The organism is Streptomyces sp. NBC_01635, from assembly GCF_045209715.1.
GTDB classification, from domain to species: domain Bacteria; phylum Actinomycetota; class Actinomycetes; order Streptomycetales; family Streptomycetaceae; genus Streptomyces; species Streptomyces hirsutus.
Genome location: NZ_CP109277.1, coordinates 3131582 through 3189252 on the forward strand (window position 1 = coordinate 3131582; position 57671 = coordinate 3189252).

A 57671-nucleotide genomic window follows, 5' to 3' on the forward strand; every position below is an offset into this window, starting at 1 on the left:
GTGGGGGGTTGTGTCTCTTGCCCTCTCGGTACGGGGCACATCTCAAGAAATTCACCGGTCCGGGACCCGCGCGGCCCCGGACCAGAACCTGTAGAGGCTCATTCGTGGCGAACATCAAGTCCCAGATCAAGCGGAACAAGACCAACGAGAAGGCCCGGCTGCGCAACAAGGCCGTCAAGTCCTCTCTGAAGACCGCGATCCGCAAGGCTCGTGAGGCCGCTGCCGCGGGCGACACCGAGAAGGCCACCGAGTACCAGCGCGCTGCCGCGCGTCAGCTCGACAAGGCCGTCTCCAAGGGTGTCATCCACAAGAACCAGGCCGCCAACAAGAAGTCGGCGCTGGCTCGCAAGGTCGTGGCCTCCAAGGGCTGAACCGCTCGCTGAGCTGATCTGACCGGATTCGATCCGACCGCCGGCAGGACCCTGGGCGGGCCCTCTCTCTCCGCCCCCGACCGGCACCCCGAGCCTGTACGCGGCCTGCGTTCGCCACGCGGGTACGGGCTCCGAGCTTTCACCGAGGACCCCGCTCCGCCCGCCCTTCCCCGGGCGGTGGAGCGGGGTCCTCGGCTTTGCCACGGGGCAGTGGCACGGGGCGAGCACTGGCACGGAGCAGTCGGCACGGGCCGGGACGCCCTACGCCCGGCCCTTCGACCTGGCCGCGCGTGCGATGGTGACGACCGCCTTCTCCAGGGCGTACCCCGGGTCCTCCCCGCCGCCCTTGACGCCGGCGTCCGCCTCGGCCACCGCCCGCAGGGCGACGGACACGCCGTCGGGGGTCCAGCCCCGCATCTGCTGCCGGACCCGGTCGATCTTCCACGGCGGCATGCCGAGTTCCCGCGCCAGATCGGCCGGTCTGCCCCCGCGCGCCGACAGCAGTTTCCCGATCCCCCGTACGCCCTGGGCCAGCGCGCTGGTGATCAGCACCGGAGCCACCCCCGTCGCCAGCGACCAGCGCAACGCCTCCAGCGCCTCCGCCGCCCGGCCCTCGACCGCGCGGTCGGCGACCGTGAAGCTCGACGCCTCGGCGCGCCCGGTGTAGTACCGGCCGACGACCGCCTCGTCGATCGTGCCCTCGATGTCCGCCGCCAGCTGAGACACCGCCGCCGCCAGCTCCCGCAGATCGCTGCCGAGGGAGTCGACCAGCGCCTGGCACGCCTCCGGTGTGGCCGACCTTCCGGTGGCCCGGAACTCGCCCCGGACGAAGGCCAGCCGGTCCGCCGGCTTCGTCATCTTCGGGCAGGCCACCTCCCGCGCCCCCGCCTTGCGCGCCGCGTCCAGCAGGCCTTTGCCCTTGGCGCCGCCCGCGTGCAGCAGGACGAGCGTGATCTCCTCGGCGGGCGCCCCGAGGTACGCCTTCACGTCCTTGACCGTGTCGGCCGACAGGTCCTGCGCATTGCGCACGGCCACGACCTTGCGCTCGGCGAAAAGCGAGGGGCTGGTCAGCTCGGCGAGGGTGCCGGGCTGGAGCTGGTCCGGGGTGAGGTCGCGTACGTCCGTGTCGGCGTCGGCGGCCTTCGCCGCCGCCACCACCTCCTGCACCGCACGGTCGAGCAGGAGGTCCTCCTGGCCCACGGCGAGCGTCACGGGGGCGAGAGGGTCGTCTTGAGCTGTCTTCCTGGCCATCGCGCCAAGCATCGCACGCACCACTGACGGCGATGGTTCCCGACGTCACGGCACCGGGTCAGGGCTCCTCGCGCCAGCCGTCCCACTCCGCCGCGAACTCGTCCAGCGCGCCGGGGTCCAGCCGTTCCCTCTCGTCGCGCAGGACGACGAGCCACTGGGCGTCCTCGGCGTCGTCCTCGCCGGCCAGGGCGTCCCGGACGAGCTGCGGCTCCTCGTCGACGCCGAAGCGCTCGCCCAGTTCCTCCGCCACCGCTTCCGCGGCATCCCGGTCGGGCAGCACCAGCACATGTCTCACATCGCTCACGGCAGCCATTGTGTCGGGCAGCCGGCGGACGGCGAAGACCAGGTCGGCCGGTCGCCGGCCGGTCGCCGGCCGGTGCTGCCGACGGGTCAGCCCTTGGGCACGACCTGCACGTCGAGGTCGATCCGGATGCTGGGGCCGACCACGACGATGCCCCGGGCCAGCAGCGTCTGCCAGCTGATCGTGAAATCGTCGCGGTGCAGTTCGGTGGTGGCCCGGCAGGCCGCCCGGGCCTCGCCCTGCAGCCCGTTGCCGAGCCCGAGGTACTCCGTGTCCAGCGTGACCGTCCGCGTCACCCCGTGCAGCGACAGGGCGCCGACGACGGCCCACCGGTTGCCGCCCTGGTGCAGGAACCGGTCGCCGTAGAACTCGATGGTCGGGAACCGCGCCACGTCCAGGAAGTCCGCCGACCGCAGATGGTCGTCGCGCATCCTCACGTTGGTGTCGATGGTCCCCGCGTCGATCACCACGTGCATCGCCGACTGCGTCATGTCGTCGGCCACCCGTACCACCCCCGCGAAGGAGTTGAACCGGCCGTGCACCCGGGCCAGTCCGATGTGCCGCGCGGTGAAGGCGATCGAGGAGTGGGCCGGGTCGATCTCCCAGTCGCCCGGCGCGGGCAACGCCGGCGGCTGCGCCACCTGCAGGGTCACATCACCGAGCGAGGCGAGCGAGTCCTCGCCGACCGTGACCGTCACCTGGTACGGCACATACCCCTCGGCGGACACCAGGAGCCGGTACTCACCCGCCGGCACCGTGGCCACGAACGATCCGAAGGGGTCCGTTCCCCCGCCGACCAGGGTGCGTCCCATGGTGTCGTCGACCGTGAACTCCGCGTGCGGCAGCGCCTGGCCGGCCGGGTCGAGCACCCGGCAGCTCAGCACCCCGGCGCTCGGTGGAGTCCGCACCACTGCCAGAGGGCCCGCCCGCTGCTCCCGCTTCGTACGGTTTTCGAGCCAGCGGCCGATCATGTGCAACACCCTCTGCGTGACGTCGAGAACTCCGGCTTGCCGGACATCCGTCCCGATGCCCGCCCAGCCCCATCCGGACGTTCATTCGATCACCTTTGAGACATTAGCTGCAACATCCCGCCGGATTGCCGTAAACCTGCACTTGCGCTGGGAGAACGTCCGAGAAACCCCGGTGGTCCCGATCAGCTGACCTGGTGGGGATTTCTCACAGTCGGCACCTGGGCGAGCCGGATTCCGAACCGGTCCCGGTAGTACGCGAGCACCTCCTCGTCCGTCCCCAACTCCCGTTCCTCCCGCGTACCGTCCGCCGCCGTCGCGGTGACCCGGCGGCCGCTGAGCGTGATCCTCCCTCCGTCCTCGGTGAGCCGGGAGCAGACGAGTGACCTGGTGAAATGCGACTGCGGCGAGGTGCGGTGCCACCACGCCCCGGCCACGAAGTCGCCGAGCACCCTCGGGCGCCGTTCCAGCCGGTACACCCGCTTCCCGTCCCGCAGCACGTCCAGGTCCGCGACCGGGGCGACGTCCTGACCGCCGCGCACCCCGGCCGCGTCCGGCGCCGCCCCGGTGATCCGGAACGTGCCCCCGGGGTCCTCCTGGTCCCCCCGTTCTCCGAACGCCAGCGGCAGCAGGCAGTGCGCCCCGAACCCGACATCGGCCAGCAGGTCGTCCCCGTCCGAGGTCCGTACCCGCAGGGCGAGGTGGTCGTACGGGATGCCGAGCCGTCCTCCCTCGCCGTACACCCGCGCGGCGAGCAAGGTGACCTCGTACCCGAGAGCGGTGAGCAAGGTGCCGAACGCTCCGTTGAGTTCGTAGCAGAAGCCGCCCCGCCGGCCGCTCACCACCTTGTCCATCAGCCGTTTCCCGTCGAGCACGATCTCCTCACCGAGGTGGACCGAGAGGTTCTCGAAGGGCACGGTCCGCAGATGGCGCAGGTGCAGCTCGCGCAGCGCGTCGGCGGCGGGCCGGACCGGCCGCCCGACGCCCAGCCGCCGCAGATAGGCGGCGACCGCCGTCGCGTCCGGCCCGGCGTCGGCGCCCGTTCGCGTGCCCACTTCCGGGGTCGGGCTCGGGCTCGGGCCCGCTCCCCCGGTCGTGTCCACATTCATGTCCACGTGCGTGTCCTCGTGCGCGGCTTCCCTCATGCCCTCAGTGTCGCGCCACCCGCAGCCCACCGCCCCCGTCCTCACCACCGAGCACCGCGATCGCCCCGCCCCGGTCCGTCCGCAGCACCGCGGCTCCGGCGTCCCGCAGCGCGGCGACCGTGCTCGGGGCGGGATGCCCGTAGGAGTTGTCCCGCCCCGCGGAGATCAGCGCCAGCCGGGGCGCCAACCGGCTTACGAGGCCGGGATCCTGATACGCCGAACCGTGATGGGCGACCTTGAGGACGTCGACGTCCGCCAGCCGCGTCGCCGCGGGCGACCTCGCCAGAGCCCGCTGGGCCGGTGGTTCCATGTCCCCGAGCAGCAGCAGGCGCAGCCCCGCCGTCCGGACGAGCATGGCCACACTGGCGTCGTTCGGCCCTTCCGCTTCCGGGACCGGCCGGGCACCGACAGCCTGCCCGGTGGCCGGCGGTGGCCACACCACCTCCCAGGACAGGTCTCCCGTACGCCGCCGCTCCCCCGCGACGGCACGCGTCACGGGCAGGTGGCTGTCGGCCGCGAGCCTCCGTACGAACCGGGCCTGGTCGGCGGGTTCCTCCAGTCCCGTCGTCGCGATGCCGCCCACCGAACGTCCGCGCAGGACTCCGGGCAGGCCCCCCACGTGGTCGGCGTGGAAGTGGGTCAGTACGACCAGCGGGATGCGGGTGACGCCGAGGGAGCGCAGGCAGCGGTCCACCGGGGCCGGTTCCGGACCGGCGTCCACGACCACACCGGTGCCCTCGCCCGCCGCCAGCACCATCGCGTCGCCCTGCCCCACGTCGCACATCACCATGCGCCAGCCCGGTGGCGGCCAGCCCGTGATCGCGCGGGTCAGTGGTGGCGGCTGCACCACCAGCAGCACCAGGAGCAGGGCGCAGGCCCCGCACCACCAGGGGTGCCGCAGCAGTCTCCGGCCGATCGGCAGGGCGACCGGGGTGAGCGCCCCGAGCAGGGCCGCCCCGGCCCAGCCGCCCGGCCAGTCGATCCCGGCACCGGGCAGCGCCGCCCCGGTCCGGGCGATCCGCGCGATCCACTCCGCGGGCCAACTCGCGCACCAGGCGAGCACCTTGGCCACCGGCAGCGCCGGCAGGGCGGTGGCCAGAGCCAGGAAGCCCAGCACGGTGGCCGGGGCGAGCGCGAACTCGGCGAGGAGGTTGCACGGCACCGCCACCAGACTCACCCGCTCCGACAGCACCACGACCACCGGCGCGCACACCGCCTGCGCGGCGCCCGCCGCGGCCAGCGCCTCCGCGAGCCGTGGCGGCACCCCACGCCGTCGCAGCCCGGCGCTCCAGCGCGGCGCGAGCGTGAGCAGGGCGCCGGTGGCCAGCACGGAGAGCAGGAAGCCGAAACTGCGGGCCAGCCACGGGTCGTGGAGCACCAGCAGCAGGACGGCCGTCGCCAGCGCCGGGATCAGGGACCGGCGGCGGCCGGTGGCGAGTGCGAGCAGCGCGACGGATCCACAGGCGGCGGCCCGCAGCACGCTCGGGTCCGGCCGGCACACGACGACGAAGGCGAGCGAGAGCGCCCCGCCGAGCAGCGCGGTCGTACGCAGCGAGAGGCCGAGGCGGGACGCGAGTCCGCGGCGCTCGGCATACTGCGCCAGCCCCGGCGGGCCGAGGAGCAGGGCGAGGAGGATCGTGAAGTTCGCTCCGGAAACAGCCAGGGTGTGCGTGAGGTCGGTCTCCCTGAACGCCTCCTCCAACTCCGGGGTGACACGTGAGGTGTCGCCCACGACCAGCCCCGGCAGCAGGGCGCGCGCGTCCGCCGACAGCCCGTCGGTCGCCGCCCGCAGTCCGGCGCGCAACCGCCCGGCCAGCCGCTGCGGCGCCGACGGCTCGCCCACCGTCTCCGGCCCGTCCGCGCCCCTGACGCGCAGCACGGCCGCGAACCGGTCGCCGCCCTCACTCGCGGGTACGAGCCGGGCCTCGACCCGCAGCCGGGTGGACGGCAGCAGCCCGAGCCATGACGGCTTCCCCTCCGGACCCCGCGCCCGCTCCTGCCCGTCGTCCCGCGTGACGGGACGGGCCGAACGCGCATCGACGATCATCAGCACCGGCGCCCGGGTCGCCACCTCCGCTCCGTCCCTCGCCGTCTCCACCCGCCGCACGTCGGCCTCGATGAGCACGGCCGTCGGGACCACATGGCTGCCGCCGGCCCGCGGCCGGCTGAGCCGGGGGTCGGCGGTGAGTTCGACCTCGGCGGTGACCGAGGCGTACTCCCGCGCCAGCTCCGGCACCGGCCCCCGCCGCAGATCGGCACCGTGCAGAGCCGCCGATCCGGCGGCAGCGGCGACGCACAGCAGCACCGCGGCTCCGGAGACCCGCGACAGGGCCCGTGCATGTCCCGGCCCCGCAGGCTCCGGCCCCGCATGTCCTGGCCCCGCAGGTTCCGGCCCCGCAGGTCGCGGCCCCGCGGGCCCCGGCCCCGCCCGGCGGTTTCGCGGCGTGAGGAGGAATCCGGCCAGGAGCAGGGTGGTGATCACCGTGCCCGCCACCAGGCCGGGAGGGGCGTGCAGCATCACCGCCGCCGTGGCCCAGGCCGCCAGCGCGGGTGGTACGAGCCGCAGGTCGGTCGGTCCCTCCTGCCGGGGATGGGAAGCCCCGAGCCGTTTCCCGGAGGCGGCGTGCACGGCCGGCCGGGCGGGGGCAGCGGAGTCCGCGGGGGCGGGGTTCCCCGTATGCGTCCGCCCGGAGTCCGCCGAGTCCGTCGGGCTCCTCATGGCCGTACGAGATTCCGCAGGTCCGCGAAGCGACGGTCGCCGATGCCGTTCACTTCCCGCAGTTCGTCCACCGAGCGGAAACCGCCGTTGCGGGTGCGGTAGTCGAGGATGTGCTGGGCCAGCACGGGGCCGACCCCCGGGAGGCCGTCCAGCTGGTCCAGCGTCGCGGTGTTGAGGGACACCGGTGTCGCGGGCCCGGCTCCGGGCGCCGTTCCGGCCGGACCGCCCGCCGCCGGTGCCGGACCGACCCCCGGAGCCGGTGCCGGGCCGCCGACGATCAGCTGCTCCCCGTCCACGAGGAAGCGGGCCCGGTTGAGCCCGTCGGTGCTGGTTCCGGGCCGTACTCCGCCCGCCGCCCGCAGCGCGTCCGCGACCCGTGAGCCGGCCGGGAGACGGTGGACCCCCGGGTCGCGCACCTTGCCGCCGACGTCGACCACGATCTCGGGCAGCGCCGTACCCGCGCCCGCCACGCCCGTGCCCGTACTCGTGCCGCCGGCCTCGTCAGCGGCTCCCGCCGAGGCCGGCGGCGGGCTCTCCGCTCCGCTCCCGCGGTGGGGCACGGCCGCCCCGACCACCTCCGGTGCCCGCACGGGCTGCGTCCGCCCGGTCCAGAAGTGCTGCACGGCGAACCCCACCGCCATCACCAGCACCACCGACAGCGCGACCACGCTCCGCCGTTCCAGCCCGCACCGCGTCCGCACCCACAACGGCAGCCGTTCCCTCAACGCGAGCCCCAACCGGCCGGTCGGCCGACGCTCCCCCGCCGGCACCGGGTCCGAGGCGACCGGCCCGGGAACCTCCTCCCACGTCCGCCCGCCCCCGACCTCCCCGTCCCCCTCGGTCGCGACCGCGCCGGCCGCGACCGCGCCCCTCCGGGATCGCGCCACCGGCTCGTCCACGTCGCCCACGGCCCAGCTCGGCACACCCCGGGCGCGCCCACCACCTCCGGCACCTCGGCCACCGCGTCCGCCCGGTCCCCCGAACAGCGCCTCCGTCCGGCGCCGGACCTCCTCCGCCGAGGCGTCACGGTCCCGTCCGCCCCGGAGTCGAGACCCGCGCCGGTCCCGCCCACCGGGCCTCGGCCCGGCCCCCAGGGCGATCCCGGCACCGGTTCCGGTTCCGGTCCCGGCAGGGGTCGGTCGGCGGTGTCGGGCGCGACCGTCGGAGGCGGGTGCGCGCCCCGGGCCACTGGTCGCCGTCGCCGAACGTGAAAGGGAACGCGAACGCGCATGTGATCGAAGTGCCATGCCAGGAGGATCGGGCACCCCACCGCATTCGCGATGATCTTGACTGATTCCGGTGGATCACTGCCCGGTTGTGGACAACTCCATCACCCGCACGGGCCCTCCCAGGCCCTCCCGGGCCCGCCCCGGTCTCACCGGGCCGAGACCACGACCCCCAGCAGACCGGGCCCCGTGTGCGCCCCGATCACCGCGCCGACCTCACTGACGTGCAGCTCGGTCAGTCCGGTCACCCGCGCCTTCAGCCGGTCCGCGAGGGCCGAAGCACGCTCCGGGGCGGCGAGATGATGAACGGCGATGTCGACCTCGGCGGCGCCTGCCCGCTCGGCCGCGATCTCCTCCAGACGGGCGATGGCCTTCGACGCCGTGCGCACCTTCTCCAGGTGTTCGATACGGCCGTCGGTCAACTGGAGCAGCGGCTTCACGGCGAGCGCCGACCCCAGCAGGGCCTGCGCGGCCCCGATACGGCCGCCCCGGCGCAGATAGTCCAGGGTGTCGACGTAGAAGTAGGCGGCGGTGCCCGCCGCCCGTTTCTCCGCGGCCGTGACGGCCTCGTCCACGCTGCCCCCCGCCTCCGCGGCCTCCGCGGCCGCGAGCGCGCAGAATCCGAGCGCCATGGCGATCATGCCGGTGTCCACCACCCGCACCGGCACCGGCGCCTCGCGGGCCGCGACGACCGCCGCGTCGTAGGTGCCGGAGAGTTCCGCGGAAAGGTGGAGGGAGACGATCCCCGTGGCACCGGCCTCGGCGGTCCTGCGATAGGTCTCGGCGAAGACCTCGGGACCGGGCCGGGACGTCGTCACCGGCCGCCGCTTCTGGAGCGCCTGGGCGAGGGAGCGAGTGGAGATCTCGGTGCCCTCCTCGAACGCGCGGTCGCCGAGGACCACGGTCAGAGGGACCGCCGTGATGCCGTGCCGCTCCATCGTCCGGGCCGGAAGGTAGGCCGTTGAATCGGTGACGATAGCGACATGGCGGGACATGAGCTGGAGGTTACCTGGCGTACCGCTCCCTGGGCAGCCCGGCCCGGCGGGCCGGGCGGCGCCGTGTCCGGATCAGTGCGCCCGGATCAAGTGGTGCTCTCCGGGCGGGGCTTCCTCTGCCACGGGTGGACGGGACGCGGTGCGGCCGGTGTGATCGCGGGCCGCACGGGCTCGGCCGCGGGTTCCCGCGCGGCGTCGGACCGCGCGGTGTCCGGCCGGGTCCGGCCGGACACCGGGCCGTCCGGAACGTGCGCTTCGGACCGGCGCGGGGGCGAGGACGCCGACGGGGCCGCGGACCCGGGCGCGGGCTGCTGGTCGGTGGTCGTCCAGTGCCGCAGGGCACCGGTCTCGAGGTCGATCTGGGTGCTGAGCGAGTCGAGGTCGTCGGCCGCGAAGTGGCGGGCGCGGTCGCGGGCCGCCCAGCGCAGGGAGTCCGCCGACCGCGCGATGCGGTGGGTGCGCTCACGCAGCTCGGGCAGCCGCTTGCCGAGGGTGCCCCGGTCCGGTTCGGACTCCAGACGCCTCAGTTCGGCGTCCAGTTCGCGCCCGTGCGCGCTGAGCCGCTCGAAAAGGCCGAGGGACTCCTTGAGGGACTGGTCCTCCGCGGCTCCGGCCTCCAGCGCGTCCTGGGTGGCGCGCATGGACGTCCGCAGGGTGAGCCTGAGTTGGGCGATCTCGCCGGCCGGGCCGGACTGGGCGAAGGACTTGACCTTCAGGGTGTGGTCCTCGACCGTGCGGCGGGCCTGGGTGAGGTGACGGTCCGCACTGCGCTTGGCGGCGCCGACGACCTTCACGGTGGCGTACACGCCCAGCGCGACGAAGAGCACGAAGAGCAGGGCCAGCACTGCGATCACTTCTGCCACGAGACTCCTCCTCCTGGCCCTGAGGCCGCCCTCCACACGCACCGCGCCGTTCTTCAAAGGTAAACGCAACGGGCAGGCCCGGAGTTCCGGAAGAACCCCGAACCTGCCCGTAGGGGATCACCCCGAACCGGCGGCCCGCAGACTGCGGCCGGCCGGCCCCGCGGTCCTACGCCGTCACGCCGGGACGATGTTCACCAGCTTGGGCACCCGCACGATCACCTTGCGGATCCCGGCCCCGTCCAGCGCGGCGACGACCTTCTCGTCGGCCAGCGCGACCTTCTCCAGCTCCTCCTCGGAGATGGACGGCGGGACCTCCAGGCGGGCCTTCACCTTGCCCTTGATCTGCACCACGCAGGTGACGGTCTCGTCGACGACGTACGCCGGGTCGGCGACCGGGAAGTCCTGGTGGACGACCGAGTCGGTGCGGCCCAGCGCGCGCCACAGCTCCTCGGCGATGTGCGGGGCCAACGGCGCCACCAACAGCACCAGGGCCTCGGCGACCGGGCGCGGTACCGGGCCTTCCTGCTTGGTCAGGTGGTTGTTCAGCTCGGTGACCTTGGCGATGGCGGTGTTGAAGCGCATCCCCTCCAGGTCCTGGCGGACCCCGTCGATCGCCTTGTGCAGGGCGCGCAGCGTGTCCTCACCGGGCTCGGTGTCGACGACGGTCACCTCGCCGGTGTTCTCGTCGACGATGTTGCGCCACAGCCGCTGCAGCAGCCGGAACTGGCCGACCACCGCGCGGGTGTCCCACGGCCGCGACACGTCCAGCGGGCCCATCGCCATCTCGTACAGGCGCAGGGTGTCGGCCCCGTACTCGGCGCAGATCTCGTCCGGTGTGACCGCGTTCTTCAGGGACTTGCCCATCTTGCCCAGCAGCCGGGAGACCTTCTCGCCCTGGTAGTGGTAGGCGCCCTCGCGCTCCTCCACCTCGGCGGCCGGCACCGCGATGCCGCGGCTGTCACGGTAGACGTAGGCCTGGATCATGCCCTGGTTGAACAGCTTGTGGAACGGCTCCGCCGACGACACGTGCCCCAGGTCGTACAGCACCTTGGACCAGAAGCGCGCGTACAGCAGGTGCAGGACCGCGTGCTCGGCGCCGCCGACGTACAGGTCGACGCCGCCGTGCGGCATGCCCTCGCGCGGGCCCATCCAGTACTGCTCGATCTCCGGGTCGACCAGCTTCTCGCTGTTGTGCGGGTCCAGGTAGCGCAGCTCGTACCAGCAGGAGCCGGCCCAGTTGGGCATGGTGTTGGTCTCGCGGCGGTATGCGCGCGGGCCGCGGCCGTCGCCCAGGTCCAGGGTGACGTTGACCCAGTCCTCGTTGCGCGACAGGGGCGTCTCGGGCCGGGTGTCGGCGTCGTCCGGGTCGAAGGTGCGCGGGGAGTAGTCGTCGACCTCGGGCAGTTCCAGCGGCAGCATCGACTCGGGCAGGGCGTGGGCGGTGCCGTCCTCGTCGTAGACGATGGGAAAGGGCTCGCCCCAGTAGCGCTGCCGGCTGAACAGCCAGTCGCGCAGCCGGAAGTTGACGGTGCCCTCGCCGATGCCCCGGCGCTCCAGCCACTCGGTGATGCGCGCCTTGGCCTCGGCGACGCCCAGGCCGTCCAGGTTCACCTCGTCGTTGGACGAGTTGATGATCTTCGCCTCGTAGGAGGAGAAGGCGTCCTCCCAGGTGGAGGTGTCGGTGCCGCGGCCGTCGGTCGGCTCGACGATGCAGTGGATCGGCAGTTCGAAGGCGCGCGCGAACTCGAAGTCGCGCTGGTCGCCCGCGGGCACGGCCATGATCGCGCCGGTGCCGTAGCCCATCAGGACGTAGTCGGCGATGAAGACGGGCACCTGCTCGCCGTTGACCGGGTTGGTCGCGTAGGAGCCGATGAAGACGCCGGTCTTGTCCTTGGCCTCGGCCTGGCGCTCCACGTCGGACTTGGACACGGCCTGCGCGCGGTAGGCGGCGACGGCCTCGGCCGGGGTGGCGTGGCCTCCGGTCCAGACGTCGTGGGTGCCCTCGGGCCAGGCGGCCGGGGTGAACTTCTCGACCAGCGGGTGCTCGGGCGCCAGCACCATGTAGGTCGCGCCGAACAGGGTGTCGGGGCGGGTGGTGAAGACGGTGATGTTCTCGCCGTCGATCGGGAAGTCGACGCGGGCGCCCTCGGAGCGGCCGATCCAGTTGCGCTGCTGCAGCTTGATGGCCTCGGGCCAGTCCAAGGCGTCCAGGTCCGACAGCAGCCGGTCGGCGTAGGCGGTGATGCGCATGTTCCACTGGCGCAGCTTCGCCTTGAAGACGGGGAAGTTGCCGCGCTCGGAGCGGCCGTCGGCGGTGACCTCCTCGTTGGCCAGTACGGTGCCCAGTCCGGGGCACCAGTTGACCGGTGCTTCGGAGGCGTAGGCCAGCCGGAAGCCGCCCAGGACGTCGGCGCGCTCGGCCTCGCTCAGCTCGCTCCAGGCGCGCGCGTGGCCCGGTACGGGGCGCTCACCGGACTCGAAGCGGGCGATCAGCTCGGTGATGGGGCGGGCCCGGCCGGCCTCGTCGTCGTACCAGGAGTTGAAGATCTGCAGGAAGATCCACTGGGTCCACTTGTAGTAGTCCGGGTCGATCGTGGCGAACGACCGACGCCGGTCGTGGCCCAGGCCCAGCCGGCGCAGCTGGGCCTTCATGTTCTCGATGTTGGCCTCGGTCGACACGCGTGGGTGCGTGCCGGTCTGTACCGCGTACTGCTCGGCGGGCAGGCCGAAGGCGTCGAAGCCCAGGGTGTGCAGGACGTTGTGGCCGGTCATGCGCTGGAACCGGGCGGAGACGTCGGTCGCGATGTATCCCAGGGGGTGGCCGACGTGCAGCCCCGCACCCGAGGGGTAGGGGAACATGTCCATGATGAACTTCTTGGGCCGGGCCACCGTCTCCGGGTCGCCCGCCAGGTCGCCGCTCGGGTTGGGCGCGTCGTACGTGCCCTCGGCGTCCCAGAAGTCCTGCCAGCGTGCCTCGATCTCGGCCGCGAGGGCGGCCGTGTAGCGGTGCGGCGCGGCCACTTCGGGGGTGGCCGCGGGGTTCGTCTCGCTCATGATCCTCAAAGCTCCATCGATCGTCTGCGCCCACGGCTGCTGCGACATTCGGAAATGAAAAATCCCCTCGCACAGGAGGGGACGCCGCGCCGATTCCGACCGACTGGTTCGACCATGGCCGGGACTGATCAGCGCGGCTCGCTAAGCAGAAGGCGTACGGCACGCATGGCGTCAGGGTACCGCAGGCCCGGAGCGCGCCGCGACGCACTTCGCCACCCGCGGAAAGCACTCCCGCCCGACCACCTCCCTGAACATCGGTCAAAACTTACTCCGCGTAACAACCTCTATGGGGCATCACAACGGCCAGATCGTCTTTTGATAACAGTGCAACAACTCAAACGTCGTACTCCCCGGTACAACGAGGTTTAGAGTGCGGCCCGGGACCGCTTCTCCCGAACGTTCGGAGTTCCCCCATGAACCCTCGTCCAGACAGCAGCCCGCCGCCCGCTCAGGGCCGGCCGGCTGCCGGTCGGTCGTACCCGCATGCCGTCGTTCTTTCCGTCGTGACGTGGGGAGGTAGGGCGTGAGGCCGGACGACAGCACGGCGGACGACTGGTTCGCCGAGTTCCTCAACTTCGGCGTGGGCGTTCTGTCGCTCGTCTGCCTGAGCTGCTCGGTGATCTGGGGACTGGTCGCCCAGGACCGGGTCCTGCTCGGTCCGCGCCAGCGCATCCTGGCGCAGGCGGTGCACCGGACGACCGCGGTCGCCTCGATCGCCTTCCTGCTGGTGCACATCGGCATCAAGCTGGCGCTGGAGCACACGACGTGGATCGCCGCGGTGATCCCCTTCGGACTGGCCCTCACCGACGACGAGGCGGTGGCCGGCAGGTCCTTCCTCATCGGCCTGGGAACCCTGGCCGGAATGCTGATGATCTTCGTCGGCATCACCGGCGTCCTGCGCAACCGCTTCGCCTCGCCGGCCCCCGTCGCGGCCCGCTGGCGCGCCATGCACATGCTGGCCTACCCGGCCTGGTGTGCCGCGCTGGTCCACGGGCTCTACGCGGGTCGATCGGCAAAGCCGATCTTCCTGATCCTGTACGGCCTGTCCCTGCTCGGCGTCATGGCGGCCCTCTTCCTGCGCGCCTCCCCGGCGCGGGTCAAGCGCAAGGTCGCCGACCGGGTCACCAGCCTGCTCGGCCTCGCCGAGCAGCAGGGCCGTGACAGGCTCGACGAGAGCCGGACCCGCGCCGCCGAGGCGTCGCCCCCCAGGTACGAGAGCGGCGGCAGACGGGACTCCCGGCCCCGTTCCGGGCCTCCTGAACGCCCCGAGCCGGCCGCCCGGCCGCGGTACGAGACCGCCGAACGTCTCGCGCCGCCGGCCCCGGACCCCGCGAACGGCTTCGCGGCGGCCTACCGCGCGGTCTCCCCCCCGTCCCAGCCGCAGCAGCCCCTCTACGCGGACCAGACCGCCCGCATGGAACTGCCTCTGGACATGCAGCCCACGCAGGCCGTCCCCACCATGGACGGCCAGACGATGGGCGGGCAGGCCATGGAGGCGCCGCGCGTGGACGGCCCCTCCAGCACCTCGGGCAGCTGGCCCGTCCCGTCCCCGCCGCCGGTCGGCGAGGCCCCGCCGTCGGCCTACGACCCGCTCCAGGACACCGGATACAACATCCCCACCTACGACAATTCGGCCGCCCCCGGCTACGGCTCGAGTGATGTGCGCGACACCGGTGAGTCGAACGGCTTCTACAACGCGTACAACCCGAGTGACACGTACAACAGCGGTCCCGCCACTGATCCATCTCCCGGTGCGTCGTACGACTTCGGCGCACCGGGATCGGGCGAACCTTGGAACACGCCTTCCGGAGGCTTCAAGTGAACGAGGCTCTGCCCGACGTACCCGAAGTCCGCGTCGTCGGACTTCCCCAGCTCACGTCGGGCTTCGACCTTGTCGACCGGCTCGATCTCCCCATGCACCTCAAGGTGCACGGGCCGCTCGAGCCCATGGGCGGCGAACAGCTCGCCCAGCTCTCTGAACGCATCAACCTCAGGGGACGCGGCGGTGCCGGCTTCCCCTTCCACAAGAAGCTGCGTTCGGTCGCCGAGACGGCGATCAAACGCGGCGTCCGGCCGGTCGTGGTCGTCAACGGCAGCGAGGACGAACCGGCCTGCCGCAAGGACACGGTGATGATCAACCGTGCTCCGCACCTCATCCTGGACGGCGCGCTGCTGTGCGCCGAGGCCATGGGGGCCCGCACGCTCGTGGTGGGGGTCACCCGGGAGTCCACCAAGCGCTCCATGGAGGCCGCGCTCGCCGAACGGGGCCTCAACAACGGGCGCCGGTCCGCGCTGCGCGCCCGTGTGCAGCTCAACCCGGTGCGCATGGTCACGGGCGCCGCGGCCTCGCTGATCCGCTCCATCGACGGGGGCCCGGCGGTCCCGCCGGGCCGCAAGGTCAGCGCCTCGAAGAACGGTGTGGGCGGCGCGCCCACCCTGCTCTCCAACGCCGAGACCTTCGCGCAGCTCGCCATCGCCGCCCGCATCGGCCCGGAGCGCTACTGCAACACCGGCCTGTACGACGAGCCGGGCACCGTCATGCTCACGGTCTCCGGGGCGGTCGCCCGCCCCATGGTGATCGAGGTCCCGACGGGCGTACCGCTGCGTTACGTCCTCCAGCTCGCCGGTGCGCCGCCGATGCCCCAGGGCGTGCTCACCGGTGGCTACCACGGCAAGTGGATCGACGCGGCGACCGTCAACGAGGCGATCGTCTCCCGCAACTCCCTGGACGCGGTGGGCGGTGCGCTCGGCGCGGGCGCGATCCTGCCGATCAGTCAGGACACCTGTCCGCTGGGCGAGTCCCTGATGGTGGCGAAATGGCTGGCCGAGGAGAGCGCCGGCCAGTGCGGCCCCTGCTACCTGGGTCTGCCGGCCGCCGCGCGCGGTCTGGAGGACATCCTCAACGGCGGCGGCCCCGCCGCCCTGGAGGCGGTCAAGCAGGTCGCCAAGAACGTGAAGCGGCGCGGCGCGTGTTCGCATCCGGACGGCTCCGCGATGTTCCTGGAGTCGACCGTCAAGGCGTTCAGCGACGACATCGCCGCCCACGCCCTGGGCAACGGCTGCGGACGCCCCGTGGAGGGCGTGCTGCCGCTCTTCGAGGGGGGCAGGGCCCCTACGGGCATCCCGGGCGGGGGCGGGGAGGAGAACGGCCCCAGCCGCCAGAAGATCTTCGTCGACTGGACGCTGTGCCGGGGCCACGGTCTGTGCGCGGACATCCTCCCGGAGGTCTTCCAGCTCGGCGCGGACGGCTTCCCGACCGTCGCCCAGGCCCAGGTGCCGCGCCACGCGGAGGCCAAGGCGATCCGCGCGGTGCGCCGTTGTCCGGCGCTGGCCCTGCGCGTCGAGGAGGGGACGCAGTCCAAGGCGCCCTCCCGCAATCTGCCGGTGCTCTCCCAGGGCCGCGGCCGGCGCGCGCTGGGCCGCTGACACGGGCCCGTGCGGGCCGCCCTCCGGGGCGGCCCGCACGGCCGGCCGCACGTCCGACAACGCGTAGAGGGCGGATCATCCGATCGGATGATCCGCCCTCTACTGCTGTGGAGCTAAGGAGAATTGAACTCCTGACCTCCTGCATGCCATGCAGGCGCTCTACCAACTGAGCTATAGCCCCAGGTCACATCCCGCCCGGTTGCCCCGGCGGCGAAGCCAACTTTACACGGTCACCGGGGCTCAACACCAAATCGATTCCGTTGCGCCCGGTTCTGTCCGTATTGCCACCCGAACCGCGGCGCGCGGTCACGCGGTCACGCGGTCACGAACGAATAGAAGCGCTTGAGCGTGCAGTGCTCATCGAGGAGCCGGCCGTAGATCGGTTCGCCTTCGAGCTCGCGGTACGTCTCGATCGGGTCGCCTTTTATGATCAGCGCCCGCGCGCACTCCTCGCACCAGTACTGGTAGTCGGAATTGACCGGTTCCATGTCCCGGACGATCGGCGTCCCTCTGCCGCACCAGTCACACCTTCGCCTGTGTGCACCCATCGCTCAGCTCCAGCTGTGGCCGCAGGCCGTACACGCGCAGGGGGCACCGCCGTTGCCACCGAGGACTCGGGCGAGGTGCGCGGAACCGCGGGAAGGGCGGCGGAGTCGGGTCGAGGTCCGTCGTGTCAACACCCCGCCGAAGAGGTGGTCGACCTCCCCGTGGATGCTCGCAGACATCAACAACTCCCTCCCGTAGGGCCGCGCCCCCTTCCGGTCGTTTGATTCTGCCACGGCCGGACCAATACGGTCAGCGACGTCGGGGTACCGGTCGGGACACGGCTGGGCGCCTCACAGAGGTATACGCCCGTCGGCGTCTTCCCGCTCAACCAGCGACAACGAAAAAACCCGCCCTCGCACCGAGGACGGGATCTTCGTCATGTGATCTGTGGAGCTAAGGAGAATTGAACTCCTGACCTCCTGCATGCCATGCAGGCGCTCTACCAACTGAGCTATAGCCCCGAGTGTTCTTCCCGCTCGGCGGGCGAACAAGAAGAACTTTAGCCTGCGACCTGCCGGAAAGTGAAATCCGGCCCCCGGGCCGCACCCGGAGGTCCAGGGCAGGCCCTAGTCGTCGTCGCCGAGCACCGGTTCCGGCAGGGTGCCGGCGTTGTGCTCGAGCAGCCGCCAGCCGAGGGCGCCCTCGCCGAGGACGGACCAGCAGCAGTTGGTGAGCCCGCCCAGGCTCTCCCAGCTGCGCGGGTCGAGGCCGATCAGCCGGCCGATGGTGGTGCGGATCGTGCCGCCGTGGCTGACCACCACGAGCGTGCCGTCGTCCGGGAGCTTGTCCGCGTGCCGGAGCACCACCGGGGCGGCGCGGTCGGCGACCTCGGTCTCCAGTTCACCGCCGCCCCTGCGCACCGGCTCGCCGCGCTTCCAGGCGGTGTACTCGTCGCCGTACCTGGCGATGATCTCGTCGTGCGTCAGGCCCTGCCAGACGCCCGCGTAGGTCTCCCGCAGGGCCTCGTCGTGGACCGGCTGCAGGCCGGTGAGGGCGGCGAGTTCCGCGGCGGTGTCGGCGGCCCGCTTCAGGTCGGAGGCGATGATCGCGTCGGGCTTGAGGCCGGCGAGGAGGCGGGCGGCCCGGCGCGCCTGGGCGACGCCGGTCCCGGTCAGCTCCACGTCCGTACTGCCCTGGAAGCGGCGCTCCACGTTCCAGGAGGTCTGTCCGTGCCGCCACAGGATGACGCGGCGGCCCCGGCTTCCGCCGGAACCGGACGTCTCACCGGCAGGGCTCAACGCCACCCACCACCCGGCTCCGCGATCTCCGCGGCCTCCTCGGCCTCCTTCTGACGGGCGTGCGCAGCGGCCTTGCCGCGGGTGGCCACGGCGTCCTCGGGCAGCTCCAGCTCGGGGCAGTCCTTCCACAGCCGCTCCAGGGCGTAGAAGACGCGCTCCTCGCTGTGCTGGACGTGGACGACGATGTCGACGTAGTCGAGCAGCACCCAGCGAGCCTCGCGGTCGCCCTCGCGGCGGACCGGCTTGGCGTCGAGCTCCTTGCTGAGCCGCTCCTCGATCTCGTCGACGATCGACTTGACCTGACGGTCGTTGGGCGCGGAAGCCAGCAGGAAGGCGTCGGTGATGGACAGCACGTCACTGACGTCGTAGGCGACGATGTCGTGCGCGAGCTTGTCGGCCGCGGCCTGGGCAGCGGTGGAGACGAGCTCGATGGAACGGTCGGTTGCGGTCACTACAAGGCTTTCGCTCGGCGGTCGTTTGCCTTCAAGGGTCTCACGGACCGCCGGGCACGCCCCACGCGTTTCGGGGTGGGCCCGGCCGGCTGCCCCGTAAGGGCGTCCGGCCGGGCGTACCGCGGTCCGGTCAGGTGCCCGGCTCGTAGTCCTGGCCCAGGACCACCGAGACCCTGGCGTTCCCGGAGACCTCGCCCCGGGTGACGGACTCGGTGGGCAGCCCCAGGGTCTTGGCGACCTCGGAGGCGTTCTCCTTGTCGGCGTCGTCCGCGTAGACGACCTCGGAGGCCGCGGCCGCGGTGGCCGTGCCGCCCTCCAGGAAGGTGAAGCCGCCGTTGAGGAGCACGACCCGGGCCTTCTCGGTGTTGTCCGCGACGCCGGTGGCGTTGCGCACGGAGACGCTGACGGCGGCGTCCTTGTCGGGGCTCTTCGCGGTGCCGCCGAGCACCTTCTTGACCACGCTGTCACTCGTCTCCGCGGTGAGCGTGCCGTCCTCCTGGACCGGCAGCAGCGTGGTGCCGTGGTCGCCGCCCTTGGCCAGGTCGGCCAGCCGGGCGAGGAAGGAGCCGAGGTCCTTGTCGGTCAGGGGCGGCTCGATGATCTGCCCCAGGGTCTGGATGGTGGTCGTCGCGGCGCCCGCGTCGGACGTCATCTTCCGCAGCACCCCCTGCATGACCTGCCCGAACCGCTCCAGCTGGGCGTCCTGCGCCTCGCCGGAGGCACGGTGGGTGGCGTAGGCGACGGCCATCTTCCCGGTGAGGGTCTGGCTCTTGCCCTTCTTGACCAGGGGGGTCTCGCCCTTCTTCTTCGCTGCCGGGTCGGGCACGTCGGCATCGGTGTCGATGTCGATGTTGCCGACCAGGTCGACGAGGTTCTGCAGGTAGGGCGTGTCCAGCCGCCAGGTGCCCTCGATGTCGGTGCCGAGGGCCGTGTCGAGGGCGCCCCGGGTACCGCCGGATCCGTCGTCCTCGACCGACTTGGCGAGCGTGGTGGTGGTGCCGTCCTCGGCGGCCAGGGCCAGGGAGTTGGGCAGCAGGACGGTGGTGCCCCGCTTGGTGGTGGTGTTGTCGACGAGCAGCGCGGTGGCGGTGCCGCCCCCCTTGGTGTCGTGCAGGTGGACGACGAGGACGTCCCGCTTCTGGGCGCCCGCGGCCGTCGTGGTGCCCGTACCGGTCTCGGAGCCGGGCAGCTTCCCGGCGTACCAGAGGTAGCCGACGCCGCCGGCCACGACCAGGGCGAAGACCACGACCAGGGCGACGATCCGGCTGCGTGCGCGGCGCTTGGCCTCCTCGCGGCGCTCGGTGCGGTTCTCGGTGAACTGCAGCCAGTCGATGACGTCCTCGGAGTCGCCGTCCGGCTCCTCGACGAAGGCGAACTGCTCGGTGCGGTACTCCCGTTCGGGCGCCTCGGAGTCCGCGGCCGGACGGTCGTCATAGCCGTCATGGCCGTCATGGCCGTCGGGCTCGGTTCCGTCGTCGGCCGGGCCGGGTTGCTGCGGGATGTGCGCGGTCTGCTCGGCGACCCGGGGCTGCTGTCCGGTACCGCCTTGCGCGCTCTGCCCGTAGGCATCGCCGTAGGAGTCGCCGTAGGGGTCGTACGGGGCGGCCGTCGCGCCGCCCTGGGGGGCGCCGTAGCCGCCCTGGGCCCCGTAGGGGTCGTAGGAGGGCGTCTGCGGCTGCTGCCCGGTACCCGTCCCGGTCCCGTAGGGGTCGTAGGGCTGCGGGGGCTGCTGCGCGCCGCCGGTGGCGTACGGGTCGTAGCCGTAGCCGCCGTCGTAGCCCTGCCCGCCCTGCCCGTGCTCCTGCCCGTACGGGTCCTGCTGCCCCTGCTGCCGGTACGGGTCGTACGGCTGCTGCGGGGCCTGCTGGGCCGGTGCCTGGGTGTCGGCCTGGCGGTAGACGGGCCGACCGTACTCGTCGTAGCCCACAAGCCCGTACGGGTCGTCCCCTCCGTCGCCGTATCCCGCGTCGTATCGGTCGTTCACCGGTGCCCCTCTCGGCTCACTCGCCGCGGTACAGCTCACGCTTGGCGATGTAGCGCACGACCCCGTCCGGCACCAGGTACCAGACGGGATCTCCCGTGGCGACTCTCGCACGGCAGTCCGTCGAGGAAATGGCCAGGGCGGGGACCTCGACGAGCGAGACGCCCCCCTCGGGCAGGCCCGCGTCGGTCAGATGATGGCCGGGCCTGGTGACGCCCACGAAGTGCGCGAGGGAGAACAGTTCCTCGCTGTCCCGCCAGGTGAGGATCTGCGCGAGGGCGTCGGCTCCGGTGATGAAGAACAGGTCCGTGTCGGGGTTGAGGGCCCGCAGGTCGCGCAGGGTGTCCACGGTGTAGGTGGGCCCGCCGCGGTCGATGTCGATCCGGCTCACCGAGAACTGCGGGTTCTCGACGGTCGCGATGACCGTCATCAGATAGCGGTCCTCGGCCGCGGAGACCAGCCGGTGGCTCTTCTGCCACGGCTGCCCGGTGGGGACGAAGACCACTTCGTCGAGGTGGAACCGCGCGGCGACCTCGCTGGCCGCCACCAGGTGCCCGTGGTGGATCGGGTCGAAGGTGCCGCCCATGACGCCGAGGCGGCGCTTGCCCGGCTGCGACGGGCCGCTGCCCGGGCCGCCGGCCCGGCGCGGCGCCGGACGGTGCTCGGCGCCGCTCGCCGGCTGCCCGGCCGTGCCCTCGGCCCCCGCCCCGGTCGTGACCACGGGCTCGGTCGGTCCCCCGGCCGTGCCCTCCACCGGACCGGTAGGCATGTCCTGCTCTCCCATGCGTGCAGACCCTACCGGCCCTCTCTGAACGCTCCGGCCGCCAGGTGCGCCCTTTGGCCACGCCCGAACAGGCCCCGGGGGTCCGGGGGGGTCTACCGGTCGCGGTTGAAGCGGGTCGTGATCAGCAGCAGGAGCAGCAGGCCGGCCAGGACGCAGCCACCGACCAGGTAGGGGTTGAGGCTCTGGTGGTTGCCACTGTGCTCTCCGCCCTCGGCGGCGAGGGTGACCAACTGGACAGCGGCGCTGTGGAAGCTCATCTTCGGCAGTACCTATCACGTGTGGGCGGGATAAAGACGTCGGCTCATCGTATGCGGGCGCCTTCTCGCCGATCACTCCGACTCCGCCGTTGCGGGTCCCGGCCACCTCCCCGGTGCCTCCCCGGTGCCTCCCCCCGTGCCTTTCCGACCGTCCTCCCGCCGGTCCTCCCGGGCGGGTGGGTGACGGCGGGGCCACGCAACCATCCCGCGGTCCTGATCGTCCTTCTCGGGGAGCCGGGCTGCTCGGGAACGGTGCTCCACGCGCGTTCCCGGCCGCGTTGCTCTTCCGCTCCACCGGTCTGCCGGTCCGTGCCTTCTCCACCTAGGCTGGGCCTCGGTCCCGGGGCGGCAGGAGGGCCGGACGGGAGACCGCCGAGGGACGGTGCCGGGAACCGCGAAGGTCACAACGGACCGCGAAGGTCACACAGACGCACATGGGGGACACATGTCCGACGGCCATCAGCACAACGGGCACGAGAAGGTGCCGAGCAGGCAGCGCAGGCGTTTCCCCGGAATCTCCTCGCGTGCCTACGAACACCCCGCCGACCGCTCCGCCCTGGTGGCGCTGCGCAAGCTGACCGGTTTCGACACGGTCTTCAAGGCCCTGAGCGGCCTGCTGCCCGAGCGCAGCCTGCGGCTGCTCTTCCTGTCCGACTCGGTGCGCGTCTCGGAACGGCAGTTCGCGCACCTCAACGTCATGCTGCGGGACGCCTGCTACATCCTGGACCTGGACAAGGTCCCGCAGATGTACGTGAAGCAGGACCCGACGCCGAACGCGATGTGCATCGGCCTGGACGAGCCGATCATCGTGGTCACCACGGGACTGGTCGAACTGCTCGACGAGGAGGAGATGCGGGCCGTCGTCGGGCACGAGGTCGGGCACGCGCTGTCCGGGCACTCGGTGTACCGGACCATCCTGCTGTTCCTGACGTCCCTCGCGGTGCGGGTGGCCTGGATTCCGCTGGGCAGCGTCGCGATCATGGCGATCGTGACGGCGCTGCGCGAGTGGTTCCGCAAGTCGGAGCTGTCCGCGGACCGCGCGGGGCTGCTGGTGGGCCAGGATCTGCAGGCCTCGATGCGCGGCCTGATGAAGATCGCCGGTGGCAACCACCTGCACGAGATGAACGTCGACGCGTTTCTGGAGCAGGCCGAGGAGTACGACGCCGGGGGCGACCTGCGCGACTCCGTGCTGAAGATCCTCAACGTGCTGCCCCGCTCCCACCCGTTCACCACCGTCCGGGCCGCCGAGCTGAAGAAGTGGGCGGAGACCCGCGAGTACCAGCGGATCGTGGACGGTCACTACCCGCGGCGCGACGAGGACAAGGACGCCTCGGTACGGGACTCCTGGCGCGACTCGGCGAGCAGTTACGCCGGTGATGTGAAGAACTCCAAGGACCCGCTGATGAAGCTGGTCAACGACATCGCGGGCGGCGCCGGGGACCTGGGCGACCGGGTCCGCCGCGGCTTCGGCGGCTTCACGTCCTCGGGACCGAGGCCCGCGCAGGGACCGGACGGGCCCCAGGAGCCGGGTACGCCCTCGGACCCGGACACCGGGGGCGGCCGGCCGCCGCGCGACGGCACCTGAGGCACGGGCGTCACACCCAGGGCTGCGCCGCCGCCGCCAGCGAGCCGCACAGGGCCGGAGCGCCGTCCGCGGCGTACGGGTCGGTGCCGGCGGGGCCGCCCTTCTTTGCCGTGCCGCCCGCCAGCAGGGGCCGCAGACGGCTCGCGGAATCCTCGGAGCAGGACAGCGGACCGGCCTGGACGGAGGAGACGACGAGCTGCGCCTGGTGCAGGCGCAGGTCCTCGCGGTCGAAGCGGAAGTGCAGCTCGCGCCGGACGGTGAACAGCGACACCCGGGCTCCCGGGCCCGCACCGGCCGGCCGCAGCGCGTACACCGAGGTGTGGTCCGCGGTGACCTCGAGGGTGCCGGCGTCGGCCTCGGAGGCCTGCAGGGTGCCCTGGACGCGGATCCTGCGGTCGGCCAGTTCCGCGCGGGAGGGGTCGAAGCGGACGAGCCATCCGGTGGGCGCGTGCCGCCCGTCCGGGGCCGGCCGGGTGAAGCTCCGGTCGAACTGGTCCTGCTGGTCGACGCCGATCAGGACGCGTACGGAGCGGGTCTGCCCGCCGGTGAGCACCTCGGGGTCGAGGGCGGACCGGACGACGTAGTCCTTCGCGGTGAGCAGCGCCGTCACGACCTGCCCGTCCGAGAAGTGCGCGGTACGGCGGGACGCCGGGAGCGTCACCCCCTCGGCCCCGATGCGGAACTGCGCCGCCGGACTGTTGGCGTACAGCCGTTCGGAATCGGGAGTGCCGGGCACCTTGCCCTCGGGGGCGAGCGGGATCACGGTCATGCGCAGCGGCTCGACGGCCTCCCCCGCGCCGGGTGTCCGGGGGGGATGGCGTACGCCCATGTAGATCGCGGTGCCGAAGGCCACGGCGATCAGCACCACGAGGATCAGCACCTGCCGGGACAGGCCCCGGTGCCGGGGCGGGCGGCGGCGTACGGCGGGGGCGTGGTCGGTGATGCGCTCCCGGGCGGAGAACTCCTGGAGACGGGCAGCCCGGACGAAGGTCTCGTCGAAGACGACGGACCGGTACTCGTCCTCGCCACCTCCGGGGGTGCCCTCGGGTGCCCCTCCGGGTGGGTCCGCAGGCCCTGCCATATCTTCAGAGTAGGTCGCGGGGAGCCCGCGTAAACTCCGTGGCGCGTGCCAAGTTGCGGCGGCTTCCCATCCGGGCCGGCGATCCCGCCGCCGCCCCGCACGAGGAGCCTCAGGGGCTGCTCGGGATCACCGGGACGTCGGGCCGGGAGTAGTCGGCGGAGGCGGACGGAGCCACGCCGCCGCCCTGTTCCAGGCCGGTCGAGGCGGGCGGCGGCGCCGGGCCCTGCCGGCTGTTCCCGGAGGACCCCCGGTAGACGGCCGAGAAGGCGAGCGCGACCATGCCGACGCCCATCACCAGGGCGAGCATCCAGGCGACCGGGCGGTGCCAGCGGACCTGTCTGCCGTACGGCCCCGGGTAGCCGTAGTCGTCCTCCGGGACGCCGGGGCCGTCGTCCCCGTCGGCGAAGTCGTCGTCCCGGTGGCGGCGGCCGTACCGTCCGTGGCCGTCGTACCCGTCGTACCGATCTGTCGTCGGGCGGGTGCGGTGGGCCTCGGCCTCGGAAGCCTCGGCTCTGGCCTGGGCGGCGGCGAGGAGGCGTTCGACGGCGGTCGGTTCGTGGACCACGGCCGCGCCGATGAAAGCCTCGTCGAAGACCACGGAGGCGAACTCTTCGTCCGACACTCCGCGGTCGTGGTCGTCGTCGGGCTCCCCGCCGTCAGGGAACGGCGTGCCCCCCACGTCCTCCGGCACCTCTCCAGAGTAGACCGGAGGGGTCAATTTGGGCAGACGGTACGGAAATTCGTCCGCCTGCCCCGCGGCGTGGGTCAGCGGCGGACGTGTCCGTCGCCGGTCACGATGTACTTGGTGCTGGTCAGCTCCGGCAGGCCCATCGGTCCCCGGGCGTGCAGCTTCTGCGTGGAGATGCCGATCTCCGCGCCGAAGCCGAACTGGCCGCCGTCGGTGAACCGGGTGGAGGCGTTGACGGCGACGGTGGTGGAATCCACCAGTTGGGTGAACCGGCGGGCCGCCTGCTGCGAGGTGGTGACGATGGCCTCGGTGTGACCGGAGGTCCACAGCCGGATGTGCTCCACGGCCCGGTCGAGCGAGTCGACGACGGCCGCGGCGATGTCGTGGGAGAGGTACTCGGTCTCCCAGTCCTCCGTGGTGGCCTCCACGACCGTCGCCGCGGAGTCCTTGGCGTACGCCATCACCCGCTCGTCGGCGTGCACGGTGACCCCGGCCTCGGCCAAGGCTTCCAGCGCGCGCGGCAGGAACGCGGGGGCGATGTCCTGGTGGACCAGGAGGGTCTCGGCGGCGTTGCAGACGCCGACCCGCTGGGCCTTGGAGTTGACCAGGATCTCCACGGCGGTGTCGAGGTCGGCGTCGGCGTCGACGTAGACGTGGCAGTTGCCGGTGCCGGTCTCGATGACCGGGACGATCGACTCCTGGACGATCGTGTTGATCAGGGAGGCGCCGCCGCGCGGGATGAGGACGTCGACCAGGCCGCGGGCGCGCATCAGCTCGCGCACGCTGTCCCGGCCCTCGCCGGGCACCAGCTGCACGGCGTCGGCGGGCAGCCCGGCGCCGCCCACGGCGTCGCGCAGCACCCGGACCAGCGCGGTGTTCGACCGGTACGCGGAGGACGAGCCGCGCAGCAGGACCGCGTTGCCGGACTTCAGGCACAGGGCGGCGGCGTCGACCGTGACGTTGGGGCGGCCCTCGTAGATGATCCCGACGACGCCGAGCGGCACCCGGACCTGCCGCAGGTCGATGCCGTTGGGCAGGGTGGAGCCGCGGACGACCTCGCCGACCGGGTCGGGCAGCGCGGCCACGTCCCGCACGTCGGAGGCGATCGCGCGCACCCGCTCCGGGGTGAGGGTGAGCCGGTCGATCATGCCCTCGCTGATGCCCGCCTCACGTGCCTTGGCGACGTCCTGGGCATTGGCTTCGACGATCTCGCTCGCCCGGACCTCCAGCGCGTCCGCGACGGCGAGCAGCGCGTCGTCCTTCGCCGCGCGGGGCAGCGGCGCGAGGGTGGCGGCGGCCCCCTTGGCCCGGTAGGCGGCCTGGTTGACCGGAGACATCGAGTCGTATGGCGAAAGCGTGGTCATGGGGGAAGGGTAGTGCGGCCGGAGGGTCCGACCACCGGTATCCCGAACCCCGAGACGCCGGGGGCCGTGGCCGCCGGCACGAAGGGCCGTGGCGCTCGCGGAGGGCCGAACCGGTCTCCCGGCTCAGAACGGATGTACCCCCACCGGCGTCGCCGGTGCGGGGCCGTAGCCCGCGGCGATGCGCTGGTGGTAGGTGGCCCGGTCGATGACCTCCAGACCGACGATCTCCCAGGGCGGCAGTCCCGCGGTCCGCCGGTGCTCGCCCCACAGCCGCAGTGCCACGGCGGCGGCGTCGTGCAGGTCGCGGGCCTCCTCCCAGTAGCGGATCTCCGCGTGGTCCTCGGCGTACCGGCTGGTCAGCAGGAAGGGGTGGTCGTGGGCGAGCTGTTCCAGGGCGCGGCGGACCTCGGCGATCGGGGCCAGGCCGCCGGAGACGCTGAGGGTGACGTGCCACAGGCGCGGGAGGTCCCGGGGCTCGCCGTTCTGGAACCGGTCGCCCGCCGCGACGCTGGCCAGGGCGCGTTCCTCGCCGACCGCGCGGGAGCCGGCACCACCGCGGGACGTCGTCGTCCCAGGGCGCACTCGTCTCACGACGGCCTCCTTCACGCACAGGCCGGCCCCGGGGCCGGGCAGATGTGTTCCCTGGGTCAAAGTTGAGCAGGCCGCCGGGCGTCGTGGGGCGGTTTTGCGGAACGTCCACCGCGGGGGGCGCGCGATCCGGCACATTTACGGATGCAGGACCACCAGATCGTCCCTGTGTACGACCTCGCGTTCGTACTCGGGGCCGAGATCGCGGGCGAGGTCGTGGGTGGAGCGGCCGATCAGCCGGGGGATCTCCTTGGCGTCGAAGTTGACCAGGCCGCGGGCCACCGGCCGCCCTTCGTGGTCCCGCAGCTCGACCGGGTCGCCCGCGCTGAACTCGCCCTCGACGCCCGCGATCCCGGCCGGCAGCAGCGACTTGCGGCGCTCGACGACCGCGCGCACCGCGCCGTCGTCGAGGGTGAGCGAGCCCTGCGGGGTGGACGCGTGCTGGAGCCACAGCAGCCGGTCGGCCGAGCGCCGGCCGGTGGGGTGGAAGTAGGTGCCGGTGTCCGCGCCGGCGAGGGCGTCACCCGCGTGGACGGTGCTGGTCAGCACGACCGGGACGCCCGCGGCGGCGGCGATCGAGGCGGCCTCGATCTTGGTGACCATGCCGCCGGTGCCGACGCCGGCCTTCCCGGCGCTGCCGATCTCGACGTGGGCGAGGTCCTCCGGGCCCCGTACCAGCGAGATCCGCGAGGTGCCGGGCCGGGCGGGGTCTCCGTCGTACACGCCGTCCACGTCGGACAGCAGGACCAGCAGGTCGGCGTGGACCAGGTGGGCGACGAGGGCGGCGAGACGGTCGTTGTCGCCGAAGCGGATCTCGTCGGTGGCGACGGTGTCGTTCTCGTTGACGACCGGGAAGGCGCCCATCGCCAGCAGCTTGTCGAGGGTGCGGGAGGCGTTGCGGTGGTGGGCGCGGCGGCTCATGTCGTCGGAGGTGAGCAGTACTTGGCCGACGCGGACGCCGTAGCGGGCGAAGGATGCGGTGTAACGGGCCATCAGCAGCCCCTGGCCGACGCTGGCGGCGGCCTGCTGGCGGGCGAGGTCCCGCGGTCGCCGGGCGAGGCCCAGGGGGGCGAGTCCGGCGGCGATGGCGCCGGAGGAGACGAGAACGAGTTCGCGCTCTCCCCCGCTGCGAACCTTCGCGAGCACGTCGACGAGTGCGTCGACCCGGTCGGCGTCCAGGCCTCCTGCCGCGGTCGTCAGCGACGAGGATCCGACCTTGACGACGATCCTGCGGGCCTCGCTCACGGCCTGCCTTGCCCTTGCCACCTGCTGCTCCGTCCCTCGTGCCGACCACGGGGCCGGCCTGGGCGCCCCCACCGGCAATCTACGCGAAGTGGGGCGGGCAACGCCCGCCCGTCCAGCCTCCGGACGCCCGCGCGTAACCACGCCCTCACCGAGTGCTGATGTGAAAAAGCTTGCATTGGTTGCCTATAGAAATTAAAGCTTCTGGAAACATAGTGTGAACGGGTGTCACCCAACGCTTCTCGCATCCAGCGCATCCTCCTCAGATCGGGGAAGAGCCCCTACGACGCAGTCCCGGTAGAGGAAGCCCTCCACCGCGACGTGTTCGCCAGCAACGCGGGCAACCTGATCTTCAGCGACGCCACGCACAAGATTCTCGAGACACCGCACACCACGGTGGTGTCCAACGGCATCCGCACCGATGGGACTCCCGCAGGACGCATCAACGAGGAGTACGACGCCTTCGTCGTGCCGCTCGCCAACGCCTTCCGACCCTCGTTCGAGGCGAGTCTGCGGCGACTGACGCGGCTGATCAGCCAGTTGAAGATCCCGGTGGTCGTCGTCGGCATCGGCGCGCAGGCGGGTCTCGACTACAACCCGGCGCGGCTGAAGCCGATGGAGCCGGCGGTGCGCGAGTTCGTCTCCGCCGTGCTGGACCGCAGCGCCTCGATCGGCGTGCGCGGCGAGTTCACCGAGAAGTACCTGAACGGCCTCGGGTTCAAGGACGTCGACGTCATCGGCTGCCCCTCGCTGTTCATGTACGGCAAGGAACTCGCCGTGGAGAAGCGGGCGCAGGAGCTGACCGCCGACTCCCGCATCGCGATCAACGGTTCGCACAACGCGGTCCGCAGCCAGGGCCTGGGCCGGGTCATCACCCGTACCCACGCCCGCTACCCGAACCTGCGGTTCATAGGCCAGAACCTCAGCGACGCCCGGCAGCTGCACTGGCGGGACCTGTCCGACCCGAACGGGAAGGTCACCGGGATGCCGACGCACCCCGACCACCCGATGTACCGGGAGGACAAGGTCCGCGTCTACATCGACCCGGTGACCTGGATCGACGATCTGCGGGACTTCGACTTCTCCTTCGGTTCCCGCATCCACGGCAACATCGCGGCGCTGCTGGCCGGTACGCCCGCGAACGTGCTGTGCTCGGACTCGCGCACGCTGGAGCTGTGCCGCTACTTCGAGATCCCGCACCACACCCTCGACCAGCTGCCCGAGGAGATCGACCCGGCGCGGCTGTACGAGGAGACCGACCTCGGCGCGCTCACCGGCAACCACCACGAGCGGTTCGAGCGGTTCACCTCGTTCCTCGACCGCAACGGGCTGGACAACACGTTCACGCACGGCGACGGCGGTGCGGCGTACGAGGAGCGGCTGCGCTCGCTGGACTTCCCCGGCGGTGTCCGGCCGTGGATCGACACCGACCCCGCCTCGCTCATCGCGCGCTTCGGCTGGCTGCACACCCGGGTCGGCGAACTGACCGCGGACAACGCCAAGCTGAAGAAGGAACTGGACCGCGTCAAGGCGGGAACCAAGGCCGCGGCCAAGACCGCCGCCGGGAAGACCACCGTGGTCGCCCCCGCGTCCCGCTCGGTGTACCGCAAGGCCCGCCGGGTCGTGGGCCGTCCCCTGCGCAGGGCGCTCAAGGGAGGACGCGGCTAGGGCCGCGCCGGGCCCCGCGGCCGGGGTCGGCCCCGGTCCCGGGGCCTCCTCGGGCCATAGCAGTCACCGGTCACTCCACACGGTGCGGACACGCGCGTGTCGTCCGGACGTCGGTACGCGTTAACCCGGGCGTCCGTCTCTGCGACGAACCCTGGAGTGACCGCGTGCCCCTGCCCCTGTCCCGAACCGGTCGGCCGTCCCGGTCCGGCCGGCTGTCCCGATCCCGTCGCCGGCTCGTGGCGAGCGTCGGCCGACGCCGTGCCTCGCCCCGTCCGTCCGGCCGTCCGCTCGTCGTCAGAGGGCTGACGGCGGCCGTCCTGGCCGGCGCCTTCGTGGCGCAGACCGCCGGGGCCCTGCTCCCGGACGTCCCGCTGCTGCTCGCCGCGACCGCCGTCTCCCTGACGGTCGAGGGCGTGCTGTCCCGGTGGCAGCCCGTCATGTCGTCGCTGCTGGCCAAGTCCCACGCGGACATCACCGTCCGCCACGTACTGCGCGATCTGCTCCTGGTGGTGGGCCTGCTGCGGCTCGGGGAGCACGACCGGGAGCCGCAGTTCGCGTGGCCGGTCGCCGGTCTGCTCGTCTTCTACGCGCTGCACTGCGCGGTCCAGGCGGTGTCGGTGCTGGTCCGCCGTACCCGCACGCTGCCGGTGCTGACCCGGAACATCGACGCCTCGGCGCTGCGTCTGTCCCCCGCCCCGGCCGCGCTGCTGCGCCGCCCCGGCCACCGGCTGCTGCTCCTGGGCCTGCCCACGACCGCCGGCCTGGCCACGGCGGCGGTGACCGGGGAGCCCCTGCCCGCGGCGGCCGGGACCGCGGTGTCGGTGGTGCTCGCGGCGGCGGGCCTGGGCGCGCTGCTGGTGCGGCTGCTGCCCTCCCGGCGTCCGGCGGGCGAGCAGGAGGTGCTCGACTGGTTCGACGCCTGGCTGGACGACTACCGGCCCACGGTCGGCCTGTACTTCTCCGGCGGGGCGTCCTCCGCCTACCAGGCCAACATGTGGCTGGAGACGATGAGCAGGCTCGACGGGCGGCCCGTCGTCGTCCTGCGCGAACGGTTCATGGTGGCGAGGATCGCGGCGACCGACCTCCCGGTCGTGTGCCTGCCGAAGGTGTCCACCCTCATGCGGCTGGAGCACTCCACGCTGCGGGTGCTCATCCACCCGTCGAACTCCGGCAAGACCTCGCAGGTGCTGCGCATCCCCACGATCAAGCATGCCTTCGTCAACCACGGGGAGAGCGACAAGCTGTCGTCCTGCAACCCGTACGCGAAGGCCTACGACGAGGTGTGGGTGGCCGGCCCCGAGGCGCGTGAACGGTACGCGCGGGCCGGGGTCGGTGTCGAGGACAAGGACGTGGTGGAGATCGGCCGCCCCCAACTGGACGCCGTGCGCCCCTGGTCGGGTCCGCCGGCCGACGACGCCCGGACCACCGTGCTGTACGCGCCGACCTGGGAGGGCTGGGACGGCAACCCGGGCAACACCTCGGTGGTCGCGGCCGGGGAGAACCTCGTCCGGGCGCTGCTCGCGGACCCGGGTGTGCGGCTGCTGTACAAGCCGCACCCGCTGACCGGCACGGTGGAGCCCGCGGCGGGCGCCGCCGACCGGCGCATCCGGGAGCTGATCCGGGCGGCGAACCGGGAACGGCCCGCGGGGGCTTCGGGTTCCGCGGGTTCCGCTGCGGAGCTGGACCGGCTCGCGGCGGAGCTGGACCGGCTCACGGCGGCCGGGGTCCGGGAGGGCGCCGACCAGATGGAGCGGATGCTGGCCCAGTCCGCCCCGCCGCCCGGCCGGGCCGAGGCGGTGGCGAAGGCCACGGCGGCCTGGGAGGAGGCGTACTGGGCGTCCCTGCCCCAGGACGAGCACCAGGTCGTCACGGGCGTACGGCCCGCCCTGTACTCCTGCTTCAACAACGCCGACCTGCTGATCAGCGATGTGTCCAGCGTCATCAGCGACTTCCTGGCCGGCGGCAAGCCGTACGCGGTGGCGAACACCAGCGGGATGTCCGAGGACGCCTTCCGCGCCGCGTTCCCGACGGCGGCGGCGGCGACCGTGCTGACCCCGGACGCGAGCGGGGTGCCGGCGCTGCTGGAGACGGTCCGGTACCCGGAAAAGGACGAACTGGCGGACGCTCGCGCGGAGCTGAAGCTGCGTCTCCTGGGTCCCGGCGAGCCGACGTCCCGGGAGCGCTGCGACACGGCCCTGCGCGCCCTGTCCACGGCGGCCCTGAACCACAGGGCGTGTGGTGAAGAACAGGCCGAGGCGCGGCATCCGCGGTCTCAGCGGCTCGCGGAGGACCTGCTGCCCGCTCCGCGCCACGCGTCCGACGCCGGTACGGGAGCCGACGCCGAGGCGTCGCGGTCCGTCACGCCGCCGTCGCGGCCGGCGCCTCCGGGGTGACCTTCTCGGCGGAGGCCAGCAGACGGCGGGCCCTGCGGGCGGCACGGCGCAGGACGGTGGCCTTGCCGCCCTCGCGGTAGCCGGGGAAGGCGCGGGCCTCCCGGGGCGTGGCGAGGTAGACGACGTCGGGGATTCCCGCCGCCCGGTCGCGGAAGTGCGGGTACACGAGGTAGACGCGTCGGCCCCGCCGCTCCATCAGGGCCGGCGCCTGCTTCTTCGACGCCGTGAACTTCACCGCGTCGAGGAGGAGTTCGAGTCGTTGTTCGGCCACCAGGTGCAGCCTCAGCCGTTCCTCGACCTTCAGGTGCCGGGCGACGCCCTCGGTCCAGTGGGCGTCCGTCAGCGGCTTCGCCAGCTCCAGTTTGCGCCGCCGCACCCGGTCGCCGTCCTTGAGGAACCTGGGGCCGAACTGCGGGAGCAGGGTGATGCCGAAGGGCCGCACCATCAGCCGGTCGCGCTGAGGTCCCTCGGGGACGAGGTCGGCGATCAGGTTCATCAGGAGGCGGGCGGAGTCGAACCGCAGGACGTAGCTCCCGCTCTTGGTGACGTGCTTGCCGTCGTCGCGGCCCACCAGGTAGTAGCAGGTGTGGTCGGCGACCACGGAGACGCCGTTCGCCCTGAGATACGCCTCCATGGTGAACAGCGCGTCCTCGCCGGTGTAGAGCGACTCGTCGAACCGTAAGCCGTGCCGGTCCAGCAGGGCACGGCGGAACAGCTTCTGCGCGCTGAGCGTGTACATGATGTTGGAGGAGTGCACGTCGGTGCGTTCCACCGTGCGGTCGAACATCGACTTCGGGGCGCCGCGGTCGACGCCCTCGATCCGCCCCAGGACGACATCGGTGCCGGCCCGGTCCGCCATGGCGACCATCCGCTCGAGGGCCTCGGGGCCCAGCCGGTCGTCGGCGTCCAGGAAGAAGACGTACCGCCCGCGGGCCTTGCCCAGGCCGACGTTGCGCGGGCCGCTGGGGCCGCCCGAGTTCGCCTGCCGGATCACGGTGACGCGCAGGGACGCACGCTCCGCGAACTCCTCCAGGTACTCCCCCGTGCCGTCCGTCGAGCCGTCGTCGACGGCGACGACCTCGAGGCGTTCCGGGCCGATGGTCTGCGCCTCCACCGAGGCGAGGCACTCGACCAGGTACGGCATCGCTTCGTACGCCCCGATGACCACGGTGACGTCAGGCTGCGCCACGGTCACGTTTTCCCCCTTGTTGTGGGATATTTCCTTTTGTATCGCCCCATACTCTCCCTGTTAGACGGGTGTTCGAGGTCGAAGGTTGCTCCGGACCACCGCTCAAGTGACCTATGCCACAAGGGTGTTGCGGCAATCGGTCGGCGGTCGTCCACGCAACAGGGCTCGGCCCCCGAGAAGATGCTTCTCGGGGGCCGAGCCCTGTGATGCGGTGGGGCCGGAGCCGCTCAGTTCACCGCGGTGCCGTCCGTCTCGCCGGTCACCGACGCCGTCGGTGCGGGCAGCGCGTCCGCCGGTTCCACGTCCGGGCCGCCGACCGCGGTCCGGGACCCCTGGCCGAGGTTGCGCGTCTCGGCCTTCCGGGCGAGCTGTGCGACCGCCGCGTTGAACTGGTCGATGGAGGCCGGCTCGTCCGGGCCCAGCAGGTAGCGCTTGAGCTCGCCCCGCTCCCCGGCCAGCGGATCGGCCTGCGGGTCGCGGACCGCCTCGAGCAGCTCGGCCAGCCCGGCCGCGTCGTTGGACAGGATCACGGCGGCGCGCACCGCCGTGTTCTGCCGCTTGAACTCCTCCGCCCCCAGCTCGGCGGAGTCGGTGACCGCGTACGGCTTGCCGCTGGCGATGAAGTCGGAGACGACGCTGGAGATGTCGGAGACCATCGCGTCGGACACGTTGAAGCAGTCGTACAGGCGCGGCTGGGCCCCCGTGATGACGCGGTGCTCCCAGGCGGGGAAGGAGTTCCAGTACGCGGTGTTCCACTCGGTGCGCAGCCGGGCGGTCTCCTCGTACAGCGCCACGTCGATCACGCCGTCGCGGCTGGCCTCGGCCTCGTCGCCCTTGTCGTTGCCGCCGGCCAGGGCGGTCAGCCGGGCATCGATGCGGGCCAGTTCGGCCCGCGCCCGGTCCTGCGCCGCCGTGTCGACGGTGAAACGGGGGTCGGCGGCGCGTTCGGCCGCGGCCTGCCCGAGCAGCGCGGTGATCCGCTCGTGGGCGGCCTTGGCCTGCGCGCTGCGGGTGCCGGTGAAGGGGTGCGGCTTGTAGAGGACGCGGACCGCGGGGTCTGCCGCGATCAGCCGCTTCACGATGTTCTCGCCGGCCAGCAGGAGCGAGGTGTTGCCCGGGTTGTCGTCCCAGCCCTCCCAGGTGGGGGCGTACAGCACCGTCGGGCGGTGCCCCTCGGCGGGGCCCGCGGCCGTGGCCTGCCAGGTCTCGATGGGGGCCAGCTGCGGGCGACCGACCTCGACGATGTCGTCGTCACGGACGCCGACGTCGGCGATGGCATAACGGTCGCGGCCCGCGCGGCCGGCCGTCCACACCTCGTCGTAGACCTTGCTGAACGGGTTGACGCTGGCGAGCTTGTCGCTGTCGCCGTGCCCGATGAAGACGTGCTTCATGGTCGGGACGCGCAGCAGGTGGATGTTCTTGCCGACGTTCGCCGCGTACAGCGCGACCCGTACCGTGGACAGGTCCAGGTTCATCAGGTGCACCCCTCCGGGCACGCAGACGACCGGGACCGTGGTGGGGGCCAGGTTGGCCAGGAGGACCCGCTCGCGCAGGATGACCAGCGGCCGGGTGTCCAGCTGCTCCATGGTCTCCAGCCACATGTTGACCTGGTACGCGGAGTCCTTGGAGCCGGAGAAGTACAGCACCGTCTCGGGCCGGTACTCGCGCAGCCAGTCGTCGACCGCCACCAGAACCTGGTCGGCCTTCGGCGGTATCCGCCGGCCTCGCACGTAGGGCACCAGGGCCAGCACGTACGCGAGGCCCAGGGCCACCGTGATGCCGATGCAGGCGAACCCGATGAGCGGCGAGTCGAGGGCCGCGGCGAGGAGTATGCCGCCGACCGCCACCAGGTCGAGGTGGAGCATCTTCTCCGCGGCGCGGTGCGTCAGCACGCGCGGCGGCGCGTCCGGGATCCGGATGCGGGACGCCAGGTCCACGTTGCGGGTGGCCACCGGCATGCGCCGGCGGTTGCGGATCAGCGTGGTCAGCGCGCCGTGCGGGGCCTGAAGGCCGTAGAACGCGATGAAGCAGGCGATCGCCCCGTAGTAGATCAGGTTGTCCGCGAGGGACATCCGGGCCAGCAGCAGGATCAGCAGCAGCTGCCGGATCAGGAAGCGGATCGACAGGCCCGCCCGCACCTTGCTGAGGCGGTTGACCAGGTAGCTGCCCCTGCGGTGCAGATAGTGGTCCGCCAGGTACGTCACGGCGGCCGCTGCCGCGAAGGCGGGGACGCTCGGGACGAGCGCGGCCAGCATGAGGCAGGGGAAGCCCAGCAGCATGAGGACCGCCGCGGCCAGCTCGGCCGCGCTTCCCACCCGGGCGACGCGAATAGCGGTGGATATCAACGGAGAAACCTGCTCTTGGAGGGGTGAGTGCCGGTTTGTGCCTGTGGGTAATTCGTTGCCGACGGATTCAGGCCCCCGCGAACACCCGCGCAGGAACTGCGTAAACGGGAGGCCGCAGAGGCCTGAATTACCGGAGTCTATTTGCCGTCAATTATTACACGCCGTCCTGACGGTCCAGCACCGACGCCAGTGCCTGCTCGAAGCCGCTGGCGCGGGCCGCGCCCGCCGTCGGGTCCTGCTGCCGTACGTCGATGACATGACCGGTGAGCTCGGAGAGCAGCACGTCCAGGGACGTACGGGCCACCGCCTCGGAGGACAACAGGCTGCCCGCCGGCTCCTGGCCGAAAGCCTTGGTCCGCATCGGCGTGGCGGTGCGCTCCGGGTTGACGCAGTTGACGCGGACACCCTCGCCGGCCCACTCGTCGGCCAGGGCCTGGGTGAGGTTCACCATCGCGGCCTTGGTCGAGGAGTAGAGGCTGTACTCGGCGCGCCCCCGGGTGTAGCTGCTGGAGGTGTAGAGCAGCAGCTGGCCCTTGCTCTCGGCGAGGTACTTGTACGCCGACCGGGCGATCTGCACGGGTGCCAGGTAGTTGACCTTCAGCGCCTCCTCGATGGTGGCGTTGTCGGTCTCGGCCAGCTTCCCGATGCGCAGCACACCGGCCGTGTTGACGACGTAGTCGATGCGGCCCGTCTCGGCGTACGCCTTGGACAGCGCGTCGTCGACCTCCTCCGGGTTCTCCACGTGGGTACCGGTGGTGGAGCGGCCGAGCGCGTACACCGTGGCGCCGTAGGACTCGGCGAGTTCGCAGATGTCCTTGCCGATGCCGTACGAACCGCCGAAGACGACGACGGTCTTGCCGGTGAGCAGCTCGCGGTAGGCGTCCTCCCCCATGGGCTCGGGGGTGGCGGTGGAGGCGAGCTGGAACAGCTTGTCGGCGATGAAGACGTCGACCGGCTGGGTGACCTTCATGTTGTACTCGTCGCCCGCGACGACGTGGATCGGCACGTCGGGCAGGTACTTGAGCACGACCGAGCAGTCGTCCGTGGCCTGGAAGTTGGGGTCACCGGCGGCGACCTCGTAGGCACGGCGGATCGTGGACAGCTTGAACGCCTGCGGGGTCTGTCCGCGGCGCAGCCGGGCGCGGTCCGGGATCTCGGTGATGAACTCGCCGTCGTCGCCGTGCGTCCGCGTGACGATGATGGTGTCGGCGGACGGGATGGCCACGTCGACGGCCTGGTAGCGCTCCAGGGCGTTCACGCAGTCGTCGATGACGCGCTGCGACAGCAGGGGGCGGACGGCGTCGTGGAAGAGGACGTTGCGGTCCTCGCCCTCGGCCAGGCCCTCGCCGAGTGCCGAGATGGCCCGCTCGGTGGTCTCGTTCCGCGTCGCACCGCCCTCGATGACCCGGGCGACCTTCTTGAACCCGGCCTTGGCGACGATCTTCTCGACGTCGGGCACATAGCCCGGCGCCATCAGCACGATGATGTCGTCGATCGAGTCGGCGTTCTCGAAGGTGGTCAGGGTGTGCTCGATGACTGCCTTGCCGGCGATCTTCAGCAGCTGCTTGGGGATCGAAAGACCCACCCGCTGACCGGTGCCACCGGCCAGGATCACTGCGGTGGTACGGGGCTTGGCTATGTGCTGGAACACAGGTGACCTACCTTGGGGCATCAGGGAACTGCAAAATGGTCCCACTTGTGGTTACCGCAATGCAAGGTGAGCGCCCTTCCTCGCATATGTGCGCGCCACCTTTCATTCACCTTAGACCCCCGGTGGCCGGACGACGGTTCCCGGGCCCCCCGGATCGTCGCTGTGAGTAACCGCACAGGCGGGAAGCCCGTGACCGCGCGTACGCCGACGGTCGCCGCGGCGGCCCCGGTTCCTTCCGGAAGGCACGAATCTTCACGGTCCACAGGGCGGGGCTGCACCTTTTCTTCATATTCGGGGTGCGACAAAGAGCGAAGCGCCCGACAACAAGAAATTCATCTTGTCCTCCCACTCTTTCCCGAAGAATTCCCCCATAAAGATTCGGCGGCTTTTCGGTCTCGGGGAGGAGAACGGGGCGGAGCCCGGGACCGTGTCGGTCCCGGGCTCCGCCCTCGTCGAGCGGCGGCCCGACGGCCGCCGGACGGCCGTCACACCACGTGGACCCCCGGGCGGCCCGCCTCCACCCGCAGCCGCGCCAGCGTACGGGGCGTGGCCTGCGGCTTCACCACGGTGTCCACCACCCGCACCCTCGCGTCGATGCCGCCCCGGCGGATGTCGAACAGGTGGTAGCCGCGGTGGGCGTCGAGCAGCTTCCAGTGCGGGTTGTCCGCGCGCCGCGGGTCCCACTGCGCCCGGAAGGCGGCCTGGTCCTGGTCGCCGTTGCTGGAGACGGACGTACCGACGAACTCGGCGCCCACGACCGCGGAGGACGGGTCGGCGAAGTCCTCCCTGAGGTCGCTGATCATGGTCAGGTGGCGGTCGCCGGTGAGCACGACGGGGTTGCTCACCCGCCGGAACTCCTGGAGCAGCGCGTTGCGTTCACTCTGGTAGCCGTCCCAGGCGTCGTAGTACCAGAGCTTGCCCTCGCCGACCTGGAGGTCGGTCTCGGCCATCATGATCTGGGAGGCGATCAGGTTCCAGCGGGCGGGCGAGTGGCGCAGTCCGTCGACCAGCCACCGCTTCTGCGCGGCGCCGAGCATGGTCAGCGACGGGTCCTGGGCGCCCTCCTGGCTGGTCGCCTGGTCGCTGCGGTACTGCCGGGTGTCGAGCACGTTGAGCCGGGCGAGGCGGCCGAACTCCAGCCGGCGGTGCATCCGGATGTGCGGGCCGTTCGGGACGGCGCTCGCGCGGACCGGCATGTGCTCGTAGTACGCCTGGTAGCCCGCGGTCAGCCGGGCCGTGAACGCGTCGTGCGACTGCTTGTCGGGGTCCTGCGGGATCTCGCCGGCGAAGTCGTTGTCGATCTCGTGGTCGTCGAAGGTGACCACGAAGGGGGCGCCCGCGTGCATCGCCGCGAGATCCGGGTCGGAGCGGTACTGGGCGTACCGGTTGCGGTACTGGGTCAGACCGTACGGCTCCCCGCTGCCCTCGTGACGGCGTACCCCGGTCGCCGACGGGCTGGACTCGTAGATGTAGTCGCCGACGAACACGACGACGTCCGGGTCCTGCTGGAGCATGTCGGCGTACGGCGTGAAGTAGCCGTGCTGCCAGTTCTGGCAGGAGGCGAGCGCGACCCTCAGGTGGCCGCCCGCGCTCTGCGCGGGGGGAGCGGTGCGGGTGCGGCCGGTCCGCGAGAGCTGTCCGCCGGCGCGGAAGCGGTACCAGTACCGCCGGTCCGGGCGCAGCCCGCGTACGTCGACGTGGACGCTGTGGCCGTAGGCGGGCCGGGCCCAGGCGGTGCCCCGGCGGACGATCCGCCTGAAGCGGGGATCCTCGGCGAGCTGCCACTCGACGGGCACCGTGCGGTCCGGCATGCCTCCGCCGTTCAGGGGGTCGGGGGCGAGCCGGGTCCACAGCACGATCCCGTCCGGCAGCGGGTCGCCGGAGGCGACTCCCAGGCTGAACACCCCGTCGGGCAAAGCTTTCCGCTCCGCCGCGCGAGCGGTGGCCGGCAGCCACAGCTGGGCGGAGGCCGCCGCGCCGAGCGCGGCGGCACCGGCGGTCAGAACGCGGCGGCGGTCGGGCGATACTGCTCCGGACATGGGTGGACTCCCCTGCCTCGCATGCGACGTGGACACGGGGAAGTTCTCGGTCCGGAAGGTCCGCGCACTGAACCCACAGGGTCGCGTGCATGACAATGAAGCGGACAAGAGGAAACCCGCCCCGGCACGGGAACGTCCCGTTGCCCGGGCGGGTCCTGAAGGTGAGCGGCGGGCGACGGAGGGGAATTTCCGCCGCCGGAGCCGTCCGGTGCCCTCCTCGGGCCCCACGGGGCCTACAGGCCCCTGCAGGCCCTACGACTTGTCGCGGAACGGGTCGAATTCGTCGTACTCCTGCTCGGCCTCGTCCCGTTCGGCCTGCCGGTCGCGGCGGCGCTGGGCGGCCGGGCGGGGCGTCTCGAAGCGGTGGTCCTCGCCGCGCCGGCCGAGCATCTCCGCACCGGCGGTCACCGTCGGCTCCCAGTCGAAGACGACGGCGTTGTCCTCGGGGCCGATGGCGACACCGTCGCCGGTGCGGGCTCCGGCCTTCATCAGCGCCGCTTCCACGCCGAGCCGGTTGAGCCGGTCGGCGAGGTAGCCGACGGCCTCGTCGTTGCTGAAGTCGGTCTGGCGGACCCAGCGTTCGGGCTTCTCGCCACGTACCCGGAACAGTCCTTCGTCCTCGCGGGTGACGGTGAACCCGGCGTCGTCCACGGCCTTGGGCCGGATGACGATGCGCGTCGACTCCTCCTTCGGGCGGGCGGCCCGCGCCTCGGAGACCAGCTGGGCCAGCGCGAACGACAGTTCCCGCAGACCGAGGTGGGCGACGGCGGACACCGCGAAGACCCGGTAGCCGCGTGCCTCCAGATCCGGCCGCACCATCTCGGCGAGGTCACTGCCGTCCGGCACGTCGGTCTTGTTGAGGACGACGACGCGGGGACGGTTGTCGAGACCGCCGTACTGCCGCAGCTCCTCCTCGATGACGTCGAGGTCGGAGACGGGGTCGCGGTCGGACTCCAGCGTCGCCGTGTCCAGCACGTGCACGAGCACACTGCACCGCTCCACGTGCCGCAGGAACTCGAGCCCGAGCCCCTTGCCCTGGCTGGCACCCGGGATGAGTCCCGGCACGTCGGCGATGGTGTAGACGGTCGAACCGGCGGTGACGACGCCCAGGTTGGGCACGAGGGTGGTGAACGGGTAGTCGGCGATCTTGGGCTTGGCTGCGGAGAGCACGGAGATCAGCGAGGACTTGCCCGCACTCGGGTAGCCGACCAGCGCCACATCGGCGACGGTCTTCAGCTCCAGGCCGATGTCCCGCAGGTCTCCCGGCTCACCGAGCAGCGCGAACCCGGGCGCCTTGCGCCGTGCGGAGGCGAGGGCGGCGTTCCCGAGCCCGCCCCGGCCGCCCTGGGCGGCGATGTACGAGGTCCCGTGTCCCACCAGGTCGGCGAGCACGTTGCCCGCCTTGTCCAGGACGACGGTCCCGTCCGGCACCGGAAGGACGAGGTCCTGGCCGTCCTTGCCGCTGCGGTTGCCGCCCTCGCCGGGCTTGCCGCTGGTGGCCTTGCGGTGCGGGGAGTGGTGGTAGTCGAGCAGGGTGGTCACGGACTGGTCGACGATGAGGATCACGTCGCCGCCCCGCCCGCCGTTCCCGCCGTCGGGTCCGCCCAGCGGCTTGAACTTCTCACGGTGGACGGAGGCACAGCCGTGACCTCCGCTACCCGCGGCGACATGCAGCTCGACGCGGTCCACGAAGGTGGTCATGTGGGGTGCCTCCAGAGACAGTGAGGTGTACGTGCGTACGTATTTCCTGGTTAACACGCGAAAGGCGGACCCACCTTCCCGCCGGGGAAGTGAGGTCCGCCTCGCGAAAGCTTCCGATCAGGCGACCGGAACGATGTTCACGACCTTGCGGCCGCGGTGGGTGCCGAACTGCACCGCACCGGCCTCCAGCGCGAACAGCGTGTCGTCGCCACCACGGCCGACGCCGGCGCCGGGGTGGAAGTGGGTGCCACGCTGGCGGACGAGGATCTCACCCGCGTTGACGGCCTGACCGCCGAAGCGCTTCACGCCGAGCCGCTGGGCATTCGAGTCGCGACCGTTCCGGGTGGACGATGCGCCCTTCTTGTGTGCCATCTCTCCTCAGTCCCTTACTTCGCAGCCGCGGGGATCTCAGTGACCTTGATCGCCGTGTACTGCTGGCGGTGGCCCTGACGACGGCGGTAGCCGGTCTTGTTCTTGTAGCGCAGAATGTCGATCTTCTGGCCCTTGTGGTGGTCCACGATCTCGGCCTGGACCTTGATGCCGGCCAGCACCCACGGGTCGCTGGTGACGGCGTCGCCGTCGACGACGAGCAGGGTCGAGAGCTCGACCGTGTCGCCGACCTTGCCCGTGGAAATCTTGTCAACCTCAACGATGTCGCCGACAGCAACCTTGTGCTGGCGACCACCGCTGCGCACGATGGCGTACACGCGGATCTCACTCTCACTCGAAGAACGGCACCCCGCAGGCCAGCCGCCCGACAGACACACGGGCAACCTCTCCCGAGCCATTCCATGCACCCGGGAGGAAAAGGTTTACGGGGATGTGGCAGTCCCGATGGACACGCCGACGGTCAAGGTTACGGGGCGTGGCCCCAAGGGGTCAAACCGGGCCCCGACCACCGGTGACGGCGACGGGCGCCCGGTGGACGGGGCCCCGTCCGGCGGGTCAGTTCTCGAGCAGGTGGGCGCGCCCGAACATGGTCGCCGCGACCCGCGCGGTCGGCGTGCCGGAGTCCAGGTCCGCACCGGCCTCCCGCAGCACCTCGACCACCTCGTCCGCACCCTTGAACAGGGCGCCGGCGAGGGGGGCCTGGTCCCGGGCGTTCCGCAGGTCCGGGTCGGCGCCGAGCCGGAGCAGGGCCCGCACGGTGCCGGCGTGGCCGTGATAGGCGGCGAGCATCAGCAGGGTGTTGCCGGCCGCATCGGTCACGTCCACCGGCAGCCCGTGCTCCACGAACTCCACCACCTGCTCGGTGCTGCCCTCGCGGGCCAGATCCATGGCGAGGGCCACGACGCGCTCCGTCTGCTCAGGTGTCAGACCGTCCCTGCTCATGCGCATCTCTCCTGGTCGAACGGTCGTGCTGGTCAAACGACAGTGCGGGGCAAGCGGTTGCGCCGGTCATGCCCATGAGGACGTCGGGCGATGACTGCGCCGTGCCCGGCGCGGACCACACAGTGGTCCGCGCCGGGCACGGCGTGGGGCGTACCGCCTGCCCCTCGAGCGGCCGGGCTCAGAGGTTGCCGGCGGCCAGGGCCTCGATCGCCTTGCGGACGCCTTCGCCGTAGGCCGGGTCGGCCTGGGTGCAGTTGGCGATGTGCCGCTCGACGGTCTGCTCCGACGCGCCGTTGATGGCGCGCGCCGTGTTCTCGAAGAGAACCTGCTGCTGCTCGGGGCTCATCAGGCGGAACAGGTTCCCGGGCTGCTCGAAGTAGTTGTCGTCGTCCTCACGGAAGTTGAACCGGTCGGCGACGGCGCCCACAGCCAGGTTCGGCTCGCGGTAGGCCGGCTGCTCCTGCCAGCGTCCGTACGAGTTGGGCTCGATGCCCGGGGTGGACCCCTGGTTGCCGTCGACCCGCATGCCGCCGTCGCGGTGGTAGGTGTTCACCGGGTTCTTCGCGGCGTTGACGGGGATCTGGTGGTGGTTCACGCCGAGGCGGTAGCGCTGGGCGTCGCCGTAGGAGAACAGCCGGCCCTGCAGCATCCTGTCGGGCGAGTAGCTGATGCCCGGAACCACGTTCGCCGGGGTGAAGGCGACCTGCTCGACGTCCGCGAAGTAGTTCTCGGGGTTGCGGTTGAGCTCCCACTCGCCGACCTCGATCAGCGGGTAGTCCTTCTTCGACCAGACCTTGGTGAGGTCGAAGGGGTGGAAGCGGTAGTTCTCCGCGTCGGCCTCCGGCATGACCTGGACGAACAGCTTCCACTTCGGGAAGTCGCCGTCCTCGATCGCGTCGTAGAGGTCGCGCTGGTGGGACTCGCGGTCCTTGCCGACCAGGGCCTCGGCCTCGGCGTCGGTGAGGTTCTTGATGCCCTGCTGGGTGCGGTGGTGGAACTTGACCCAGAACCGCTCGCCCTCGGCGTTGATCAGGCTGTAGGTGTGCGAGCCGAAGCCGTGCATGTGCCGGTACGAGGCGGGGATGCCGCGGTCGGACATCACGATCGTGATCTGGTGCAGGGCCTCGGGGAGGTTGGTCCAGAAGTCCCAGTTGTTCTCGGCGTCGCGGAGGTTGGTGCGCGGGTCGCGCTTCACCGCGCGGTTGAGGTCCGGGAACTTCAGCGGGTCGCGGAAGAAGAAGACCGGGGTGTTGTTGCCGACCAGGTCCCAGTTGCCCTCGTCCGTGTAGAACTTCAGGGCGAAGCCGCGGATGTCGCGCTCGGCGTCGGCCGCGCCGCGCTCACCGGCGACGGTGGAGAACCGCGCGAACATCTCGGTCTTCTTGCCGATCTCGGAGAAGATCTTCGCGCTCGTGTAGCGCGTGATGTCGTGGGTCACCGTGAACGTGCCGAACGCACCCGAGCCCTTGGCGTGCATCCGGCGCTCCGGAATGACCTCGCGGTCGAAGTGCGCGAGCTTCTCCAGGAACCACACGTCCTGCAGGAGCATCGGACCGCGCGGACCGGCCGTCATGGAGTCCTGGTTGTTGGCAACCGGCGCGCCGGCGGCCGTCGTCAAGGGCTTCTGGTTGTTCTCGGTCAAAACTCGCTCCTCGGTGAGTGGTTCTTCGCCTGTGATCAATGCCTGCGGTCCTGGCCGTCCGAGCATCCGCGCGAGCCGCTCCGCGGCTCGCATCGCATACCCTACGTTGGACAAGGTCTAAGTCAAGGCGACTTTCAGAACCATACCTGTTCTTGAGCTGGGTTCCATCGCTGGTTAGGGTGACATGCATGAGTGATCTCTTGAAGAGGCTTCGGGAACGTGGCTGGCGCCTGACCGCACAGCGGCGTGTCGTCGCCGAGGTTCTCAGCGGAGACCACATCCACCTGACCGCCGACGAGGTGCACGCGCGGGCGACGGAGCGGCTGCCCGAGATCTCCCGGGCGACGGTCTACAACACCCTGGGCGAACTGGTGTCCCTGGGCGAGCTCCTCGAGGTCTCGACCGACCATCGCGCCACGCGCTACGACCCGAACGCGCGCCGTCCCCATCACCACCTGCTCTGCGACCGCTGCGGAACGATCCGCGACGTGCACCCCACGGGCGACGCCCTCTCGGCCCTTCCGGAGTCGGAGCGCTTCGGATACACGGTCTCCGACGTCGCGCTGACCTACCGCGGCATCTGTCCGAACTGCACGGCGTGATGCCGGGGCCGGGGCACGGCCGAAGGCGGCGGCCGGCGCTCCGGAACCCGGGACACCCGGCCCGCCCACGGGCCGGGTGTCCGTGTCCCGCGGGGCGGGCCGGCGTTCGAGGTCCGGTCCGGGGGAAACGCGGGGAGGCGCGGACACCGAATGTCACCGGTGTCCGCGCCTCTTCGCGTACCGCCCCGTAGGGCGGGCCCTGATCAGTCCTCCGTCGACGCCGTGACCGAGGGCGACGGCTGCTGGGCCGCTGCCGCGGTCTTCTTCGCCGTCGTCTTCTTGGCCACGGTCTTCTTGGCGACGGTCTTCTTGGCCGTCGTCTTCTTGGCGACGGTCTTCTTCGCCGTCGTCTTCTTGGCCGTCGTCGCCTTCTTCGTGGCGGCCTTCTTCGCCGTGGCCTTCTTGGCCGTCGCTCGGGCGGTCTTCCTGGCCGGAGCCGTCTCCTCGGCGGCCTCCTCGACGGCCTCCGCCTCGGTGGTGACCGCTGCCGCCTGGTCCGCCTGGTCCGCCTGGTCCGCTGGAGCCGCCTGGTCCGCCGTGGCCGACGGGACGACCACGACGGCCGCCTCCTCGGACGCGGTGGACACGGTCGGCTTGCGCACCGCGCGGCGGCGCGGGCGCGGCGGCGAGGCGGTCTCGGCCGCCGCCTCGGGCGCCTCGGCCGGGGACTGCCCGGCCACCGGCTCGGACGCCTGCTCGGGCTCCGACGGGGCGGCCGTGGGGACGGTCTCCATGACCGTCACCACCGCGGCCTCGGCACCCGCCGGGGAACCGGCCGGCGCGGACACCTTGCGGGTGGCCCGGCGACGCGTACGGACCCTGGGAGCGGCTTCCTCGGCAGCGGGTGCCTCGACGGGGGTCTCGGCGGGTGCCTCGACGACCGGGTCCTCGGCGGCGGCCGGTACGGCGTACGCCTCGGCGGCCGGCTCCGGCTGCACCGGACGCGCGGCTTCCTGCGCGGCCGTCGTGTCCTGAGCCGTCGGCACCTGAACCGAGGGCTCCTCGGCGATGGCCGCGCCCGTGGTCTCGGCGGCGGCCGGCTCGCGACGGCGCTCCTCGCGCCTCGGCGTGCCTGCCGGGGCCGAGGCCCTCCGGCTCACCCGGCGGCGGCCACGGCCGCGGGTGGCCGCGGCCTCCGCCTCGGCGGCGCTGCTGTACAGCTCCTCGTCGGGGGTGTACTCGGGGGCCGGAAGCGCGAGCGGCTCGGCGGCTTCGGCGGCGACCTCGGCCTCCGTCTCCTCTTCCGCCTCCTGCTCCGCCGTCGTGACGACGTCGGCCTCGTGCTCGTGGAGGTGCTCCCCGGCCCCGGCCCGCGCCCGCTTCCTGCGCTTGCCGCCGCCTCCGGTGGAGGTGGGCTGGTCCAGGTGGACGATGACACCGCGCCCGTTGCAGTGGACGCAGGTCTCCGAGAACGACTCCAGCAGACCCTGGCCGACCCGCTTGCGGGTCATCTGCACCAGGCCCAGCGAGGTCACCTCGGCGACCTGGTGCTTCGTACGGTCCCGGCCCAGGCACTCGAGCAGGCGCCGCAGCACCAGGTCCCGGTTGGACTCCAGGACCATGTCGATGAAGTCGATGACGATGATGCCGCCGAGGTCGCGCAGCCGCAGCTGGCGCACGATCTCCTCGGCCGCCTCCAGGTTGTTCCTGGTGACCGTCTCCTCGAGGTTGCCGCCCTGACCGGTGAACTTGCCGGTGTTGACGTCGATGACGATCATCGCCTCGGTCCGGTCGATCACCAGCGAACCGCCGCTGGGCAGCCAGACCTTGCGGTCGAGCGCCTTGGCGAGCTGCTCGTCGATCCGGTACGTGGCGAAGACGTCGACCTCGCTGGTCCACCTCTGCAGCCGGTCGGCCAGGTCGGGCGCGACGTGCGCGACATACCCGTGGATGGTCTCCCAAGCCTCGTCGCCACTGACGATGACCTTGGAGAAGTCCTCGTTGAAGATGTCCCGCACGACCCGGACGGTCATGTCCGGCTCGCCGTACAGCAGCGTCGGCGCGTTCGAGCTGCCGCCGCTCCTGGACTTCTTCTTGATGTCCTCCCACTGCCCCTGCAGCCGCTCGACGTCACGGCGCAGCTCGTCCTCGCTCGCGCCCTCGGCGGCGGTGCGCACGATGACGCCCGCGTCCTCGGGGACGATCTTCTTGAGGATGGTCTTCAGCCGGGCCCGCTCGGTGTCGGGCAGCTTGCGGCTGATGCCGGTCATCGAGCCCTCGGGGACGTACACGAGGTAGCGGCCCGGGAGGGAGACCTGGCTGGTCAGACGGGCGCCCTTGTGCCCGATCGGGTCCTTCGTCACCTGGGCGAGGACCGGCTGGCCGGACTTCAGCGCGGCCTCGATCCGGCGCGGGCCGTTGGCCATGCCCAGCGCCTCGAAGTTGACCTCACCGGCGTAGAGCACGGCGTTGCGGCCCTTGCCGATGTCGATGAAGGCGGCCTCCATCGACGGCAGCACGTTCTGCACCTTGCCGAGGTACACGTTGCCGACGTACGAGGTGGCCTGCTCCTTGTTGACGTAGTGCTCGACGAGCACGCCGTCCTCCAGGACGCCGATCTGCGTGCGGTCGCCGTACTGCCGGACCACCATGACGCGCTCGACGGCCTCGCGACGGGCCAGGAACTCGGCCTCGGTGATGATCGGGACGCGTCGGCGGCCCTGCTCACGGCCTTCCCGGCGGCGCTGCTTCTTCGCCTCCAGACGCGTGGAGCCCTTGATGGACTGCACCTCGTCCGACGGCTCGGAGACCTTGCGCGGCTCACGGACCTTGACGACGGTGCGCTCGGGATCGTCGCCGGAGGCCTCGGTCTCGCCGCCACCGTCCCCGGCCCGGCGGCGCCGGCGACGACGGCGCCGGCTGCTGCTGGAGCCGCCCGCGGCGCCCGTGTCGTCACGGTCCTCGGCCGACTCGTCGGTGTCCTCCGCGTCGTCGGCGGAGCCGTCGTCGGTGTCCTCGGCGTCCTCGGTGCCATGCTCGGCGTCGTCCTCGGACTCGCCGCCCTCGGCGTCGGCCTCGGCGGACTCGCCGCGCCTGCGGCGACGGCCGCCCCGGCGGCGGCGACGGCGGGAGCCGGGGCCCTCGTTCTCGTCCTGGTCGTCGTCCGCGTGGTCCTCGGCCTGCTCGTCGGCGTCCGCGTCGGCGTCCGTCCCGTCTTCGGCGCGGGCGTCGGGAGCGGGCTCGGCGCGGGTGCTGCCGCCGGAAGCGGCCTGGGCGGCCGGTGCCGCCTCGGTCTCGTCGGCAGCGCCCCGGCGGCGGCGCCGGCGGCGGGAGGCGACGGGCTGCTCCTCCGGGAGCTCCTCGGTCTCCTCCGGCTCGTCGGGCTCCACCGCACCGGCGGCCTCGGCGGCCGCTTCGGCGGCGGCCCGCTCCGGGGTCTGGAACTGGGGCTCGGTGAACACGGGGGCCTGGAAGACGGCGACCGCGGGACGTGCGGGACGCTTCGTCGTCCCGGCCTCCGCGGCTCCGGCCGACCCTGCGGCGGGCCGGGCGGGCTCGGCGAATCCGGCGGCGGGCTTGCGGACCGTACGGCGACGGCGGCGCGGAGCGGCGTCGTCCGCGGCAGGCGCCTCGGACACCTCGGGCGTCTCGGACACCGCAGACGCCGCGGGGGTCTTCGGGATCTCTCCGGTGGTCTCGCTCACGGGAGCCTTCGCCTCCTCGGCGGGGGAGGCGTCGGCCTCGGCGGACGGAGCGGCCTGACCGGCCTGCGCCGTCTCGGCGGTCGCGGGAGCGGAGACACGGCGCGAGGCACGACGCCGGGTGCGGCGGGGAGCCGCGTCGTCGGCGACGGCGGTCTCGGCGGTGTCCGCGGGAATGGTCTCCACGGGGGCGGCGGTGTCGGAAGCAACCGCGGTCTCGGCGGCCTGCGGGCTGTCCGCGGTCACGGTGCTCTCGGCACTCGCGGCGCTCAGGTCAGGTTCGGTGGTCCCGGCGACGGTGGCCGTCGGCGAGGTCACGCGGCGCGTGGCACGACGGCGCGCACGCGGCGGGGCCGCTTCCGCGGTCGGCGCGGTGTCCGCGGCGGGCTCGGCGGCCGGAGCGGCCGGGGTCTCGGTCGCCGGTACGACGGTCTCGGCGGCCTCCGCCGCCTCCGGCTCGCTCGCGGACGAGGCCGGGCGGCGCACCACGCGGCGGCGCCTGCGCGGAGCGGCGTCGTCCGCGGCGGCCGGCGCCTCGGCCCGGACCGTCACCGGCTCGGGCGTCGCGGCCGTTTCGGTCCCGGTGCCTTCCGCAGCCGCGAGCTCGTCGTTCTCGTCGAGCGGCTCGGCGGGCTCGGCGGCCGGTATGGCCGGGGCGGCCGTTTCGTCGGCCGTACCGGAGGCCGTCGCGGGCGGTCCGGCGGGGCGGGACGCGGCCCGGCGCCGGCGGCGCGGCGGCAGGGTGTCGCTGGGGCTGTTCGGTTCGGAGCCCTCTGTGGGCTCGGTCGGTTCGAGCATGCGGGGGTTTCTCCCGTCAGGCTCCCGGGCGCCGCACCTGGTCCGGCGATGCCGGTGACGTCCGCGGTTCGCGCGAAGCGCGGTTACCGCCGTCCGGGGCGCGGGCGCCGCACGGGAGCTCTCTGTGTCCTGTCTCGCCGGTTCCGTACACCGAATGCGCACGGCCTGGCGAAAGTCTTGTGGTGGGTGCGCTGCCCGACCCAGGTGGCTCCCGAGGTACGAGGGCGGCGCTACGACGTCCGTCCCTACGCGGGACCTTCCTTACGCCGGCACCGTCGCGGTGGCAGTGTCACCGGCCGGATGGGGCTCGGTCGCTGCTGCCTCGCGGTCGGGCGCGAGCGGGTCGGTCACCGTGCCGGTCTCTTCATCGAGCAGCCCCTGCGCCAGCCTGGTCACCGCTGCGGGGACCGGCGGCGCCAGATCGGCCACGGCGCGGAGGCCGGACAGGACGTCGTCGGGTCGAACGGCAGGCGTCACGTGCCGAACAACCAGCCGCAGTATCGCACAGGGCCGGCCGGTCGGCCTATCAGCCGGTGATGAGGGCGTTTCCACGCTCGCCAGTTCCACGACCGCGGAACGGGCGTCGAACGTACGGACGCCGTTCTTCGTCCGGCGCTGCACCTCGACGGTTTCCGCCGCGTTGAAGGCGTCCACCGCTCGGCGGGCCTCCTCGGCGTCGACACCGTCCAGCCGCAGCTCCCACACCGAGGCCGTGAGCCGGTCGGCGAGCCCCGAGGTGCGGGCCTCGACCGCCTCCACGATGTCGAGGCCGGTGGGCAGCGACTCGTCGAGGAGCGTTCTGAGCAGTTCCGGGTCGCGCTCCCGGGTGAGCGCGATCTCGAGGTACTCCGCCTCACTGCCCGTGCCGGTGGGTGCGGCATTGGCGTACGAGACCTTCGGGTGCGGCGTGAACCCCGCCGAGTACGCCATCGGCACCTCGGCACGGCGCAGCGCGCGCTCGAAGGCACGCTGGAAGTCACGGTGGCTGGTGAACCGGAGGCGGCCGCGCTTGGTGTAGCGCAGTCGGATGCGCTGCACCGCGGGTGCGGGCGGCGGGCCTTCGGGCTGTCGCTTGCCCAGTGTCGTTCAGTCCTTCGTGAGTGCGGTCGTACTGCTACCAAGAGTACGCGTGTCACCGGCGATAGGTTCCCGTCGGTTCCCGTCCCGTGCCGGCCGCTGTTCCCCGACCAGCACCCGGCGGATGTCGGCACGCGCCTGCCGCAGCGTCAGGCGCGCGGAGGCCAGGGACTGCCGGACGGCCCGTCCCGCGGCACCCGCCGCCGCGGCGGCGGGCCGCAGCACCGCGTCCCGCACCACGTGCCCCACCGGCGTCAGGACACGCGTGTACACCCAGCGCACCGGTTCCACGACGCCCCACCGGAAGAGGGTCATCAGGAACCGCCCCACCGCGAGCGAGACGTACCCGGTGACCCGCCAGGCATGTCCGAGGGCGTTCCAGATCTCCCGCGCGACGACGGCGAGCACCCGCCCGACCGGCACCAGAACCCAGCGCCACACGGCGAGCAGGGGCAGCACGAACAAAATCCGGGTGATCCAGTACAGCCCCGTACCGATGCCGGTGACGAGCATGCCCACCAGCCGTACCAGTCCCTTCGCGCACCAGGCGACGGCATGCCCGACGGGCGTGAGCACCCACGTGTACAGCCACGCACAGGGCACGACGACGAGGTACCGCGTGAGCCGGGCGAGGACCGCGAACACCCCGAGCCCGGTCGCGGCCAGGACGGCCACGATCCCGCGCACCCCCCACATCACCCCGTGCCCGAGGGGCGTCAGCACCCGCGCGTACAGCCACACCAGCGCCTGCCCGACCGGCACGAGCACGTACCGGTACAGCCACCCGGCAGGCACGACGACCACCAGGTTCCCGAGCCGGGCGAGCACTCCGCCGAGCGGCACGAGGACATGGCGCCACAGTCCCACCAGCGGCCACACGAAGACCGCGCGCCCGGTCCACAGCAGCGCCCGGCCGAGCGGACGGAACACGGCGCGGTCCAGCCACCGCGCGGCGGCGGCACACGCGTCCCACACCAGCCGCACCGGCAGGACCACGAGGAACACGACGACACGCACCGGCAGGCGGATCGCCACGACCAGACACCCCTCGCCCGCCGCCTCCGGCTGCCGCGGGTGAGGCCGGTGCACGGGCGGTGCCGGTGTCCCGGCGTCCAGCTTCTCCAGTTCCATGCAAGTGAGGACGCCCCGGCAAGCCATTCGGATGCACCGGCACCGCCCCCTCCGCGCGCACACTCGCAAATCTACAATGCTGTAGAAATCGGCTCTGGAGTGTCACCGCTGCGCGAACCCACCGGCCCGCCCGCACCACGGGCATGGCGCGCGGCACAAAGGAGCAGATACAGCACGATGAACGACCACCCTGCCCCCACGGGCGCCATGCCCCGGCCCCGGGCCCTGCGTCAGGTACTGGCGCAGAGAGCCCGCGCCCTCACCGAGGCCCGCTGGTTCGCCCTGTCCGTCTTCGCCCTGATCATCGCCAACGCGGTCCTGCTCGGAGCCGAGACCTACAGCGGACTCGCCCGCGAATGGCACCACTGGTTACACCTCGCCGAACACCTCTGCATCGCCGCCTTCACCGTCGAGATAGCCGTGCGCGTCTGCGCCCACGCCGACCGTCCCCGTGACTTCTTCCGCGACCCCTGGAACCTCTTCGACATGGCCGTCGTCGCCTGCGCGTTCCTGCCCCTCGTCCGCGAGAACACCACCGTCCTGCGGCTCCTGCGCCTGGCCCGCGTCCTGCGCACCGCCCGCTTCCTGCCCCAACTGCGCATCGTCATCGTGGCGGTGGCCCGCAGCCTGCCCGGCACCGTCAGCTTCCTGCTGGTGGGCGCGCTCCTGCTGTATCTCTATGCCATGGTCGGCTGGGTCTTCTTCAGCGAGGCGAACCCGGGCCAGTACGGCTCACTCGGCCGCGCCGTCCTCACCCTCTTCCTGCTGATGACCCTGGACGGCCTCGGAGACGCGGTCCACGCGGGCCTGGAGATCTCCCGCTGGAGCATCGTCTACTACGCCTCCTACGTACTGATCGCCTCGTTCGTCCTGGTCAACGTCCTCATAGGAGTCGTCATCAGCTCCCTGGAGGAGGCCCGCGAACTGGAACGCGAACAGTCCCCCACCCCCGACGCCCCGTCTGCCCCTGCCCCGGTCCCTCCCTCGATTCCGGCCCCGGCCCCGATTCCGGCTCCGGCTCCGGTCCCGGACCCCGACGTGGACCTGCGCACCCGCATCGCCATCGCGAGAAAGGCCTTGGACGACCTCGAAGCCGTCCTCCCGCCCTTCCTCGCCGCCCACCCACCCGGTCCGGCAACGGCACCGGTACCGGCACGCGACACCGCGCGGTCGTAACACGGCCGCCGCACCGCACCGCCCGCACAGACCGCGCAGCGCCGGCACGGGCTGCGACGAGGGCGGGCCCGCTCCGAAGCCCCGCGCTCCGGAGCGGGCCCGCCGGTGCGACGTGTCCTGAGCCGCCGTCGGGCGCCGTCAGCCCACCGCCGGGTGTGTCTACTCCACCTCGATGCCGTAGTCCTGGACGAGCTGCTCCAGGCCTCCCCGGTATCCCTTCCCGCCCAGCACGAACTCCCAGTCGCCACTGGGCCTGTGCCGGAAGGAACCGAGCACCAACGCCGTCTCGCCGGGACGGCCGTCGGACACCTCGAGCCGGCCGAGTTCCGTCATCGACGGGTCGAGCAGACGGACGCAGGCGTCGGTGAAACCGGAGAGATCGGCGTCCGGATTCGCCTCCGGATCCACCGCCGCCACCAGCACGAACCGGTCAGCGTCCGCCGGCAGCCCGTCGAAGGAGACCCTGATCGCCGCCTTGTCCGGCCCCGAAGCAGGCACCGCGCGCACCGAACCATCGGGGGTCCGCGGGTTGTTGAAGAAGACGAAGTGGTCCTCGTCGAGGACCCGGTTGCCCCGGCAGACGAGCGCGCAGACATCCAGCGCGACGTTCCCGGACCACGTCATGCCCAGCACGTTGTGGTCCTCGGACGACGTCTCGGGAACGGGTGCCGCCGGCCCCGCGGAAGCCGGCCGGCCCCTCTCCCCCAGACGCCCCCGAAGCCCGTGCCGGTGCAGCAGGTCGACGAGTTCACCACCCGGGATCAACTCCAGCGGCTTGCCTCGGGCGAAGGTGTGGGAGCCGGGGCCGAAGCCCGACGTGGTCACGAGAACGCCCTTGTTGGCGCCGGCGTCCTGGACCGTGCCGTACAGGTCGCGCACCGCGGTGGGCGGCACGGTGCCGCGGTAGCGCTTCACCTGGACGACGATCTTGCCGCCGCGGACGGGCGTCGGGTCCAGCGCGTCGACGTCCACGCCGCCGTCGTTCGAGCGCTGCGTCGTCACCGCCTGCATCCCCATGGCCCGGAAGAGGTCGGCGACCAGCGCCTCGAAGGCGATCGGGTCCATGTCGTACAGGTCCGGCTCCTCCTGACCGCCGCCGTGCGGGACGGCCTGGTTGCCGACGTCCTGCGGCCGGCGGCTCGGCCGTACGGGCGTGAGCTGGTCGGGGCGGGTCGTGATCTGCCCTCGCAGCGCCTCCGTCAGACAACTCGTCGCGTCCACCTGTTCCAGATGCAGGCCGGTGAAAGCCGCTCGCTCGGCCATGACGGTGGCCAGGAAGATGTGCGACTGCCTGCCCGTCGCCGGGTCGGGGGCGTCCACGAAGCCGTTCAGCGCCACCGAGTCCAGGATCCCGTACTCGTCCGCCGCGAAGAGCTGGTGCAGAACCAGCAGCACGCTCTGCGCCAGCACCTCCCGGTACAGCGCCCGCCGCTGGGTCACCGGCCGCGCCGTCTCCTTGTCCTGGTCCGGTACGTACCTCACCGACTTCGCTTCCGGAACGACCTCGTACCCGGGCAGCTCCCACTCCAGCACCAACTGCCGGGCCGCCGGATCGAAGGCGGCCGCCACCTGCCGGGGGAAGCCCTCCGGCCAGGCGGCCGACGCGTAGAGGGCCGCCGAGAAGTACTCGACCACGAGTCCGGGGTCGCCGCGTCCGACGCCCGCGGCCGCTTCGGTGATGCCGTCGTTGTGCCGTCGCACCTCGGCCCGTTGCGCCTCGGCCCGCCGCTCGTGGTCCCGCTGGAGAGCGGCCAGTTCCTGCTGCCGCTGCGCCTCGGCGGCCTGCGCCCGGTGCCAGTCGTACTCGAAACGGGTGCGCGCCTCGGCCTCCGCCTGTGCACGACGGCCGGCCGTCCAGCCGCCCTGCGCCTGGTACCGGCTCGGATCCGGCATGTTCACCGGCCATGCGAGCCGTCCCGGGTCGAACGGCGGAACGTCTTCCACCCGCATCAGGGACGCCGCCCCGAAAGCCGGCGCCCGGCATCCCTCGGCCAGGAGTCCCCGCAGGGCCGCGACCCGCGCGTCCAGCTCCTCCGTACGCCGTCCGGCCTCCGCCTGCCGGTACTCCCGGTGCCCCTGAGCGGCACGCCGTTGGTGGTCCCGCGCCAGCCGGGCTTCCTCACGACGCCGCCGCTGCTCGGCCTCGATCCGGCGTTGGTACTGGCGCTGCGCCTCGGCCCACGTAGTGACGAAACCAGCAGAGCGACGACTCATGCGCTCAGGCCCTCCCCAGGACGTCGGCAGCGCCGACCGAACTTTGGTTGCCCCCGCAACCAATCGTGACCTGACGACCTTATCCAGCAATCACCGCCTATGACGTCACCTTGCCAAGGGCCACCGAAAAGGGCGGCCCAGGCAGGTCTGCGACGTGCCTGCGGCCCGGCGGGGCGCCTTCGCAGCGTCGTCGGACGCACCGGGAAACAGTGGAGCCCCCTTCCGTTCGGAAGGGGGCTCCACCGAGCTCCGCAGCAGGCTTCACGGCGCCGCGAGGGCGCGGACCCGCTTCGCCTCAGTGCGCGTGACCGCTCGTCGCGGAAGCGGGCGCCGTGTTCTTGACCGTCAGCGGGAGCAGCTTCTTGCCCGTCGGTCCGATCTGAATACTGGTGTCGAGCTGAGGGCATATGGAAATACGTTCAAAACCGCGCCATGCTGCCCCACATGGGTAAACGAGGACAGCGGCAGTTCGCACCTGCGCGAGCGGCCTACAACGTGGAAGCCGAGTGGACCGAAGCCGACCTTGCGCTGCTGGAGGAGCTGAAGCGGGCCGAGGCCCTGCTTCCTGAGGACGCACCTCGGGCTCTCCTGTCCATCCGCTTATCGGTGTTAACGGACGAGACGACATCCCCGGTGCGGCAGGAGCTTGACCTTCGCGTCCTGGCCAGGGAACGAGGGTGCCGAGTCATCGGTGTCGCCTCGGACCTGAACGTGTCGGCGACGAAGGTCCCACCATGGAAGAGGAAGGAGCTGGGTGACTGGCTGAACAACCGCTCCCCCGAGTTCGATGAGATCCTGTTCTGGAAACTCGATCGGTTCGTGCGCCGCCTCTCCGATCTCTCAACGATGATCGAGTGGAGTCTCAAGCGCGGGAAGAACCTGGTCTCGAAGAACGACAGCCTTGACCTCACGACGACCGCCGGGAAGATCATGGTCACGATCATCGGTGGCATCGCCGAGATCGAAGCGGCCAACACCTCCACCCGCGTCACGAGCCTGTGGGACTACGCAAAGACCCAAGAGAACTGGATCATCGGCAAGCCGGCATACGGCTACGTCACGGCCGAGGGCGGCACGGGGAAGGTCATTCTCGCCATCGATCCCGAGGCTCACAAAGCTCTGCACTGGGCCCGGCGTATGGCACTTCGAGGACGCTCCGCCCGGTTCATGGTGCGCTGCCTGAAGCGGTCCGGCCTCATGAGCCAAGGGCTTACGGTGGCGACGCTTGTACGCCGTCTCCGTAACCCCGCTCTGCTCGGCTACCGGGTGGAGGAGGACAAGAACGGTGGGCAACGACGTTCGAAGCCAGTACTCGGCAGGGACGGCAGGCCGATCAAGGTCGCTCCCCCGATCTTCAGCGAGGAGGAGTTCGCATCCCTCGGTGCGGCTCTCGACAAGCGGATGAAGAAGCAGCCCCCGCGCCGGGTCGGTGGACTCACTCAGTTCCTGGGGGTGCTGCTGTGTGCCGACTGCAAGACGAACATGACCGTTCACATCACGGACAACGTCTTCGGGACCTACCACTACCTACGGTGCCGCAACTGCAAGAGCGGTGGACGTGGCGCACCCAACCCGCAGAGTATCTACGAGCGCTTGGTAGAGGACGTGCTCAAGGTCCTCGGGGACTTCCCTGTGGAGGTTCGCCAGTACGCGGAGGGAGCCGAGGTCCGGAGGGAGATCAAGCGCCTTCAAGACTCCATCGCGCTGTACATGAAGGAGCTCGAACCCGGTGGTCGGTACACGAAGACCCGGTTCACGAAGGAGCAGGCAGAGACGACCCTCGACAAGCTCATCGGGGAACTCGAGGCCATCGACCCCGAGACGGCGAAGGACCGGTGGGTCAACGTCCACGGTGGGAAGACGTTCCGGGAGCACTGGCAGGAGGGCGGCATGGAGGCCATGACCGCAGACCTGTACCGGGTCGGGATCCGCTGTGAGGTCACCCGCACGAAGGTGCCGAAGGTACGAGCCCCGAAGGTGCACCTTCGCCTGCTGATCCCGAAGGACGTCCGTGAACGACTTGTGATCCGAGAGGACGACTTCGCGCAGGCCCTCTGACGTAGCCCAGCTCAGACGGACAAGGCCGCCTCCCCTATATGTGGGGAGGCGGCCTCTCGTCTCACTCAAACCACGAGGTGGCGTCGAACGGTTCTTCCGTGCCGTCCTCGTCCACGATCACGATCTCGCTTTCGATCAGGCTCATGGCCCCGCTGTCTGCGGTCTCTCGCTCAGGCAAGGGAGTCACCGCCCCACCTCCCCTGCTGCACCGCATCCGCGCTGAGCCGCCGGGACTCGGCAAGGTCTTCGGCAACACCGGCCGCGATGAGCGCAGCGCCGGGGGTGTGGCCGGAGCCGATGTAGCGCCAGTGCCTTTCGGTGACGGATTCAGGCACATCGGAGTGGCCCATGTGGTGGGCGCGTTCCGCGCGCAGGGCCGCGTACGTCGTGGAGTAGGCACGGGACTTGGTGAGGATGTGACCCCGGTAGCCGAGGGTATGGGCCCAGGCGCGGAGACGGAGCGGCGCGTACTCGGAAAGAGCACCGAGGCGCCAGCAGGTGTGCATAAGGGTGCGTACGTGCTCACTGACGGGGGCGGAGCCGATATCGGCCCAGGTGGTGAGCGGGTGGTCGAGGCCGGCGCCGGTTTCGCTCGCTCCCTTGGTGACGTACTTCGCCACGTAGGCGGCGACCGCGTCATCGTCGGGTCCATCGCCATCGATGCGCAGGGGCCGGGCATCTACCTGGGCGCCCCAGCGCAATGTCAGCTCGCCCACGGCCAGGCTGTAGGGCGTACGGACCAGGACCCGCCGGGCGGATGCGCGTACGGCGTCGGTGAGCAGTTCCGCTGTGCCCCAGGCCGGGGGTTCGTCGTCCGATCCTGTCGGGCCGTCGAGGCGGACGACGGCGTGCACGTGGACGGCAGCGCGCTTCTGATACTCGGCGACGC

43 protein-coding genes and 2 tRNA genes (1 of these 45 cut by a window edge) are annotated in these 57671 nt (G+C 71.7%); 9 read left to right on the forward strand and 36 right to left on the reverse strand.

Annotated elements, in window-relative coordinates:
* Positions 1-104 precede the first annotated feature (104 nt).
* Complete coding sequence (rpsT, locus tag OHB56_RS14760; RefSeq protein ID WP_326752692.1) at positions 105-371, forward strand: 30S ribosomal protein S20; 267 nt, start codon at positions 105-107, stop codon at positions 369-371.
* A 261-nt stretch (positions 372-632) separates the two neighbouring features.
* Here the strand turns inward: rpsT and holA are convergent, their stop codons facing one another.
* The 9 genes from holA to leuS all read right to left on the reverse strand — a co-directional run bounded on the left by holA (position 633) and on the right by leuS (position 12893).
* Positions 633-1622, reverse strand: a complete 990-nt coding sequence (gene holA / locus OHB56_RS14765; RefSeq protein ID WP_326752693.1) for a DNA polymerase III subunit delta — start codon at positions 1620-1622, stop codon at positions 633-635.
* A 58-nt stretch (positions 1623-1680) separates the two neighbouring features.
* Complete coding sequence (locus tag OHB56_RS14770; protein ID WP_326752694.1) at positions 1681-1926, reverse strand: hypothetical protein; 246 nt, start codon at positions 1924-1926, stop codon at positions 1681-1683.
* A gap of 86 nt (positions 1927-2012) precedes the next feature.
* Positions 2013-2894, reverse strand: coding sequence for a YceI family protein (locus OHB56_RS14775; RefSeq protein ID WP_326752695.1), 882 nt, complete (start codon positions 2892-2894; stop codon positions 2013-2015).
* 182 nt (positions 2895-3076) lie between these two features.
* Positions 3077-4036 (reverse strand): arylamine N-acetyltransferase, encoded by a 960-nt coding sequence (locus tag OHB56_RS14780; RefSeq protein WP_406353731.1) that lies wholly within the window; start codon positions 4034-4036, stop codon positions 3077-3079.
* A gap of 4 nt (positions 4037-4040) precedes the next feature.
* Entirely contained in the window at positions 4041-6755 is a 2715-nt protein-coding gene (locus OHB56_RS14785) for a ComEC/Rec2 family competence protein (RefSeq protein WP_406353732.1), read from the reverse strand.
* Positions 6752-8002 carry a helix-hairpin-helix domain-containing protein gene (locus tag OHB56_RS14790; protein WP_406353734.1) on the reverse strand — a complete coding sequence of 417 codons (1251 nt, stop codon included), beginning with the start codon at positions 8000-8002 and terminating at the stop codon, positions 6752-6754. The genes OHB56_RS14785 and OHB56_RS14790 overlap by 4 nt, the downstream gene beginning before the upstream one ends.
* A 128-nt stretch (positions 8003-8130) precedes the next feature.
* Positions 8131-8976: a DegV family protein gene (locus tag OHB56_RS14795; protein ID WP_055593480.1), complete on the reverse strand. Its 846-nt coding sequence runs from the start codon at positions 8974-8976 to the stop codon at positions 8131-8133.
* Positions 8977-9062: 86 nt separating this feature from the next.
* Positions 9063-9839: a hypothetical protein gene (locus OHB56_RS14800; protein ID WP_406353736.1), complete on the reverse strand. Its 777-nt coding sequence runs from the start codon at positions 9837-9839 to the stop codon at positions 9063-9065.
* Between the two features lie 174 nt (positions 9840-10013).
* Positions 10014-12893, reverse strand: coding sequence for a leucine--tRNA ligase (gene leuS, locus OHB56_RS14805; RefSeq protein ID WP_326752701.1), 2880 nt, complete (start codon positions 12891-12893; stop codon positions 10014-10016).
* A 523-nt stretch (positions 12894-13416) separates the two neighbouring features.
* Here leuS and OHB56_RS14810 point away from each other — a divergent pair.
* Together OHB56_RS14810 and OHB56_RS14815 are read left to right on the forward strand one after the other, a co-directional pair.
* Positions 13417-14715: a cytochrome b/b6 domain-containing protein gene (locus OHB56_RS14810; RefSeq protein WP_326752702.1), complete on the forward strand. Its 1299-nt coding sequence runs from the start codon at positions 13417-13419 to the stop codon at positions 14713-14715.
* Positions 14712-16319 (forward strand): NADH-quinone oxidoreductase subunit NuoF family protein, encoded by a 1608-nt coding sequence (locus OHB56_RS14815; RefSeq protein ID WP_055593484.1) that lies wholly within the window; start codon positions 14712-14714, stop codon positions 16317-16319. The genes OHB56_RS14810 and OHB56_RS14815 overlap by 4 nt, the downstream gene beginning before the upstream one ends.
* 108 nt (positions 16320-16427) lie before the next feature.
* Here OHB56_RS14815 and OHB56_RS14820 read toward each other — a convergent pair.
* The 8 genes from OHB56_RS14820 to OHB56_RS14855 all read right to left on the reverse strand — a co-directional run bounded on the left by OHB56_RS14820 (position 16428) and on the right by OHB56_RS14855 (position 21577).
* Positions 16428-16500 (reverse strand) — tRNA-Ala (locus OHB56_RS14820).
* A gap of 133 nt (positions 16501-16633) precedes the next feature.
* On the reverse strand, positions 16634-16867 hold the full coding sequence (locus OHB56_RS14825) for a hypothetical protein (RefSeq protein ID WP_055593485.1): 234 nt from the start codon (positions 16865-16867) through the stop codon (positions 16634-16636).
* Between the two features lie 386 nt (positions 16868-17253).
* Positions 17254-17326, reverse strand: a tRNA-Ala gene (locus tag OHB56_RS14830).
* 105 nt (positions 17327-17431) lie between these two features.
* Positions 17432-18109 carry a histidine phosphatase family protein gene (locus tag OHB56_RS14835; RefSeq protein WP_326752703.1) on the reverse strand — a complete coding sequence of 226 codons (678 nt, stop codon included), beginning with the start codon at positions 18107-18109 and terminating at the stop codon, positions 17432-17434.
* Complete coding sequence (rsfS, locus tag OHB56_RS14840) at positions 18100-18555, reverse strand: ribosome silencing factor (RefSeq protein ID WP_326752704.1); 456 nt, start codon at positions 18553-18555, stop codon at positions 18100-18102. The genes OHB56_RS14835 and rsfS overlap by 10 nt, the downstream gene beginning before the upstream one ends.
* Before the next feature lie 130 nt (positions 18556-18685).
* Entirely contained in the window at positions 18686-20539 is a 1854-nt protein-coding gene (locus tag OHB56_RS14845) for a LytR C-terminal domain-containing protein (RefSeq protein WP_406353740.1), read from the reverse strand.
* 16 nt (positions 20540-20555) lie between these two features.
* Entirely contained in the window at positions 20556-21320 is a 765-nt protein-coding gene (gene nadD, locus OHB56_RS14850; RefSeq protein ID WP_326752706.1) for a nicotinate-nucleotide adenylyltransferase, read from the reverse strand.
* Between the two features lie 92 nt (positions 21321-21412).
* Positions 21413-21577, reverse strand: coding sequence for a hypothetical protein (locus tag OHB56_RS14855; RefSeq protein ID WP_326752707.1), 165 nt, complete (start codon positions 21575-21577; stop codon positions 21413-21415).
* Between the two features lie 445 nt (positions 21578-22022).
* Between OHB56_RS14855 and OHB56_RS14860 the strand changes: the two genes are divergently transcribed.
* Positions 22023-23162: a M48 family metallopeptidase gene (locus OHB56_RS14860; protein ID WP_326752708.1), complete on the forward strand. Its 1140-nt coding sequence runs from the start codon at positions 22023-22025 to the stop codon at positions 23160-23162.
* Positions 23163-23172: 10 nt separating this feature from the next.
* Here OHB56_RS14860 and OHB56_RS14865 read toward each other — a convergent pair whose 3' ends face one another.
* From OHB56_RS14865 to proB, 5 genes are all read right to left on the reverse strand, one after another.
* Complete coding sequence (locus tag OHB56_RS14865; protein ID WP_406353742.1) at positions 23173-24243, reverse strand: hypothetical protein; 1071 nt, start codon at positions 24241-24243, stop codon at positions 23173-23175.
* 109 nt (positions 24244-24352) lie between these two features.
* Positions 24353-24961 (reverse strand): hypothetical protein, encoded by a 609-nt coding sequence (locus OHB56_RS14870; RefSeq protein WP_326752710.1) that lies wholly within the window; start codon positions 24959-24961, stop codon positions 24353-24355.
* A 47-nt stretch (positions 24962-25008) separates the two neighbouring features.
* Positions 25009-26295, reverse strand: coding sequence for a glutamate-5-semialdehyde dehydrogenase (locus tag OHB56_RS14875; RefSeq protein ID WP_406353744.1), 1287 nt, complete (start codon positions 26293-26295; stop codon positions 25009-25011).
* Between the two features lie 123 nt (positions 26296-26418).
* Complete coding sequence (locus OHB56_RS14880) at positions 26419-26877, reverse strand: hypothetical protein (protein WP_406359063.1); 459 nt, start codon at positions 26875-26877, stop codon at positions 26419-26421.
* A gap of 144 nt (positions 26878-27021) precedes the next feature.
* Positions 27022-28128, reverse strand: coding sequence for a glutamate 5-kinase (proB, locus tag OHB56_RS14885; RefSeq protein ID WP_406359065.1), 1107 nt, complete (start codon positions 28126-28128; stop codon positions 27022-27024).
* Positions 28129-28350: 222 nt separating this feature from the next.
* Here proB and OHB56_RS14890 point away from each other — a divergent pair, with 222 nt between their 5' ends.
* Positions 28351-29793, forward strand: coding sequence for a polysaccharide pyruvyl transferase family protein (locus tag OHB56_RS14890; protein ID WP_326752712.1), 1443 nt, complete (start codon positions 28351-28353; stop codon positions 29791-29793).
* A 236-nt stretch (positions 29794-30029) separates the two neighbouring features.
* Positions 30030-32186 (forward strand): hypothetical protein, encoded by a 2157-nt coding sequence (locus tag OHB56_RS14895; RefSeq protein ID WP_406353746.1) that lies wholly within the window; start codon positions 30030-30032, stop codon positions 32184-32186.
* Here OHB56_RS14895 and OHB56_RS14900 read toward each other — a convergent pair.
* From OHB56_RS14900 to OHB56_RS14940, 9 genes are all read right to left on the reverse strand, one after another.
* On the reverse strand, positions 32152-33381 hold the full coding sequence (locus OHB56_RS14900) for a glycosyltransferase family 2 protein (RefSeq protein WP_406353748.1): 1230 nt from the start codon (positions 33379-33381) through the stop codon (positions 32152-32154). The two genes, OHB56_RS14895 and OHB56_RS14900, sit on opposite strands and share 35 nt — an antisense overlap.
* A 221-nt stretch (positions 33382-33602) precedes the next feature.
* Complete coding sequence (locus tag OHB56_RS14905; RefSeq protein ID WP_406353750.1) at positions 33603-35690, reverse strand: hypothetical protein; 2088 nt, start codon at positions 35688-35690, stop codon at positions 33603-33605.
* 184 nt (positions 35691-35874) lie between these two features.
* Positions 35875-37371, reverse strand: coding sequence for a bifunctional cytidylyltransferase/SDR family oxidoreductase (locus tag OHB56_RS14910; protein ID WP_326752715.1), 1497 nt, complete (start codon positions 37369-37371; stop codon positions 35875-35877).
* A gap of 485 nt (positions 37372-37856) precedes the next feature.
* Positions 37857-39410, reverse strand: coding sequence for an alkaline phosphatase D family protein (locus tag OHB56_RS14915; RefSeq protein WP_406353752.1), 1554 nt, complete (start codon positions 39408-39410; stop codon positions 37857-37859).
* Between the two features lie 252 nt (positions 39411-39662).
* Positions 39663-41111: a GTPase ObgE gene (gene obgE / locus OHB56_RS14920; protein WP_326752717.1), complete on the reverse strand. Its 1449-nt coding sequence runs from the start codon at positions 41109-41111 to the stop codon at positions 39663-39665.
* Positions 41112-41228: 117 nt separating this feature from the next.
* On the reverse strand, positions 41229-41483 hold the full coding sequence (gene rpmA, locus OHB56_RS14925; RefSeq protein WP_007449530.1) for a 50S ribosomal protein L27: 255 nt from the start codon (positions 41481-41483) through the stop codon (positions 41229-41231).
* A 14-nt stretch (positions 41484-41497) separates the two neighbouring features.
* Positions 41498-41818: a 50S ribosomal protein L21 gene (rplU, locus tag OHB56_RS14930; protein ID WP_003976204.1), complete on the reverse strand. Its 321-nt coding sequence runs from the start codon at positions 41816-41818 to the stop codon at positions 41498-41500.
* A 238-nt stretch (positions 41819-42056) separates the two neighbouring features.
* A complete protein-coding gene (locus tag OHB56_RS14935; RefSeq protein WP_326752718.1) occupies positions 42057-42443 on the reverse strand; it encodes an ankyrin repeat domain-containing protein in 387 nt (128 codons plus the stop codon).
* A 178-nt stretch (positions 42444-42621) separates the two neighbouring features.
* Positions 42622-44085: a catalase gene (locus tag OHB56_RS14940; protein WP_326752719.1), complete on the reverse strand. Its 1464-nt coding sequence runs from the start codon at positions 44083-44085 to the stop codon at positions 42622-42624.
* Positions 44086-44273: 188 nt separating this feature from the next.
* Here OHB56_RS14940 and OHB56_RS14945 point away from each other — a divergent pair, with 188 nt between their 5' ends.
* Positions 44274-44687, forward strand: coding sequence for a transcriptional repressor (locus tag OHB56_RS14945; protein WP_326752720.1), 414 nt, complete (start codon positions 44274-44276; stop codon positions 44685-44687).
* A gap of 203 nt (positions 44688-44890) precedes the next feature.
* Here the strand turns inward: OHB56_RS14945 and OHB56_RS14950 are convergent, their stop codons facing one another.
* The 3 genes from OHB56_RS14950 to OHB56_RS14960 form a co-directional block, all read right to left on the reverse strand.
* Positions 44891-49126: an Rne/Rng family ribonuclease gene (locus OHB56_RS14950; protein WP_406353756.1), complete on the reverse strand. Its 4236-nt coding sequence runs from the start codon at positions 49124-49126 to the stop codon at positions 44891-44893.
* Positions 49127-49387: 261 nt separating this feature from the next.
* Complete coding sequence (locus OHB56_RS14955) at positions 49388-50164, reverse strand: TIGR03936 family radical SAM-associated protein (protein WP_406353758.1); 777 nt, start codon at positions 50162-50164, stop codon at positions 49388-49390.
* Between the two features lie 48 nt (positions 50165-50212).
* Positions 50213-51334: a hypothetical protein gene (locus tag OHB56_RS14960; RefSeq protein ID WP_406353760.1), complete on the reverse strand. Its 1122-nt coding sequence runs from the start codon at positions 51332-51334 to the stop codon at positions 50213-50215.
* Between the two features lie 177 nt (positions 51335-51511).
* Between OHB56_RS14960 and OHB56_RS14965 the strand changes: the two genes are divergently transcribed.
* A complete protein-coding gene (locus OHB56_RS14965; protein WP_406353762.1) occupies positions 51512-52510 on the forward strand; it encodes an ion transporter in 999 nt (332 codons plus the stop codon).
* A gap of 159 nt (positions 52511-52669) precedes the next feature.
* On the opposite strand, the gene OHB56_RS14970 is transcribed toward OHB56_RS14965, so the two are convergent.
* The gene (locus OHB56_RS14970) at positions 52670-54724 is read right to left on the reverse strand and encodes a restriction endonuclease (protein ID WP_406353764.1); all 2055 of its coding nucleotides are present in this window, start codon (positions 54722-54724) and stop codon (positions 52670-52672) included.
* 495 nt (positions 54725-55219) lie between these two features.
* Between OHB56_RS14970 and OHB56_RS14975 the strand changes: the two genes are divergently transcribed.
* On the forward strand, positions 55220-56782 hold the full coding sequence (locus OHB56_RS14975) for a recombinase family protein (protein ID WP_406353765.1): 1563 nt from the start codon (positions 55220-55222) through the stop codon (positions 56780-56782).
* 170 nt (positions 56783-56952) lie between these two features.
* Here the strand turns inward: OHB56_RS14975 and OHB56_RS14980 are convergent, their stop codons facing one another.
* Positions 56953-57671: the 3' portion of a replication initiator gene (locus tag OHB56_RS14980; protein ID WP_406359066.1), read on the reverse strand. It continues 763 nt past the right edge of the window; 719 of the gene's 1482 nt are visible here — the last part of the coding sequence; the start codon falls outside the window, past its right edge; the stop codon is at positions 56953-56955.

Coding starts and splice junctions, on each gene's coding strand:
- OHB56_RS14935 (WP_326752718.1), bottom strand. CDS start 42,443: ATGAGCAGGGACGGTCTGACACCTGAGCAGACGGAGCGCGTCGTGGCC.
- holA (WP_326752693.1), bottom strand. CDS start 1,622: ATGGCCAGGAAGACAGCTCAAGACGACCCTCTCGCCCCCGTGACGCTC.
- OHB56_RS14915 (WP_406353752.1), bottom strand. CDS start 39,410: ATGTCCGGAGCAGTATCGCCCGACCGCCGCCGCGTTCTGACCGCCGGT.
- OHB56_RS14860 (WP_326752708.1), top strand. CDS start 22,023: ATGTCCGACGGCCATCAGCACAACGGGCACGAGAAGGTGCCGAGCAGG.
- OHB56_RS14960 (WP_406353760.1), bottom strand. CDS start 51,334: ATGGAACTGGAGAAGCTGGACGCCGGGACACCGGCACCGCCCGTGCAC.
- rpmA (WP_007449530.1), bottom strand. CDS start 41,483: ATGGCACACAAGAAGGGCGCATCGTCCACCCGGAACGGTCGCGACTCG.
- leuS (WP_326752701.1), bottom strand. CDS start 12,893: ATGAGCGAGACGAACCCCGCGGCCACCCCCGAAGTGGCCGCGCCGCAC.
- OHB56_RS14950 (WP_406353756.1), bottom strand. CDS start 49,126: ATGCTCGAACCGACCGAGCCCACAGAGGGCTCCGAACCGAACAGCCCC.
- OHB56_RS14775 (WP_326752695.1), bottom strand. CDS start 2,894: ATGATCGGCCGCTGGCTCGAAAACCGTACGAAGCGGGAGCAGCGGGCG.
- OHB56_RS14855 (WP_326752707.1), bottom strand. CDS start 21,577: ATGAGCTTCCACAGCGCCGCTGTCCAGTTGGTCACCCTCGCCGCCGAG.
- OHB56_RS14965 (WP_406353762.1), top strand. CDS start 51,512: ATGAACGACCACCCTGCCCCCACGGGCGCCATGCCCCGGCCCCGGGCC.
- OHB56_RS14970 (WP_406353764.1), bottom strand. CDS start 54,724: ATGAGTCGTCGCTCTGCTGGTTTCGTCACTACGTGGGCCGAGGCGCAG.
- nadD (WP_326752706.1), bottom strand. CDS start 21,320: ATGGGAGAGCAGGACATGCCTACCGGTCCGGTGGAGGGCACGGCCGGG.
- OHB56_RS14865 (WP_406353742.1), bottom strand. CDS start 24,243: ATGGCAGGGCCTGCGGACCCACCCGGAGGGGCACCCGAGGGCACCCCC.
- OHB56_RS14780 (WP_406353731.1), bottom strand. CDS start 4,036: ATGAGGGAAGCCGCGCACGAGGACACGCACGTGGACATGAATGTGGAC.
- OHB56_RS14875 (WP_406353744.1), bottom strand. CDS start 26,295: ATGACCACGCTTTCGCCATACGACTCGATGTCTCCGGTCAACCAGGCC.
- OHB56_RS14795 (WP_055593480.1), bottom strand. CDS start 8,976: ATGTCCCGCCATGTCGCTATCGTCACCGATTCAACGGCCTACCTTCCG.
- OHB56_RS14790 (WP_406353734.1), bottom strand. CDS start 8,002: ATGGCACTTCGATCACATGCGCGTTCGCGTTCCCTTTCACGTTCGGCG.
- OHB56_RS14825 (WP_055593485.1), bottom strand. CDS start 16,867: ATGGGTGCACACAGGCGAAGGTGTGACTGGTGCGGCAGAGGGACGCCG.
- OHB56_RS14785 (WP_406353732.1), bottom strand. CDS start 6,755: ATGAGGAGCCCGACGGACTCGGCGGACTCCGGGCGGACGCATACGGGG.
- OHB56_RS14945 (WP_326752720.1), top strand. CDS start 44,274: ATGAGTGATCTCTTGAAGAGGCTTCGGGAACGTGGCTGGCGCCTGACC.
- obgE (WP_326752717.1), bottom strand. CDS start 41,111: ATGACCACCTTCGTGGACCGCGTCGAGCTGCATGTCGCCGCGGGTAGC.